Source organism: Streptomyces sp. NPDC039423 (genome assembly GCF_055598725.1).
Genome location: NZ_JBVKAH010000007.1, coordinates 1 through 57,018 on the forward strand (window position 1 = coordinate 1; position 57,018 = coordinate 57,018).

49 protein-coding genes are annotated in these 57,018 nt (G+C 73.6%); 36 read left to right on the top strand and 13 right to left on the bottom strand.

The genetic code is table 11. The features are described from left to right. The 12 genes from ACZ7LK_RS22280 to ACZ7LK_RS22335 form a co-directional block, all read left to right on the top strand. Positions 1 to 1,230, top strand: a 1,230-nt coding sequence (locus ACZ7LK_RS22280) for a CTP synthase (RefSeq protein WP_471142885.1), incomplete at its 5' end; no start/stop codon positions are given. A 93-nt stretch (positions 1,231 to 1,323) separates the two neighbouring features. After that, positions 1,324 to 1,950, top strand: coding sequence for an NUDIX domain-containing protein (locus ACZ7LK_RS22285; RefSeq protein WP_392275714.1), 627 nt, complete (start codon positions 1,324 to 1,326; stop codon positions 1,948 to 1,950). A 289-nt stretch (positions 1,951 to 2,239) separates the two neighbouring features. Then, entirely contained in the window at positions 2,240 to 4,285 is a 2,046-nt protein-coding gene (locus ACZ7LK_RS22290) for an AAA family ATPase (RefSeq protein WP_392275715.1), read from the top strand. 142 nt (positions 4,286 to 4,427) lie between these two features. Beyond that, entirely contained in the window at positions 4,428 to 5,543 is a 1,116-nt protein-coding gene (ald, locus tag ACZ7LK_RS22295; RefSeq protein ID WP_392276048.1) for an alanine dehydrogenase, read from the top strand. Positions 5,544 to 6,021: 478 nt separating this feature from the next. Then, the gene (locus ACZ7LK_RS22300) at positions 6,022 to 7,047 is read left to right on the top strand and encodes a ParA family protein (protein WP_244376298.1); all 1,026 of its coding nucleotides are present in this window, start codon (positions 6,022 to 6,024) and stop codon (positions 7,045 to 7,047) included. Then, positions 7,044 to 7,568: a hypothetical protein gene (locus ACZ7LK_RS22305; RefSeq protein ID WP_392276049.1), complete on the top strand. Its 525-nt coding sequence runs from the start codon at positions 7,044 to 7,046 to the stop codon at positions 7,566 to 7,568. Before ACZ7LK_RS22300 ends, ACZ7LK_RS22305 begins: the two co-directional genes overlap by 4 nt. A 49-nt stretch (positions 7,569 to 7,617) precedes the next feature. Beyond that, positions 7,618 to 8,625, top strand: a complete 1,008-nt coding sequence (locus ACZ7LK_RS22310; protein ID WP_471142889.1) for a segregation and condensation protein A — start codon at positions 7,618 to 7,620, stop codon at positions 8,623 to 8,625. Then, on the top strand, positions 8,625 to 9,206 hold the full coding sequence (gene scpB / locus ACZ7LK_RS22315) for an SMC-Scp complex subunit ScpB (RefSeq protein ID WP_392275717.1): 582 nt from the start codon (positions 8,625 to 8,627) through the stop codon (positions 9,204 to 9,206). The genes ACZ7LK_RS22310 and scpB overlap by 1 nt, the downstream gene beginning before the upstream one ends. Beyond that, the gene (locus ACZ7LK_RS22320; RefSeq protein WP_392275718.1) at positions 9,206 to 10,324 is read left to right on the top strand and encodes a pseudouridine synthase; all 1,119 of its coding nucleotides are present in this window, start codon (positions 9,206 to 9,208) and stop codon (positions 10,322 to 10,324) included. The genes scpB and ACZ7LK_RS22320 overlap by 1 nt, the downstream gene beginning before the upstream one ends. Before the next feature lie 245 nt (positions 10,325 to 10,569). After that, positions 10,570 to 11,304 (top strand): NUDIX hydrolase, encoded by a 735-nt coding sequence (locus tag ACZ7LK_RS22325; RefSeq protein WP_392275719.1) that lies wholly within the window; start codon positions 10,570 to 10,572, stop codon positions 11,302 to 11,304. Next, entirely contained in the window at positions 11,301 to 12,323 is a 1,023-nt protein-coding gene (locus ACZ7LK_RS22330; protein ID WP_392275720.1) for an ADP-ribosylglycohydrolase family protein, read from the top strand. Before ACZ7LK_RS22325 ends, ACZ7LK_RS22330 begins: the two co-directional genes overlap by 4 nt. A gap of 3 nt (positions 12,324 to 12,326) precedes the next feature. Then, positions 12,327 to 13,097 carry a nucleotidyltransferase domain-containing protein gene (locus ACZ7LK_RS22335; RefSeq protein WP_392275721.1) on the top strand — a complete coding sequence of 257 codons (771 nt, stop codon included), beginning with the start codon at positions 12,327 to 12,329 and terminating at the stop codon, positions 13,095 to 13,097. Here ACZ7LK_RS22335 and ACZ7LK_RS22340 read toward each other — a convergent pair. Genes ACZ7LK_RS22340 through ACZ7LK_RS22350 form a run of 3 tightly spaced genes read right to left on the bottom strand, consistent with a single transcriptional unit; the run spans position 13,014 to position 14,635 of the window. Beyond that, complete coding sequence (locus ACZ7LK_RS22340) at positions 13,014 to 13,769, bottom strand: nucleotidyltransferase domain-containing protein (RefSeq protein WP_471142895.1); 756 nt, start codon at positions 13,767 to 13,769, stop codon at positions 13,014 to 13,016. The two genes, ACZ7LK_RS22335 and ACZ7LK_RS22340, sit on opposite strands and share 84 nt — an antisense overlap. Positions 13,770 to 13,779: 10 nt before the next feature. Next, positions 13,780 to 14,250 (bottom strand): Rieske (2Fe-2S) protein, encoded by a 471-nt coding sequence (locus ACZ7LK_RS22345; RefSeq protein WP_471142898.1) that lies wholly within the window; start codon positions 14,248 to 14,250, stop codon positions 13,780 to 13,782. A 52-nt stretch (positions 14,251 to 14,302) separates the two neighbouring features. Then, positions 14,303 to 14,635: a DUF952 domain-containing protein gene (locus ACZ7LK_RS22350; RefSeq protein ID WP_469463872.1), complete on the bottom strand. Its 333-nt coding sequence runs from the start codon at positions 14,633 to 14,635 to the stop codon at positions 14,303 to 14,305. Between the two features lie 310 nt (positions 14,636 to 14,945). Between ACZ7LK_RS22350 and aroH the strand changes: the two genes are divergently transcribed. The 5 genes from aroH to der all read left to right on the top strand — a co-directional run bounded on the left by aroH (position 14,946) and on the right by der (position 19,385). Continuing rightward, complete coding sequence (aroH, locus tag ACZ7LK_RS22355) at positions 14,946 to 15,308, top strand: chorismate mutase (RefSeq protein ID WP_392275725.1); 363 nt, start codon at positions 14,946 to 14,948, stop codon at positions 15,306 to 15,308. Next, positions 15,305 to 16,390: a prephenate dehydrogenase gene (locus ACZ7LK_RS22360; RefSeq protein ID WP_392275726.1), complete on the top strand. Its 1,086-nt coding sequence runs from the start codon at positions 15,305 to 15,307 to the stop codon at positions 16,388 to 16,390. Before aroH ends, ACZ7LK_RS22360 begins: the two co-directional genes overlap by 4 nt. Before the next feature lie 173 nt (positions 16,391 to 16,563). Next, entirely contained in the window at positions 16,564 to 17,226 is a 663-nt protein-coding gene (gene cmk / locus ACZ7LK_RS22365; RefSeq protein WP_392276050.1) for a (d)CMP kinase, read from the top strand. Further along, on the top strand, positions 17,184 to 17,867 hold the full coding sequence (locus ACZ7LK_RS22370) for a lysophospholipid acyltransferase family protein (protein ID WP_392275727.1): 684 nt from the start codon (positions 17,184 to 17,186) through the stop codon (positions 17,865 to 17,867). The genes cmk and ACZ7LK_RS22370 overlap by 43 nt, the downstream gene beginning before the upstream one ends. A 69-nt stretch (positions 17,868 to 17,936) precedes the next feature. Beyond that, the gene (der, locus tag ACZ7LK_RS22375) at positions 17,937 to 19,385 is read left to right on the top strand and encodes a ribosome biogenesis GTPase Der (RefSeq protein WP_392275728.1); all 1,449 of its coding nucleotides are present in this window, start codon (positions 17,937 to 17,939) and stop codon (positions 19,383 to 19,385) included. 108 nt (positions 19,386 to 19,493) lie between these two features. On the opposite strand, the gene ACZ7LK_RS22380 is transcribed toward der, so the two are convergent. Both ACZ7LK_RS22380 and ACZ7LK_RS22385 read right to left on the bottom strand, forming a co-directional pair. Continuing rightward, on the bottom strand, positions 19,494 to 19,778 hold the full coding sequence (locus ACZ7LK_RS22380; RefSeq protein WP_392275729.1) for a hypothetical protein: 285 nt from the start codon (positions 19,776 to 19,778) through the stop codon (positions 19,494 to 19,496). 116 nt (positions 19,779 to 19,894) lie between these two features. Next, positions 19,895 to 20,692, bottom strand: a complete 798-nt coding sequence (locus ACZ7LK_RS22385) for a hypothetical protein (RefSeq protein ID WP_469463873.1) — start codon at positions 20,690 to 20,692, stop codon at positions 19,895 to 19,897. Between the two features lie 220 nt (positions 20,693 to 20,912). Between ACZ7LK_RS22385 and ACZ7LK_RS22390 the strand changes: the two genes are divergently transcribed. Further along, positions 20,913 to 21,557 carry a transglycosylase family protein gene (locus ACZ7LK_RS22390; protein ID WP_392276051.1) on the top strand — a complete coding sequence of 215 codons (645 nt, stop codon included), beginning with the start codon at positions 20,913 to 20,915 and terminating at the stop codon, positions 21,555 to 21,557. Here the strand turns inward: ACZ7LK_RS22390 and ACZ7LK_RS22395 are convergent. From ACZ7LK_RS22395 to ACZ7LK_RS22405, 3 genes are read right to left on the bottom strand one after another with little or no spacing between them, the layout of a single operon-like run. Next, positions 21,460 to 22,206: an ATP-binding cassette domain-containing protein gene (locus ACZ7LK_RS22395; RefSeq protein WP_392275731.1), complete on the bottom strand. Its 747-nt coding sequence runs from the start codon at positions 22,204 to 22,206 to the stop codon at positions 21,460 to 21,462. The genes ACZ7LK_RS22390 and ACZ7LK_RS22395 overlap by 98 nt on opposite strands. After that, positions 22,203 to 24,764, bottom strand: a complete 2,562-nt coding sequence (locus ACZ7LK_RS22400) for an ABC transporter permease subunit (RefSeq protein WP_471142902.1) — start codon at positions 24,762 to 24,764, stop codon at positions 22,203 to 22,205. Before ACZ7LK_RS22400 ends, ACZ7LK_RS22395 begins: the two co-directional genes overlap by 4 nt. 7 nt (positions 24,765 to 24,771) lie before the next feature. After that, entirely contained in the window at positions 24,772 to 25,212 is a 441-nt protein-coding gene (locus tag ACZ7LK_RS22405; protein ID WP_392275733.1) for a hypothetical protein, read from the bottom strand. A 129-nt stretch (positions 25,213 to 25,341) separates the two neighbouring features. Here ACZ7LK_RS22405 and ACZ7LK_RS22410 point away from each other — a divergent pair, with 129 nt between their 5' ends. The 6 genes from ACZ7LK_RS22410 to ACZ7LK_RS22435 all read left to right on the top strand — a co-directional run bounded on the left by ACZ7LK_RS22410 (position 25,342) and on the right by ACZ7LK_RS22435 (position 30,961). After that, entirely contained in the window at positions 25,342 to 25,848 is a 507-nt protein-coding gene (locus ACZ7LK_RS22410; protein ID WP_469463875.1) for an MTB12 C-terminal domain-containing protein, read from the top strand. Beyond that, the gene (locus ACZ7LK_RS22415; RefSeq protein ID WP_392275735.1) at positions 25,823 to 27,136 is read left to right on the top strand and encodes an ABC transporter substrate-binding protein; all 1,314 of its coding nucleotides are present in this window, start codon (positions 25,823 to 25,825) and stop codon (positions 27,134 to 27,136) included. Before ACZ7LK_RS22410 ends, ACZ7LK_RS22415 begins: the two co-directional genes overlap by 26 nt. Before the next feature lie 111 nt (positions 27,137 to 27,247). After that, complete coding sequence (locus ACZ7LK_RS22420; protein ID WP_471142904.1) at positions 27,248 to 28,531, top strand: glycosyltransferase family 4 protein; 1,284 nt, start codon at positions 27,248 to 27,250, stop codon at positions 28,529 to 28,531. After that, a complete protein-coding gene (locus tag ACZ7LK_RS22425; protein WP_471142905.1) occupies positions 28,528 to 29,337 on the top strand; it encodes a hypothetical protein in 810 nt (269 codons plus the stop codon). Before ACZ7LK_RS22420 ends, ACZ7LK_RS22425 begins: the two co-directional genes overlap by 4 nt. A 97-nt stretch (positions 29,338 to 29,434) precedes the next feature. Beyond that, positions 29,435 to 30,400: a helix-turn-helix transcriptional regulator gene (locus tag ACZ7LK_RS22430; protein ID WP_471142906.1), complete on the top strand. Its 966-nt coding sequence runs from the start codon at positions 29,435 to 29,437 to the stop codon at positions 30,398 to 30,400. A gap of 345 nt (positions 30,401 to 30,745) precedes the next feature. Beyond that, on the top strand, positions 30,746 to 30,961 hold the full coding sequence (locus ACZ7LK_RS22435) for an I78 family peptidase inhibitor (RefSeq protein ID WP_392275739.1): 216 nt from the start codon (positions 30,746 to 30,748) through the stop codon (positions 30,959 to 30,961). Positions 30,962 to 31,064: 103 nt separating this feature from the next. Here the strand turns inward: ACZ7LK_RS22435 and ACZ7LK_RS22440 are convergent, their stop codons facing one another. Beyond that, positions 31,065 to 32,051 (bottom strand): phosphatase PAP2 family protein, encoded by a 987-nt coding sequence (locus ACZ7LK_RS22440; RefSeq protein ID WP_392275740.1) that lies wholly within the window; start codon positions 32,049 to 32,051, stop codon positions 31,065 to 31,067. A gap of 463 nt (positions 32,052 to 32,514) precedes the next feature. Between ACZ7LK_RS22440 and ACZ7LK_RS22445 the strand changes: the two genes are divergently transcribed. Both ACZ7LK_RS22445 and ACZ7LK_RS22450 read left to right on the top strand, forming a co-directional pair. Beyond that, positions 32,515 to 34,203: an MFS transporter gene (locus ACZ7LK_RS22445; protein WP_392275741.1), complete on the top strand. Its 1,689-nt coding sequence runs from the start codon at positions 32,515 to 32,517 to the stop codon at positions 34,201 to 34,203. A gap of 173 nt (positions 34,204 to 34,376) precedes the next feature. Next, the gene (locus ACZ7LK_RS22450) at positions 34,377 to 35,567 is read left to right on the top strand and encodes an acyl-CoA dehydrogenase family protein (protein WP_392275742.1); all 1,191 of its coding nucleotides are present in this window, start codon (positions 34,377 to 34,379) and stop codon (positions 35,565 to 35,567) included. Between the two features lie 13 nt (positions 35,568 to 35,580). Here ACZ7LK_RS22450 and ACZ7LK_RS22455 read toward each other — a convergent pair whose 3' ends face one another. Further along, a complete protein-coding gene (locus ACZ7LK_RS22455; protein ID WP_471142908.1) occupies positions 35,581 to 36,015 on the bottom strand; it encodes a cell division protein SepF in 435 nt (144 codons plus the stop codon). Positions 36,016 to 36,302: 287 nt separating this feature from the next. On the opposite strand from ACZ7LK_RS22455, the gene ACZ7LK_RS22460 reads away from it, so the two are divergent. The 3 genes from ACZ7LK_RS22460 (at position 36,303) to ACZ7LK_RS22470 (ending at position 39,701) form a co-directional block, all read left to right on the top strand. Next, the gene (locus tag ACZ7LK_RS22460) at positions 36,303 to 37,616 is read left to right on the top strand and encodes a DUF5685 family protein (protein WP_471142911.1); all 1,314 of its coding nucleotides are present in this window, start codon (positions 36,303 to 36,305) and stop codon (positions 37,614 to 37,616) included. A 542-nt stretch (positions 37,617 to 38,158) separates the two neighbouring features. Further along, positions 38,159 to 39,061 (top strand): S1 family peptidase, encoded by a 903-nt coding sequence (locus ACZ7LK_RS22465; RefSeq protein ID WP_392275745.1) that lies wholly within the window; start codon positions 38,159 to 38,161, stop codon positions 39,059 to 39,061. A 136-nt stretch (positions 39,062 to 39,197) separates the two neighbouring features. Continuing rightward, entirely contained in the window at positions 39,198 to 39,701 is a 504-nt protein-coding gene (locus ACZ7LK_RS22470; RefSeq protein WP_392275746.1) for a hypothetical protein, read from the top strand. A gap of 103 nt (positions 39,702 to 39,804) precedes the next feature. Here the strand turns inward: ACZ7LK_RS22470 and ACZ7LK_RS22475 are convergent, their stop codons facing one another. Next, entirely contained in the window at positions 39,805 to 40,707 is a 903-nt protein-coding gene (locus tag ACZ7LK_RS22475) for a DUF4231 domain-containing protein (RefSeq protein ID WP_392275747.1), read from the bottom strand. Between the two features lie 230 nt (positions 40,708 to 40,937). On the opposite strand from ACZ7LK_RS22475, the gene fxsA reads away from it, so the two are divergent. The 4 genes from fxsA (at position 40,938) to fxsT (ending at position 48,700) form a co-directional block, all read left to right on the top strand. Then, positions 40,938 to 41,102 (top strand): FxSxx-COOH cyclophane-containing RiPP peptide, encoded by a 165-nt coding sequence (gene fxsA, locus ACZ7LK_RS22480; protein ID WP_392275748.1) that lies wholly within the window; start codon positions 40,938 to 40,940, stop codon positions 41,100 to 41,102. 9 nt (positions 41,103 to 41,111) lie between these two features. After that, a complete protein-coding gene (fxsBH, locus tag ACZ7LK_RS22485; RefSeq protein WP_471142915.1) occupies positions 41,112 to 43,331 on the top strand; it encodes a radical SAM/SPASM protein FxsBH, inactivated beta-hydroxylase extension form in 2,220 nt (739 codons plus the stop codon). Between the two features lie 121 nt (positions 43,332 to 43,452). After that, the gene (locus ACZ7LK_RS22490; RefSeq protein WP_392275750.1) at positions 43,453 to 44,784 is read left to right on the top strand and encodes a TIR-like protein FxsC; all 1,332 of its coding nucleotides are present in this window, start codon (positions 43,453 to 43,455) and stop codon (positions 44,782 to 44,784) included. Next, on the top strand, positions 44,768 to 48,700 hold the full coding sequence (gene fxsT / locus ACZ7LK_RS22495) for an FxSxx-COOH system tetratricopeptide repeat protein (protein WP_471142917.1): 3,933 nt from the start codon (positions 44,768 to 44,770) through the stop codon (positions 48,698 to 48,700). The genes ACZ7LK_RS22490 and fxsT overlap by 17 nt, the downstream gene beginning before the upstream one ends. A gap of 258 nt (positions 48,701 to 48,958) precedes the next feature. Here fxsT and ACZ7LK_RS22500 read toward each other — a convergent pair whose 3' ends face one another. Continuing rightward, positions 48,959 to 49,831 (bottom strand): alpha/beta fold hydrolase, encoded by an 873-nt coding sequence (locus ACZ7LK_RS22500; protein ID WP_469463882.1) that lies wholly within the window; start codon positions 49,829 to 49,831, stop codon positions 48,959 to 48,961. A gap of 286 nt (positions 49,832 to 50,117) precedes the next feature. Between ACZ7LK_RS22500 and ACZ7LK_RS22505 the strand changes: the two genes are divergently transcribed. Continuing rightward, entirely contained in the window at positions 50,118 to 51,203 is a 1,086-nt protein-coding gene (locus ACZ7LK_RS22505; RefSeq protein ID WP_471142919.1) for a S1 family peptidase, read from the top strand. 120 nt (positions 51,204 to 51,323) lie between these two features. Here the strand turns inward: ACZ7LK_RS22505 and ACZ7LK_RS22510 are convergent, their stop codons facing one another. Next, on the bottom strand, positions 51,324 to 52,358 hold the full coding sequence (locus tag ACZ7LK_RS22510) for a DUF3533 domain-containing protein (RefSeq protein WP_471142922.1): 1,035 nt from the start codon (positions 52,356 to 52,358) through the stop codon (positions 51,324 to 51,326). Between the two features lie 152 nt (positions 52,359 to 52,510). On the opposite strand from ACZ7LK_RS22510, the gene ACZ7LK_RS22515 reads away from it, so the two are divergent. Next, a complete protein-coding gene (locus tag ACZ7LK_RS22515) occupies positions 52,511 to 55,963 on the top strand; it encodes a DNA polymerase III subunit alpha (RefSeq protein ID WP_471142925.1) in 3,453 nt (1,150 codons plus the stop codon). Next, positions 55,960 to 56,919 carry a DNA polymerase Y family protein gene (locus tag ACZ7LK_RS22520; RefSeq protein ID WP_392275756.1) on the top strand — a complete coding sequence of 320 codons (960 nt, stop codon included), beginning with the start codon at positions 55,960 to 55,962 and terminating at the stop codon, positions 56,917 to 56,919. The genes ACZ7LK_RS22515 and ACZ7LK_RS22520 overlap by 4 nt, the downstream gene beginning before the upstream one ends. The last annotated feature ends 99 nt before the right edge of the window (positions 56,920 to 57,018 follow it).

Consider the following 57,018-nt stretch of genomic DNA (forward strand, 5'->3'; position numbering starts at 1 on the left):
GACGTCGTGATCACCGAGGTGGGTGGCACGGTGGGCGACATCGAGTCGCTGCCGTTCCTGGAGACCGTCCGCCAGGTCCGCCACGAGGTCGGCCGCGACAACGTCTTCGTCGTCCACATCTCCCTGCTGCCCTACATCGGCCCGTCGGGCGAGCTGAAGACCAAGCCGACCCAGCACTCGGTCGCCGCCCTGCGCAACATCGGTATCCAGCCCGACGCGATCGTGCTGCGCGCCGACCGCGACGTCCCCACCGCCATCAAGCGGAAGATCTCGCTGATGTGCGACGTGGACGAGGCCGCCGTGGTCGCCGCCATCGACGCCAAGTCGATCTACGACATTCCGAAGGTGCTGCACACCGAGGGCCTGGACGCGTATGTGGTGCGCAAGCTGGACCTGCCGTTCCGCGACGTGGACTGGACCGTCTGGGAGGACCTCCTGGACCGCGTCCACAATCCCGACCACGAGGTGACGGTCGCGCTGGTCGGCAAGTACATCGACCTGCCCGACGCCTACCTCTCGGTCACCGAGGCCATGCGGGCCGGCGGCTTCGCCAACAAGGCCCGCGTGACGGTGAAGTGGGTGACCTCCGACGACTGCCGGACGCAGGCGGGGGCTGCCAAGCAGCTCGGTGACGTCGACGCGATCGTGATCCCCGGTGGTTTCGGTGAGCGGGGTGTCAACGGCAAGGTCGGCGCGATCCAGTACGCGCGGGAGAACCGGATCCCGCTGCTGGGTCTGTGCCTGGGTCTGCAGTGCATCGTGGTGGAGGCGGCGCGGAACCTGGCGGGTATCGCGGACGCCAACTCCACCGAGTTCGACCCGGCCACCTCCCACCCGGTCATCTCCACGATGGAGGAGCAGCTCGCCTATGTGGAGGGCGCCGGTGACCTGGGCGGAACGATGCGGCTGGGTCTGTACCCGGCGAAGCTCGCCGAGGGCTCGATCGTGCGGGAGGTGTACGGCGAGGAGCCGTACGTCGAGGAGCGCCACCGTCACCGCTACGAGGTGAACAACGCCTACCGCGCGGAGCTGGAGAAGAAGGCCGGTCTGGTCTTCTCCGGCACCTCCCCGGACAACAAGCTCGTCGAGTACGTGGAGTACCCGCGCGAGGTCCACCCCTACCTCGTCGCCACCCAGGCTCACCCCGAACTCCGCTCCCGCCCCACCCGCCCCCACCCCCTCTTCGCCGGACTGGTGAAGGCGGCCGTGGAGCGCAAGACGGGCAAGTGACACGCTAGCGATACGGTTGACCGGGGTACGGGCCTGATCAGGGCCTGTGCCCCGGTTTTCTGTGCAGTGCGCGTACGAGGGAGGACGTCTTTCATGACCATCAAGGACACGCCCGAGGAGTGGCGGGTCACCGCGACCGCCGTGCCGTTCCAGGGCAAGAAGACGAGTGTCCGCACCGACGACGTGGTCATGCCGGACGGAACCGTGGTGGGCCGGGACTACCAGGTCCACCCCGGGTCGGTCGCGGTCCTCGCCCTCGACGACGAGGACAACGTCCTGGTGCTGCGCCAGTACCGCCACCCGGTGCGGCACAAGCTCTGGGAGATCCCGGCCGGCCTGCTGGACGTGCCCGGCGAGAACCCGCTGAGCGCCGCGGTGCGCGAGCTGTACGAGGAGGCGCACGTCAAGGCGGAGCGGTGGAACGTCCTCACGGACGTGTACACCACGCCGGGCGGCTGCGACGAGGCCGTACGGATCTTCCTCGCGCGCGGTCTGTCGGTGGCGGACGGCGAACGCTTCGAGGTCGCCGAGGAGGAGGCCGACATGGAGCTCGCCCGGGTGCCGCTCGACGAGCTGGCGCGGGGCGTGCTGGCCGGCGACCTGCACAACAACTGCCTGGTCGTGGGAGTCCTGTCGGTGCTCGCCGCCCGAGCGGGCGACGGCCTGGACGCGCTGCGCCCGGCGGAGGCGCCCTGGCCGGCCCGCCCCTTCGAGGCGTAGAGCCACCGGCGGCCCCGGCACGCCCCACCGCAGTACCGGCCGGCACCGGTCGGTACCGGCGCGGTGCCGACCGCTGTCGGCGGTGCCCGGCCCCGGCCGGGCGGCCGGGGAGGCACGGTCGCCCGGGGGTGTCAGGAACGGCCCAGTGGTGTGACGATCTGCTGATCCGATTGAGGGACTCGTCCGCCGTGCTCCGCCGGTCGGGGCACCGCGGCTGAACTACGCTCGGATCGCCCGCCTGGGGATCCGGCGGGATCAGTACGTGCGCAGGCGGACGGGAGCGTGGCCCGTGACGGATCAGGCGGTGGACTTCGGCGGCGCGGGCGGTGCGGACCGGTCCGGTGCGCGGCCCGGGCGCCGTCGGTTCTTCGGACGGGCGCGCGAGCTCAAGGAGCTGCGCGCCGACATCGCCCGTGCCGGGCTCGACACCCTCGCCGGGCGGCCCTCCCCGCGCGCGCGGGTGCTGCTGATCGCCGGCCGGCCCGGCAGCGGGCGGACCGCGCTCGCCGAGGAACTGGCCGGCGACCTCGCCCGCGGTTACCGCGACGGCGTGCTGCGGGCCCGGCTCACCGAGCCCGGCGGCGAACCGGTGCCCGTCGAGCGCATCGCCCGCGGGCTGCTCGACCGGCTCCGGGTGCCCGCGCCCCCGGGCGCGGGGGAGGACGAACTGACCCAGCTCCTGCGGCAGGCCTTCACCGGGCGCCGCGCCCTGCTCCTGCTGGACGACGCCGCGAGCGCCGAACAGGTCGACGCGCTGCTCCCCGACAATCCCGAGTGCCTGGTCGTCGCCGTCGCACAGGGCCCCCTGACCGGCATTCCGGACGTACGTCCCTGCACGGTCGGCGGACTGGACGCCAAGTCCGCCATCGAACTGCTCGACGGCTTCACCGGCTCGGTGCGCATCACCGTCGATCCGCAGGCCGCCGAGACGCTCACCGAACTGTGCGGCGGCCAGCCCGCCGCCCTGATGCTGGCCGGCGGCTGGCTCGCCGCCCGCCCCATGTCGTCCGTCGCCGACCTCACCAAGCGGCTGCGCGCCCTGCCGGACGACCCCGACCGCCCCGTCGCCGCCCGCCCGCTCGCCCGTGCCTTCCGCCTGGCGTACGAGGCGCTGCCCGTGCCCGCCGCCCGGATGCTGCGCCTGCTCGCCCTGGCCCCGGTCGGCGTCGCCGACGCCCACACCGCCTCCGCTCTGGCCGGCTGCTCGGTGTCGGCCGCCCGGTCCCTGCTGGAGGGCTTCGCCGCCGCCGGGCTGATGCACGAGGCGGACGACGAGCAGTACGAGGTGCCCGGCTGCCTGATGCCGCTGCTGCGGGACCTGCTGCGGACCGAGGACCGGCCCGCCGAGGTCCAGCTCGCCCGCGCCCGGATGCTGGAGCGGACCGTACGGCTCCTCCAGTCCTGCCGGGCGGTCACCGAGCCGGAGGGGTCGGCCGCGCGGCGGAAGCTCGCCGGCCTGCCCAGGGCGCTGCGCTTCGCCGGGCCCGAGGCGGCCTCGGAGTGGCTGCGCACCCGGCAGCCCGCGCTGCTGGCCGCCGCCCGCGTGGCCGTCGCGGACGGGGAACTCGACACCCTCGCCCGGCGGCTGGTCGCCGCCCTCGTCCGGGCGCTCGCCGCCCACCGGGGCACCGAGGAGGCCGCGCCCGAGCTGTACGGGCTGCACCAGCTCGTGCTGGACGTCGCCGAGCGGCGCGGGCTGCACCGCGAGCGGGCCGCCGCCCTGCTGAACCTCGCCGACCTGGACGCCAGGACCGGCCGTACCGGCGACGCCCTGGTCCGCTACCGGGCCGCGCTGGACGCCGGACGGCTGGCGAACGACCCGTACGCGATCAGCCGCGCGATGGAATCCGTAGGCGGCGCCCACCAGGAGCTGGGGGACTGGCAGCGGGCCGCCGACTGGTACGGGCGGGCCCTGTCGCAGCGTCTGGCCCGCGACGAGCGGGCCGACCAGGCGCGGCTCTACGGCCGGCTCGGTGCCGTCCACACCTACGAGGGCCGGTACGGCGAGGCGCTCAGGAACTGGCGGGCCGCCGCGGCCGGGTATCGCCGGCTCGGCGATCTCGCGGGCCACGCGCGCGCGTTGAGCGAGGCGGCCCGCGTCCAGGAGTACGCGGGCCGGCCGCAGGAGTGCCTGCGCACCTGCGAGGAGGCCGTCGAGTGGGCCCGCCGGGCCGACGATGTGCGGCTTCTCGCGGCCCTCCAGCTACGGCTGGCGGACACGCTGGACCGGCTCGGCGATCCCGCCGCGGCGCGGCTGCATCGGGCCGCGGCTGATCGCCTGCTGGGAACCGATCACTCCGCCTACGAAATCCGCAGTGCTTCCGCCGAAGATTAATGCTTTGCAAGGCTAGACAACGGTGGACCCTTCAATAGACTGGGTGAGCCGCGATTGACCGCGGTGTATCCCGGTGCGTCCCGTGCATCCGGGTATGTATTGCATTGCCCCCGTACCCCCAAAGCCAAGGACCGTGATCGACGTGAAGGTCGGCATCCCCCGCGAGGTCAAGAACAACGAGTTCCGGGTGGCCATCACCCCCGCCGGTGTGCACGAGCTCGTGCGCAACGGGCACCAGGTCTTCGTCGAGCAGAACGCCGGTGTCGGCTCCTCGATCACGGACGACGAGTACGTCGCCGCGGGCGCGCAGATCCTGCCGACCGCCGACGAGGTGTGGGCCACGGCGGACCTCCTGCTCAAGGTCAAGGAGCCGATCGCGGAGGAGTACCACCGCCTCCGCAAGGACCAGACCCTCTTCACCTACCTGCACCTCGCCGCCTCCCGCGAGTGCACGGACGCCCTGATCGAGTCGGGTACCACGGCCATCGCGTACGAGACGGTCGAGACCGCCAACCGCGCCCTGCCGCTGCTCGCCCCGATGTCCGAGGTCGCGGGCCGGCTGGCCCCGCAGGTCGGCGCCTACCACCTGATGCGCGCGGCCGGCGGCCGCGGTGTCCTGCCGGGCGGCGTCCCGGGCGTGATCCCGGCCAAGGCCGTCGTCATCGGTGGCGGTGTCTCCGGCTGGAACGCCACCCAGATCGCCGTCGGCATGGGCTTCGAGGTGACGCTGCTCGACCGCGACATCAACAAGCTCCGCGAGGCCGACAAGATCTTCGGTACGAAGGTCAAGGCCGTCATGTCCAACTCCTTCGAGCTGGAGAAGGCCGTCCTGGAGGCCGACCTCGTCATCGGCGCCGTCCTGATCCCGGGCGCCAAGGCCCCGAAGCTGGTCACCAACGAGCTCGTCTCCCGGATGAAGCCCGGAAGTGTCCTTGTCGACATCGCGATCGACCAGGGCGGCTGCTTCGAGGACTCCCGTCCCACCACGCACGCCGAGCCGACGTTCAACGTCCACGAGTCGGTCTTCTACTGCGTCGCCAACATGCCCGGCGCGGTGCCCAACACCTCCACCTACGCGCTGACCAACGCCACGCTGCCCTACATCGTGTCGCTGGCCAACAACGGCTGGGCCGAGGCGCTCCGCCGCGACGCCGCGCTCGCCAAGGGCCTCAACACCCATGACGGCAAGGTCGTCTACAAGGAGGTCGCCGAGGCCCACGGCCTGGAGCACGTCGAGCTGAGCTCGCTCATCGGCTGACCCGGCGACCGACCCGACGGCCGGCGCACCGCTCGACCGTCAACGGGTGCCGTCAACCTCACACATCCGGCCGGACCTTGCGCGACGAGGTCCGGCCGGACGTGTGTCCGGACGTCCCCGGCCGTTGCTCAAGTCGTCTCGAACGTAACCCTTTAACCGTTTCGCACACCCAGGAAACGTGTCGATGGATGGCCGTGCGCCCTTGACATGGGTCTGTTTCTTTGCCGACACATCGGCCCGCGTCCGGGCGATTGTGTTGCTGCGGAGCGGTGACACGCCATAGAGTCGCAAACCGTCGGCATGGTGCCACGCTGACCTATCGATAAGTCCCCTGGTCACTTCCGAGGAGGTAAGACGACTTGTGAATGAGTCGACATTTACTCCTGGGGGTGGTCAGCCAGGAACGGTCGGCGACGCCGGCTCGGTCGCTGTCCGAACCTTCGCGGCCGGCCAGCAGCACAGGACGACAGCCCACACGATGAAGATGATGGACGGCCAACACGTGAACGCCATGGCCGGCAACGAGAGTGGCCGAGAGTCCACCCACTTCGCCGCCTACGACGAAGTCCCCGAGGGGCACTTCTACGACCCTGACGCCGAGTACGAGCCCGACCCGGAGTACGCGGCCACCCTCGCGCCCGACGCCGCCCGCCAGCGCCGCGAGCGGATCGGCCCCACCGGACGGCCCCTGCCGTACTTCCCGATCCCGGGACCGCTGACCGACCACGGCCCCGCGAAGATCATCGCGATGTGCAACCAGAAGGGCGGCGTGGGCAAGACGACGTCGACCATCAACCTGGGCGCCGCGCTCGCGGAGTACGGACGGCGCGTCCTGCTCGTCGACTTCGACCCGCAGGGAGCCCTGTCGGTCGGCCTCGGCGTGAACCCGATGGAGCTCGACCTCACGGTCTACAACCTGCTCATGGAGCGGGGCATGTCGGCGGACGAGGTCCTGCTGAAGACCGCCGTGCCCAACATGGACCTGCTGCCCAGCAATATCGATTTGTCAGCCGCCGAAGTGCAGTTGGTGAGCGAGGTCGCGCGCGAGTCCACCCTCCAGCGGGCGCTCAAGCCGCTGCTCCAGGACTACGACTACATCGTGATCGACTGTCAGCCCTCGCTCGGTCTGCTGACCGTGAACGCGCTGACGGCGGCTCACAAGGTGATAGTGCCGCTGGAGTGCGAGTTCTTCGCCCTGCGTGGCGTCGCGCTGCTGACCGAGACCATCGAGAAGGTCCAGGAGCGGCTCAACCCGGAGCTGGAGCTCGACGGCATCCTCGCCACGATGTACGACTCGCGCACGGTGCACAGCCGTGAGGTCCTCGCCCGTGTCGTCGAGGCCTTCGACGACCACGTGTACCACACGGTGATCGGCCGGACCGTGCGCTTCCCGGAGACCACGGTCGCCGGTGAGCCGATCACCACGTACGCCTCGAACTCGGTCGGTGCGGCCGCCTACCGCCAGCTCGCCAGGGAGGTGCTCGCCCGGTGTCACGCCGAGTGAGTCTGCCCGGTGCCGACGAGCTGTTCCGTACGACCGGGGGCATGGCGCTGCAGTCCTCCACCCCGCGCCGCCAGAACGGCGAGCCGCGGGTGCCCGCGCCGGCGGGCGAGAGCGACCCGGCGGCCGGTTCCGCCGCGGTTCCCGCCGCCCCCGCGGGCTCCGGCCCGGCCCCCGAGGAGCACTCGGCCGCCGAGGCGGACGCGGCGGAGCCCCGCAGCCGCGCGGCGGAGGAACCCGCCGCGTCCCCCGCCCCCGCCAAGGCGGCCGCGGCCGCCCGGCGCCGCGGGCGCGCGGCGAACCGGCGCCCCAGCGGGCGCGAACGGCACGACGAGAAGATCACGGTGTACGTCTCCGCCGAGGAGCTCATGGACCTGGAGCACGCTCGCCTGGTCCTGCGCGGCGAGCACGGTCTGGCCGTGGACCGCGGGCGCATCGTCCGCGAGGCGGTCGCCGTGGTGCTGGCGGACCTGGAGTCGCGGGGCGACGCGAGCATCCTCGTGCGGCGCCTGCGCGGGCGCTGACGGTAGCCTGCGCGGGCCCCGCCCGTTGCCGCTCCGCCCCAGGACCAGGATGCCCCCGACCGACGCTCCCGCCCCCCGCCGCCGCGCCCTGGGCCGCGGCCCGGGGGCCGCGCCGCCGGAGCCTCACGACGCCCCGCCGGAGCCTCACGACGCCCCGCAGGGTGCCCCCGAGGCCCCGGCGCCCGTCCCGGAGCCGGACAGTGCCCCCGAGGCCCCGGCGCCCCCGGCGGACGAGATCCCCGGAGGCGCCCCCGCGCCGGACGGGGCCGCGGTGGGGGGTGAGGGGCGGTTCACGGTACGGCTGGCGAACTTCGAGGGACCGTTCGACCTGCTGTTGCAGCTCATCTCCAAGCACAAGCTGGACGTCACCGAGGTCGCCCTCTCCAAGGTCACCGACGAGTTCATGGCCCACATCAGGGCCATGGGGCCGGACTGGGACCTCGACCAGACGACCGAGTTCCTGGTCGTGGCGGCCACGCTGCTCGACCTGAAGGCCGCCCGGCTGCTGCCCGCCGCCGAGGTGGAGGACGAGGCGGACCTCGCGCTGCTGGAGGCACGGGACCTGCTGTTCGCGCGGCTGTTGCAGTACCGCGCGTACAAGCGGGTCGCGGAGATCTTCGGCGAACGGCTGGAGAGCGAGGGGCGGCGCCACCCGCGTACGGTGGGCCTGGAGCCGCACCACGCGGAGCTGCTGCCCGACGTCGTCATCAGCATCGGCCTCGAGGGGTTCGCCAAGCTGGCCGTCAAGGCGATGCAGCCCAAGGCGAAGCCGCAGGTGTACGTCGAGCACATCCACGCCCCGCTGGTGAGCGTCCGCGAGCAGGCCGGGGTGGTGGTGGCCCGGCTGCGTGAGCGCGGCGAGGCGACCTTCCGGGAGCTCGCCGAGGACGCCCCCGACACCCTCACGGTCGTGGCCAGGTTCCTGGCCCTGCTGGAGCTGTACCGGGAGAGGGCCGTCGCCCTCGAACAGGAGGAGGCGCTGGCCGAGCTCACGGTGAGGTGGACCGGGGCGGAGGGCGTCGCCGTGACCGACGAGTTCGACCAGGAGGAGGAGTGATGGAGCTGAAGCCGGCCCTGGAGGCCGTCCTCATGGTCGTCGACGAGCCGGCCACCGAGGAGCACCTGGCCAAGGTGCTGGACCGCCCGCGCAGAGAGGTCGCCGACGCGCTGCGCGAGCTGGCCGACGAGTACGACGCCCAGCGCCGGGGCTTCGAGCTGCGGCTGGTGGCCGGCGGCTGGCGCTTCTCCACCCGGGCCGCGTACGCGGAGGCGGTCGAGGCCTTCGTCCTCGACGGGCAGCAGGCCCGGCTCACCCAGGCCGCGCTGGAGACCCTGGCGGTCGTCGCGTACCGCCAGCCGGTCAGCCGGTCGAGGGTCTCGGCGGTGCGCGGGGTGAACTGCGACGGGGTGATGAGGACCCTGCTCCAGAGGGGTCTGCTGGCGGAGGCGGGCGCGGAACCCGAAACAGGTGCGATCCTGTACAGGACGACGAACTACTTCCTGGAGCGGATGGGCCTTCGCGGCCTGGACGAGCTCCCCGAACTCGCGCCCTTCCTCCCCGAGGCGGACGCGGTCGAGGCCGAGAGCCGGGAAGGGGTCCCGTCGTTCGATCCAGACGACGACAAGACGGAACTTTGATGCGAAGCAGCAGCGGCAGGAACAGCAGCGGAAACAACGGCGGGAGCCGTGGTGGCAACAGCGGCGGCCGCGGCAGCAGCGGCGGCCGCGGCAATTACCGGGGTGCCGGTAACAGCCGCGACGACCGCGGGCAGAGCGGGAGCAACCCGCGCCGCCCCCGCCCCGAGGAGCGGACCTACGACGTGGGCGGCGGCCCCGCCGAAGGCGGTCCCAAGCGCGGGCGGGGCGCGGCGGCCCGTGGCGGCGCCAAGGGCGGCCCCCGCCAGTCCCCCCAGCGCGGCGGCGGCCGCACGACCCCGGCGCGTCCGCGTGAGCTCGACGCCCGGATCGAGGAGCGCAACCGCGAGCGGTACGCGAACAAGCCCGAGATCAAGACGCCCAAGACGTTCGGCGACCAGGAGGGCGAGCGCCTCCAGAAGGTGCTGGCCAGGGCCGGCATGGGCTCACGGCGGGCCTGCGAGGAGATGATCGACGCCGGCCGGGTCGAGGTCAACGGCAAGATCGTCATCGAGCAGGGCACGCGGGTCGACCCGGAGAAGGACGAGATCAAGGTCGACGGCCTGACCGTGGCGACCCAGTCGTACCTGTTCTTCGCCCTCAACAAGCCGGCCGGTGTCGTCTCGACGATGGAGGACCCCGACGGCCGGCAGTGCCTCGGGGACTACGTCACCAACCGTGAGACGCGGCTCTTCCACGTCGGCCGGCTGGACACCGAGACCGAGGGCATCATCCTGCTCACCAACCACGGTGAGCTGGCCCACCGTCTGACCCACCCCAAGTACGGGGTGAAGAAGACCTACCTGGCCGCCATCACCGGCCCGCTCCCGCGCGAGGTCGGCAAGCGGCTCAAGGACGGCATCCAGCTCGAGGACGGCTACGCCCGCGCCGACCACTTCCGGGTGGTCGAGCAGACCGGCAAGAACTACCTGGTCGAGGTGCAGCTCCACGAGGGCCGCAAGCACATCGTGCGCCGCATGCTCGCCGAGGCGGGCTTCCCGGTCGAGAAGCTCGTCCGGACGGCGTTCGGTCCCATCCAGCTCGGCGACCAGAAGTCGGGCTGGCTGCGCCGCCTGACGAACACGGAGGTCGGCATGCTGATGAAGGAAGTCGGTCTGTAACAGCACATACCCGTACGAAAGCCCGTGGCCTGCGGAAAGGCCACGGGCTTCCGTCTTGTCGGGCACCCTCGGCCACCTTTATAGTCATGATGACTCTAAAGGGGGTGCGGCGTGCGGATCGCCCACAGGACCGTCTCCACCACTCCCGCCGCGCCCGGCCGGCGGACCTGGACCCACGGGGGTGGACCAGGCTCCGGAGCCCGCGCGGCGGGAGCGGTGGGGACCGGCGCGGCGGGACGGCACGCATGACGGCACAACGCCCCGCCGGGTACGACCCGTACGCCTTCGAGCCCTTCGCCGTCACCGTCGACCTCGCCGTCTTCACCGTCCGCGAGGAGCGGCTGCACGTGCTGCTCGTCCGGCGGGGACAGGAGCCGTACCAGGGCTGCTGGGCCCTCCCCGGCGGCTTCGTCCTGCCCCGCGAGTCCGCCGGGCAGGCCGCCCGCCGCGAGCTCGCCGAGGAGACCGGGCTGTCCGACGCCACCGTCGCCCGCCTCCACCTGGAACAGCTCCGCACCTACAGCGACCCCGACCGGGACCCCCGCATGCGGGTCGTCTCGGTGGCGTACACGGCCCTCGGGCCGGACCTGCCCGAGCCGCGCGGCGGCGGGGACGCCGCGCACGCCCAGTGGCTGCCCTACGGCTCGTACGGGCCCCTGGCCTTCGACCACGACACGATCCTCGCCGACGCGCACGAACGGGTCGGCGCCAAGCTCGAGTACACCTGCCTCGCCACCGCTTTCTGCCCGCCCGAGTTCACCCTCGGCGAGCTGCGGCAGGTGTACGAGACGGTGTGGGGCGTCGAACTCGACCGCCCCAACTTCCGGCGCAAGGTCCTCACCACACCCGGCTTCGTCCAGGCCGTGGAAGGACCGCCGCGCCTCACCGGCGGACGGGGGAAACCGGCCGCTCTCTACCGGGCGGGCCAGGCCACGGCCCTGCACCCGCCACTGCTGCGACCGGAAGGACGGCAGGCATGATCACCGCCAGGACCCTCACCAAGCAGGCGGCCACCGGCTCGCTCGTCGGGCTCGCGCTCGGCGACGCGCTGGGCTTCCCGACCGAGTTCAACGACGTACCGTCCATCCTCGCCAAGTGCGGCCCCTGGCGGGAGATGGCCCTGCCGAAGCCCGCGCTCGTCACGGACGACACCCAGATGACCCTCGCGGTCGCCCGCGCCGTACGCACGGCCCTGGCCCGCGGCGCACTCGCCCCGCAGTGGCTCACCCGACCGCTGCGCGAGGAGTTCGTGGCCTGGTACCACTCGCCGGAGAACAACCGGGCACCCGGCCGCACCTGCCTGGTCGCCTGCGAGAAGCTCGACGGCGACCGGCCCTGGCAGGAGGCCAGCCAGATCGGCTCCAAGGGCTGCGGCGCCAACATGCGGGTCGCGCCGATCGGGCTCGTCCCCGGACTCAGCCAGGAACAGCGCGCCGGCGCCGCCCAGCTCCAGGCCGCCCTCACCCACGGCCACCCCACCGCCCTGGCCGCCTCCGACCTCACCGCCCAGGCCGTGTACCTGCTGTCGCGGGGCGCCGAGCCGCTCGGACTGGTCGGGCAACTGCGTTCGTACGCGTACGAGAACCGCTCCCGCTACCACCAGCAGTGGCTGGGCGACCTGTGGACCCACTCCCACGACGCGACGCCGCACGCGTTCATCGAGCGCGGCTGGGACGAGTGCGCGGACGCCCTGACCGCGCTCGACGCGGCGCTGCGCACGGCCGACCCGGAGACCGACCCGTGCCTGGTGACGGGCGAGGGCTGGATCGCCGAGGAGGCGCTGACCGCCGCGCTGCTCTGCTTCCTGCTCTTCCCCGAGGAGCCCGTCACCGCCATCCGCCGGGCGGCCTGCACCAAGGGCGACTCCGACTCCATCGCCTGCCTCGCCGGCGCCTTCGCCGGGGCCCACCTGGGCGCGGGGGCGTGGCCCCGGCCGTGGGCGGACCGGATCGAGTACGGCAGCGAGCTGCTGACGCTGGGGGCGCTCTGGGACGCTTAGCCCATGACCGAACTCCTCGCCCTCCCCGACCTGGCCTCCGTCGTCGCCGAGCAGCCCGATCCCCTGCTGTTCGCCACCGTCTCCGGCGCCCACCTGTACGGCTTCCCCTCCCGCGACTCGGACGTGGACGTACGCGGTGTGCACCTGCTGCCGGTGGACACGCTGATCGGGCTGCGCGAGCCCGAGGAGACCCGCTCCCGCGCCTGGGAGCGGGACGGCGTCGAGATGGACCTGGTCACCCACGACCTGCGGAAGTTCGTACGGCTGATGCTGCGGCGCAACGGCTACGTCCTGGAACAGCTCCTGTCCCCGCTGGTCGCCCACACCACCGACGCCCACGCCGAACTGACCGCCCTCGCCCCGGCCGTGCTCACCACCCACCACGCCCACCACTACCGCGGCTTCGCCGCCACCCAGTGGCGGCTGTTCGAGAAGAACGGGGAGCTCAAGCCCCTGCTCTACACCTTCCGGGTGCTGCTCACCGGCATCCACCTGATGCGGACGGGCGAGGTGGTGGCCCACCTGCCGACCCTCATCGGCGCGGTGCCGGCGCCGGAGTACGTGGCCGAGCTCATCGCGGCCAAGGCCGACGCCGAGCACGGGGCGGCCACCGGCGTGGACACCGAGCGGCTGCGGGCCGACGTGGAGGCGCTGCACACCGTCCTGGACGAGGCGCAGGCGGCCTCCGCCCTACCCGACGCGCCCGCCCCGGCCGCCCACGACGCCCTGCACGACTTCGTCGTCCGGACCCGACTGGACCGACCGCAGCGCTGACGCCCGGCGCGTACGGAACAGGAAGTCCTCCACGCTCCGCCGGTCGGGTTCGGGCGGGAGCGGCGAGCCGGGGAGCGCCTCGTCGGCCTCCGTGGCCAGGCGGGCCATCCGTGTCTCGACCTCCCGCCACGACACCTCGCCCCGCTTGACCGCCAGCAGCCGCTCGCGGTCGTCGCCCACGTCCAGCACCAGCTCACCGGTGCGCAACAGGTCGCGGCAGCTCGCCAGCAGGCGCAGCAGGTGCATGGCGTGCTTCCAGCGCGGCGCGCCGTACCGGCGGACGTCCGCCTCGAGCTTCTTGCGCTGGCCCGCCGCGTACCGGACGAAGGTCCGGTGGGCCTGGCGGGACAGGAACGCGCCGCGCAGCGCCAGCAGTTCCCGGCCGGTGTCGTCGAGCCGCTCGACGAGCGGGGAGTGCAGGCACTCCAGGACGTTCGGGTTGGCGGTCAGCGCCAGCTCGCAGAAGCGCTCCAGCTCCCAGCTGAACTGCTCGTCCGCCGGGCCCTCCACATGGGTGGGGGGCTTGTCGAAACGCCACTGGAGGGCGGTGGGGGCCAGGAACACACCCCGGCGGTCGATGTCGCTGTCCGCCGTGGCCAGCCCGAAGGCGCGCGACCCCATGACACAGGAGTAGATCGTGTGGTCGCGCACCAGTTCGTCGGGGGTCGGCATGCGCCAGACCCTACGCCAGGCGGATGCCGTCCCCCGTCACGGTGATCTGCTCCCCGGGCAGCGGCCGGGTCGCCGGGCCGCGCGCGACGGAGCCGTCCGTGATGCGGAACCGGCTGCCGTGGCAGGCGCAGTTGATGGTGCCGTTGTCCACCGTGGCGACGATGCAGCCCTGGTGGGTGCAGACCGCGGAGAACGCCTTGAACTCGCCCTCCTCGGGCTGGGTGACCACGACCTTCCGCTCCTTGAGGATCAGGCCGCCGCCGGAGGGGATGTCCGCCGTCCTGGCCAGCTCGCCGGCCCCGGGCGCCGAGGCGGAGGCGGAGTCCGTCGGGTCCGGGGGAGTCCCCGGTGCGGTCGGTGCCGGGCTCACGGTGGCCGCCGGGGCGTCGCCGCCGCCGTCACCGCACCCCGCGACCAGGGCGGCGGTGGCGGAGGCGGCGGTCGCGAGGACGGCACGGCGAGGGGTGGGGGCTGCGTTCATGCGCGGCATCCTGACGCCGCACGCCCCCGGCGCGAAGCCACCGCGCTGCCGGTTACCCCCAGGGGGCGAGCCCCGTGACGCGGCCGGCCGCATCACGGCGCACCTCCCGCACGCCGGTGACGGCGGCGCGGTCGAGCGGACCGTACACGTGCGGGAAGAGCCGGCCCTCCGCGGCCTCCCAGCGGACCTCCGCCGTGAGCAGCGTCTCGTCGAGGTCCACCAGCAGCAGCGGCCCCGGCACCTCCCGGTAGTGGGCCTCGGCGACGGCCAGCGCCGTTTCCTCGTCGGGCGAGCAGTGCACGAACCCCTCGGAGGCCAGGGAGGCCGGGCGGTAGGGGATCTCCGGATCGGCCCACTCGGCGGCCGGTGCGATGTGGAGCAGCATGCGCACAGTCTCCCCCGTCTGCATGCCGGACGGATCGGGCACCCACGCCCGGGCTGACCAGGGGGTGTCTTGTCGATCAGGCCGGATCAGCGAGCGGCGGCCGGCGCCGTGCATCGCAAGGCGGAGGAGGGAGTCGACGCGGTGGGGGTCTCCCCTGGTCGAGCGAAGCCGAGACCTTGGGGGAGTCGGCGACCGACGACAACGCGGCGAGGTGCGGTGCCGGGCGTCGTGAGCCCGGCATGATCGGCGAGACACCCCCTAGGCTGAACGCCGGCAGACGCGCACGCGGCACAGGGTGAAGGAGCGGGACGTGGCGGTACGAGCGGTCCGAGGGGCCGTCCAACTCGAGCGGGACGACGCCGGACACATGCGGGACCAGGTCGGCGAGCTGCTCACCGCCGTGATGGACCGCAACGGCCTCGTCCCCGACGACCTGATCAGCATCTGGTTCACCGCCACCCCCGACCTGCACAGCGACTTCCCCGCCGTGGCGGCCCGCGAGCTCGGCATCGTGGACGTACCGCTGATCTGCGCCCAGGAACTGGACATCGCCGGCGCGATGCCCCGCGTGGTGCGCCTGCTCGCCCACGTCGAGACCGACCTGCCCAAGTCCGCCGTCGCGCACGTCTACCTCGGCGCCGCGGCCGCCCTCCGCAAGGACATCGCCCAGTGAGAACCGCCGTCGTCATCGGAACCGGGCTGATCGGCACCTCCGCGGCCCTCGCGCTGGCCGGGCGCGGCATCCGCGTCCACCTCGTCGACCACGACCCCTCGCGCGCCCGTACCGCCGCCGCCCGCGGCGCCGGCACCGAGGAGCCGCCCGAGGGCCCCGTCGACCTCGCTCTGGTCGCCGTACCGCCCGCGTACGTCGCCGCCACCCTGGCCGACGCCATGCGCGGCGGTATCGCCCGCGGCTACCTGGACGTGGCCAGCGTCAAAGGCGGGCCCAAGCGGGAGCTGGAGGCCATGGGCCTCGACCTCTCCGCGTACATCGGCACGCACCCCATGTCCGGCAAGGAGCGCTCCGGCCCGCTCGCCGCGACCGCCGACCTCTTCGAGGGCCGCCCCTGGGTGCTCACCCCGACCCGGGACACCGACACCGAGGTCCTGAACCTCGCCCTGGAGCTGGTCGCCCTGTGCCGGGCGGTCCCCGTCGTCATGGACGCGGACGCCCACGACCGGGCCGTCGCCCTGGTCTCCCACACCCCGCAGCTCGTGTCGTCGATGGTCGCCGCCCGGCTCGCGGACGCGGACGAGGCGGCCGTACGGCTCTGTGGCCAGGGCATCCGCGACGTGACCCGCATCGCCGCCTCCGACCCGCGCATGTGGGTCGAGATCCTGTCGGCGAACCCCGGCCCGGTCGCCGACGTCCTCGCCGGCGTGGCCGCCGACCTCGACGAGACCGTCCGCGCCCTGCGGTCCCTCCAGTCCGCCGACGAGGGCGAGCGCCGCGACGGCGCCACCGGCGTCGAGGACGTGCTGCGCCGCGGCAACGCCGGCCGCGCCCGGGTCCCCGGCAAGCACGGTGGCGGCCCGGTCGCCTACGAGACCGTCGCCGTCCTCCTCAGCGACCAGCCCGGCGAGCTCGCCCGCATCTTCGCGGACGCGGGCCGGGCGGGCGTCAACATCGAGGACGTCCGCATCGAGCACGCCACGGGCCAGCAGGCCGGCCTCATCCAGCTCATGGTGGAACCCGCCTCCGCCCCGGTGCTCGCCGCGGCCCTCCGGGAGCGCGGCTGGGCACTGCGGCAGTAGCCGCCGGCCCGGCCCGGCCCGGCGGACGGGGGCCGGTACGGACCCGGTGGGGAGGGGGTCGCACGAACGGGTGCAAGGGGTGGCGGCGGCAGTCGGTAACCTGGTGCGGGGCCCCTCGGCATCCGGCCGGCCCCCTCCCGCGTACCAGGAAGGTGTCCGACACCGTGGAATCCGTGATCGTCGCCATCGACGGGCCCTCCGGCACGGGCAAGTCGAGCACCTCCAAGGCGGTCGCCGCCAAGCTGGGGCTCAGCTACCTGGACACCGGCGCCCAGTACCGGGCGATCACCTGGTGGATGATCACCAACGGGGTGGACGTCGACGACGCCGACGCCGTGGCCTCGGCCGCCGGGAAGCCCACCATCGTCTCCGGGACCGACCCGTCCCACCCGACGATCACCGTCGACGGGGTGGACGCCTCCGGCCCCATCCGCACCCAGGAGGTCACCTCCAAGGTCAGCGCCGTCAGCGCCGTCCCGGAGGTGCGTGCGCTGATCACCGAGCTCCAGCGGTCCATCGCCGCGAGCGCCGGGCAGGGCATCGTCGTCGAGGGGCGGGACATCGGCACCACCGTCCTCCCCGACGCCGACCTCAAGATCTTCCTCACCGCGTCCCCCGAGGCCCGCGCCGCCCGCCGCTCCGGCGAGCTCAAGGGCGCCGACATCCACTCCACCCGCGAGGCGCTCGTCAAGCGGGACGCGGCCGACTCCAGCCGCAAGACGTCCCCGCTCGCCAAGGCGGACGACGCCGTCGAGGTCGACACCACCGACCTCACCCTCCAGCAGGTCATCGAGTGCGTCGTCACCCTCGTCGAGGAGAAGCGGGCCGCCGCGTGACCCCACCCACCCCCAAGGGCGCCGCGGTCGGCCGGGGCATCGGCATCGGGCTGATGTACGGGCTGTGGAAGCCGCGCGTCCTGGGCGCCTGGCGCGTCCCGGCCACCGGACCGGTGATCTTCGCCGTCAACCACGCCCACAACCTCGACGGCCCCATGCTCATGGGCACCGCGCCCCGGCCGGTGCACTTCCTGATCAAGAAGGAGGCCTTCAAGGGGCCTCTCGGGCCGTTCCTGGAGGGCATCGGCCAGCTCAAGGTGGACCGCGGCGCACCCGACCGCACCGCCATCACCGGCGCCCTGGACGTCCTCGCCGGCGGTGGTGTCCTCGGCATCTTCCCGGAGGGCACCCGCGGCGGGGGCGACTTCGCCTCCCTCCGCGCCGGCCTCGCCTACTTCGCCCTGCGCAGCGGCGCCCCGATCGTCCCGGTCGCCGTCCTGGGAAGCACCGACCGCCGCGGACGGTTGATAAAGGCGCTGCCCCCGCTGCGCAGCGGCGTGGACGTCGTCTTCGGCGACGCCTTCCAGGCGGGGGACGGCTCCGGCCGCCGCACCCGCAAGGCGCTGGACGACGCCACCGTACGCATCCAGGAACGGCTCACCGCCCACCTGGGAAACGCCAGGCGCCTCACCGGGCGCTGAGCGAGACTGACTCTTGAGTAGCGGATCACTCGACCCGCCGATGACGATGATGAACGAGGAACGGACTTCATGAACGACCAGCACGACCACGGGGCACTCGGCGACACCGAGTACACGGAGTTCATGGAGCTCGCCGCCGAAGAGGGCTTCGACATCGAGGAGGTCGAAGGCGCGATCGAGGAGGCCGGGCACGGCCCGCTGCCGGTCCTCGCCGTCGTCGGCCGGCCGAATGTCGGCAAGTCGACCCTGGTGAACCGCATCATCGGGCGCCGCGAGGCCGTCGTCGAGGACAAGCCCGGCGTCACCCGCGACCGCGTCACCTACGAGGCCGAATGGGCGGGCCGCCGCTTCAAGGTCGTCGACACCGGCGGCTGGGAGCAGGACGTCCTCGGCATCGACGCCTCCGTCGCCGCCCAGGCCGAGTACGCCATCGAGGCCGCCGACGCGGTCGTCTTCGTCGTGGACGCCACCGTCGGCGCCACCGACACCGACGAGGCCGTCGTCAAGCTGCTCCGCCGGGCCGGCAAGCCCGTGGTCCTCGCCGCCAACAAGGTCGACGGCCCGTCCGGCGAGGCCGACGCCTCCATGCTCTGGTCCCTTGGCCTGGGCGAGCCGTTCCCCGTCTCGGCCCTGCACGGCCGCGGCACCGGCGACCTCCTCGACGAGGTCCTCAAGGCCCTTCCCGAGGCCCCCGAGCAGTCCTTCGGCACCGCCGTCGGCGGCCCGCGCCGCATCGCGCTCATCGGACGCCCGAACGTCGGCAAGTCGTCCCTGCTCAACAAGATCGCCGGGGAGGAGCGCGTGGTCGTCAACGAGATGGCCGGTACCACCCGCGACCCGGTCGACGAGCTCATCGAGCTCGGCGGGACCACCTGGAAGTTCGTCGACACCGCCGGCATCCGCAAGAAGGTGCACCTCCAGGAGGGCGCGGACTACTACGCCTCGCTGCGCACCGCCGCCGCCGTCGAGAAGGCGGAGGTGGCCGTCGTCCTGATCGACACGACGGACTCCATCTCCGTCCAGGACCAGCGGATCATCACCATGGCCGTCGAGGCGGGTCGCGCCCTCGTCATCGCCTACAACAAGTGGGACGAGCTCGACGAGGAGCGCCGCTACTACCTGGAGCGCGAGATCGAGACCGAGATGCAGCAGGTGGCCTGGGCCCCGCGCGTCAACGTTTCCGCCCTCACCGGCCGCCACATGGACCGGCTCGTCCCCGCGATCGAGACGGCACTGGCCGGCTGGGAGACCCGCGTCCCCACCGGGCGGCTGAACGCCTTCCTCGGCGAGCTGGTCGCGGCCCACCCGCACCCCATCCGGGGCGGCAAGCAGCCCCGCATCCTGTTCGGTACGCAGGCGGGCACCAAGCCACCGCGGTTCGTGCTGTTCGCCTCGGGCTTCCTGGAGCACGGCTACCGGCGGTTCGTCGAGCGCCGACTGCGCGAGGAGTTCGGCTTCGAGGGCACCCCGATCCACATCTCGGTACGGGTGCGCGAGAAGCGCGGCCGCAAGAAGTGACGGGCACGGACACATGACGGCGGGGCCGGAGCGAACGATTCGCTCCGGCCCCGCCGTCATCGGTCACGGCCCCCGCGGTCCCCGTTCCCGGCCCCCGCCGGTCGTCGGTCACAGCCCCCGGCGGGGCGCCGGCGGCAGGGCCGCCGGCACATGGTGGTGACCGGCGGCCCGGCGCATCGACTGGACCGGCTGCCACCCGGTCGTGTAGCCGTGCTGCGTCTGGTACGCCCCGCCGCCGCCCGACGCGAACGACCCGAACGCCTTGAAGTCCAGGTCCTCCTCGCCACTGCGGTCGCCGGGCAGCGTCCTGAACGACCTCAGGTACTCGGAGTACAGCGCGTCGTAGATCGGCGTGGCCGACGGGGCGGACAGTCCGTCCTGCGTGGAACGCATCGCGGGAATCTGCTGGTACGGCTGGCGGGAAGGCTCGTATGCGTGCACGTATGAGCCAACGACCTCGCCGCGCTTCGGATGCGGCCCCGCCCGTCCTTCCGTCGCCCCGGTGCGCATCAGGTGCCGGCCAGCGGCATCGACGCCGCGACCAGCCGGCCGTTCGCCGCCGCCTTCTCCAGCGCGTCACGCAGCAGGTCCTCGCGGGGCTGCTGGCCGATGGAGCCGACCGGGGCGGCGAAGACCAGCACCGTGTGCGACTTGTTGGCGGCGGCGCGCCAGCCCTCGGTGACCTGGAGCGGCTGGTGGGCCTGCCACCAGGCGACCGGGCTGCCACCGCCCGTGCCGGGCTGGAGGATGGCGTGGAGCTGGCCCATCGCCAGGAGCACCGACCAGCCGGCGATCGGGCTCGGCTTCTGGTTGACGTTCGCGACCGGCAGGAAGCCCTGCTCGATCAGCAGGGGCAGGAACTCGTCGGTGCTGCCGCCCGAACCCGGCCGGGCGATGGGGGCGGTCGGCTCGACGACGAGGGCCGGGTGCAGTTCGTTGTCGATCAGCACGAGACCGCTGGTGACGCCGAGGACGGCCTGGTCGCCGGTGGGGGCGGGAGCGGCGGCCGCCGGGGCCGCCGCCTGCGCCTCCACGCCGGTGATCGACCGGACGGCGCCCTGGAGCTGCTCCTCGGCGACCTTCACGACCTGGGAGGGGATGCAGGTGGCGTGGGCGAACGCGAGGACGGCGGTCTCCTCGCCCACGAACAGGACGGTGCTGGTGCGCTCCTGCTCGGAGTCGCCCGGGGTACGGCAGGAGGTGCAGTCGTAGCTGCCCGGGGCGTTCTCGCCGGCGAGCAGCCGGTCGGCCTCTTCGTCGCCGATCTCGGCGCGTACGTCCTCGCTGACGTCGAGCATGCGGGGCACGGGTGGCTCCTCGGACTCGTTGCGTGCGATGCCGGGCGGTTCCCGGCTCGTCTCATGAAGGGTTCAACGGTTGATCTGCTTCCGGGGTCACGGGTCGGTCCGCTCCTCGGCGCGTCGGCCGACCGGGTGGGTCTTCCCCGGCGGCCCGCGCGGCGGCGGCCCCGCACGCCGGCACCCTGCCTAGCGTGGCCCGATGCCGAAGATCCGCTCGTGGCCGGCCATGCTGCCCGGCGTACTGCTGCTCGTGTGGGGTACGACAGGCGCGGCCGCGGCCGTGGCGCCCGCCGCACCGGGTGCCCACCCGCCCCCGCCCGCCCCCGGCCCGAGGGCCCGGCCCGTGCCCACCGCCGGCTGCGCCGCCGACCAGTGGCCGTGGGGCTGCGTGGCGGAGTGCGAGAGCGGCGGCCGCTGGCACCTCAACACCGGCAACGGCTACTACGGCGGACTCCAGTTCAAGCAGTCCACCTGGGAGACCTACGGCGGCCGCGCCCACGCCCGCCGTGCCGACCTGGCCACCCGGCGGCAGCAGATCACCGTCGCCGAGGAGGTCCTGCGCTGGCAGGGCTGGGGCGCCTGGCCGACCTGCTCCAAGAAGTACGGGCTGGCCGGCCGCGCCCACACCGTCCAGCCGGGCGACACCCTGACCTCCGTCGCCCGGCGGTTCAAGGTCCCGGGCGGCTGGAACGCGCTGTACAAGGCCAACACCAAGATCGTGGGCGCCGACCCGAACCGCATCCGGCCGGGGATGATGCTCGGCCTGCCGGGCCTCAGGCCCGCCCCGAGGGCGGCCGTCCCTCCGGCGGTGGCCGTCCCTCCGGCTGGCGTTCCGCCCGTTCCGCGTCCCGTGCCGCCGCGCGGGAAGTGAACTCGGTCAGCTCGCCGCTGAAGGACAGCGTGCCGCGCCGCAGTTCGTGCGCCAGCGTCCCGGCCGGCAGCCCCGCCGGCGGGCGCTGCTCGGCCACCACCACCGCCGCGCCCCGCCGGCCGCACAGGCCGGCCAGCAACCGGTAGGTCCGGGCCGCGACGGCGGGCGACATGCCGAGGGCCGGCTCGTCGACGAGGACGACGCGCGCGGGCGTCAGCAGGGCGCGGGACAGCGCCAGCATCCGCCGCTCACCGCCGGACAGCGTGCCGGCGGGCCGCGGCAGGAGCGGGCCGAGCTCGGGGTACGCGTCGAGGGCGGCCCCGAAGCCGCCGTCCGGAGCGCCGAGCCCGAGGTTCTCGGCCACCGTGAGCGTGGGGTACAGGGCACGCCGGTCCGGCACGAAGCACAGGCCGCGGTGCGCCCGCCGGTGGGCGCGCAGCCGGGTCACGTCCGCGTCCCGCCACAGCACCCGCCCGGCGCTCAGCGGCACCGTGCCGGCGAGGGCGCGCAGCACGCTCGTCCGGCCCGCGCCGTTGCGGCCCAGGAGCACGGTCACGGTGCCGGACGGGACCGGCAGGTCGATCCCGTGCAGTGCCTCCAGGGGGCCGTAGCGCACCCGGGCGGCGCGCAGCGCGATCTCGACGCTCATGACACGATCCGCCCCGCCTCCATGACGTGCACGGTGTGCGCGACGTCCGCGACCAGGTCCAGGTCGTGCTCGACGACCAGCACGGCCGTCCCGTCCGCCGCGAGGGCCTTGAGCACCCGGGCGAGCGCGGCGGTCTCGTCCGCGTCCAGCCCGGCGGCGGGCTCGTCCAGCAGCAGCGTGTGCGGCCGTCCGGCGAGGGCGCGGGCGACCTCCACCCGGCGCAGCGCGCCCGTCGACAGCCCGGCGGCGGGCAGGTGGCGGACGCCGGTCAGGCCGAGGAGGCGCAGGGCGCCCTCGACGGCGTACGGATCGTCCCGCACGCGGCCCCGCTCGGCGCCGATCCGTACGTTCTCCTCGACGGTCAGGGACGGGAACACGGCCAGCTCCTGGAACGTGCGGGCGATCCCGAGCCGGGTACGGGCGTGCGCGGGTCGCGCGGTGATGTCGGTCCCCTCCAGGGTGACGCGCCCGGAGGCGGGACGGGCCGTACCGGCCAGGCAGTGGAACAGGCTGCTCTTCCCGGCCCCGTTGGGCCCCACGAGAGCGGTCACCCTGCCGGGCGCCACCCGGAGGTCGACCCGGTCCAGGGCGGTGGCCCCGGCGTAGCGGAGGGTGAGGTGGTGCGCCTCCAGGACGGGCGGTGCGGTGCGGGCCCGGCCGGCGGTGCGGGCGGTGCGGGGCGGGTGGGCGCTCGGGGCGGTGCCGGCGGGGACGGGGGAGCGGGCGGGGGACGGCGCGGGGTGGGGCGGTGCCGTGCGGCCGTGCGCGCGAGCGGCGGCGCGGGCGGGGGAGGGGAGCAGGGAGGCGAGAGGGGGTACGCGGGCGGTGAAGGCGGCCAGCAGGCCGATCACGGCCGCCGCGGCGCCGCCCCGGGCGCCCGCGTCGAGCCCGACCAGGAGCGCCGCGGCCGCCAGGGGCGTCAGGAGGCTGTCGGCGCCCAGGACCAGGACCGCGGCGAACCACAGCAGGCCCCGCACCGGGTCGAAGGCGGCCGGGTCGAAGGCCTGGACGCCCATGCCGAGCAGCCCGCCGCCCAGCGCCGCCAGGGCAGCGCCCGCGACGAACGCGACGACCTTCAGGGCGGCCACCGGCACGCCGGACGCCTCCGCCCCCGCCTCGTGGTCGCGCAGGGCGGCCAGCGCCCTGCCCGTGCGGCCCCGGCGCAGGGCCGCGGCCAGCAGCAGCGCGGCCACCAGGACGCCCAGTTCCACGGCGTAGTACGCGCGGTCCGACGCCAGGCCGGCCGGCCGTGACAGCGACAGGCCCGCCGTGGCGTACGGCTGGGCGAACACGAACCGGCTGACACCCACCCCGACCGCCAGCGTCGCCAGCGCCAGCGCCAGGCCGTGGCGGCGGATCGCCGGCCACCCGGTGAGCAGGCCCAGCGGGGCGACCAGCACGACGGCCACCAGGAGCGCGGTGGGTTCCGGGAGTGGGGGCAGGCCCGGGAAGCGGCCGGCCGCGAGCAGCGCGGTGAACAGGGCGCCCAGGCCCGCGTACGCGGCCTGGCCCAGCGAGATCTGCCCGCCCCGGCCGGTGACCACGACGAGGGACAGCAGGACGACCGCCAGCGCGGGCACCTGGACCGCCGTCTGGAGGTCGGCCCCGGCGAGGCCCAGCGGCAGCAGGAACAGCACCCCCGCCGCCGCCCACAGCCCGGCCGGTACCCGGGCCCCCGTCGTCGACGTGCGCGGCAGGGCGTCCCGCGCGCCCACTCCCGGCAGCACCAGCGCGGCGACCAGCAGGGCGACCACGAACAGGTTCGTGGCGACCGCCTGGACCAGCGGGCCGGCCCAGCCCACCGGGTGGAGGCGGGTGAGCTGGGCCTGGGCGACCCCGATGGCCAGCGCCGTCACCACCGCCACCGGCAGGCTCCGCATCCGGGCGGCCACCGCGACCGCGATCACCTCCACGACCAGCAGCGGCAGCCCGTACGGGTCGAGCCGGACGTACGGTGCCAGCAGCACGCCCGTCAGCCCCGCCGTGCAGGACCCGAACGCCCACCCGGCCGCCGACACCCGGTCCGCGTCGATGCCGCTCAGCACCGCGAGCTCCCGGTCGTCCACCACCGCCCGCAGCTCGCGCCCCAGCCGCGTCCACCGGGTCACCGCCCCCACCGCACCGGCCACCAGCAGCACCACGGCGAGCTGCGCCCACGGGTCGTCGCCCAGCAGCACCGGCGCGTCCGCCCGCGCGCCCTCGCCCCACACCAGCGCGGCGCCCCCGACGAGCAGCACGAACACGCCGATCGACGCCACCAGGGTCCGCGCGGGGTCCAGGTCCAGCACCGCCGCCGGGCGGAACACCGCCCGGTCCAGCACCAGCCCGATGCCGGGCGCCACCACCAGCAGCGTCACGCACGCGGCGAGCGGCAGCGGCCAGGCCCACTCCACCACCAGTTGCCGCAGCACATACGCGCAGACCATGGCGACCGCGCCGTGCGCGAGGTTGAGCACGCCCGTCGCCCGGTAGGTGACGACCAGTCCGATACCGGTCAGGGCGGCCGCGCTGCCGACCGCCAGCCCGGCCAGGACGAGTTCGTACGTCAGCGAGGCCACCGGGCCGTCAGCTTCCGGGCTCGCACACCGGGCAGGGGTCCAGCGCCGCGTCCCCGGCCGGCACCGCGTCCGGCTTGCCCGCCACCAGCGGGCAGTCCGGGCGGTGCGCCAGCGTCCCGCCCGGCACCCGGACCGGCGGGGCACCGGAGGACGGCCGGTCCGCGCCCGCAGCGTCCGCCCCCGAGGCCCCCGCTCCCGGGTCGTCCGGACCCGCGGGGCCCCTCGCCGGCGCCCGTTCCCCGGGCGCCCGCCACAGCGGCGCCCCCGCCAGCAGGACCGCCCCCGCGACCAGCAGCGCCGCCCCCGGCACCGTGCAGGACGCCACATACGGGAGCTGCCGCTCCACGAAGCGCTCGCCGGACACGCCGTACCAGCCCAGCACGCACAGCACCGCGCCGGTGGCGGCGGCCACGGCCCCGCCCCACCACAGCACCCGCGACGACGGCATACCGCGATCCTCCGGCTGGCGATGTATGGCGATTCCTTGCACTATGCCCAAGAAGGCCCAAGAAGGCACAGACCCCGGAACCCGGCGGTGAGCCAGATGGTCCACACGAGCCACACGAGGCACGGCGGCATGCGTACCCGGACGGCGGCACTGGCCGCCACGGCGGCTCTGGTGCTGCTCCCGGTCGTCGCGGGCTGCGGCGACGACGACAACGGCGGGGGGACCCAGCAGTCCGCCACCCCCACCGCGACCGCGACCCAGGGACAGGACCAGCCGGCCGACCCGGCCGCGGCCCGCCAGGAGATCCAGAAGAACTGGGTCGCCTTCTTCGACCCCGCGACACCGGTCGAGCAGAAGACGAAGCTGCTGGAGAACGGCGACCGCATGCGGCCCGTGCTGGAGGCGTTCGCCGGCAACCCGCAGGCCGCGCAGACGTCGGCGAAGGTCAAGGGGATCACCTTCACCTCCGCCACCCAGGCCGAGGTCACCTACGACCTGCTGGTCGGCGGCACCCCGGCCCTGCCCGACTCCAAGGGCTCCTCCGTGCACCAGCAGGACACCTGGAAGGTGTCGGCGAAGACGCTGTGCGCGCTGGTGAAGCTCAGCCCCGATGCGACAGCCGTGCCGGGTTGCTGACCGCCCGCCGACGGCGGCGCTCCTGCTGGTCACCCTCCTGGTCACCGCACTGCTGAGCGCCGCCTGCGGCAGCCGCCTCCCCGAGAGCGACTTCACCGCACGCCCGCCCGCGCCCACCACCGGCGCCGGCGAACCGATCAGGATCGGCCTCATCACCGGGGCCACCAGCCCCGTCGGCGGCGGCGCCCTCACCGGCCCGCGCGACGGGGCGCTGGCGTACTTCGCCGCCCTCAACGCCCGCGGCGGCATCGGCGGGCGCCGCGTCGAGGCCATCACCTGCGACGACGGCGGCAGCGGCATCGGCAACAACCAGTGCGTGCACGAACTCGTCGACCGGAAGCACGTCTTCGCCCTGGTCGCCACCACCGCCCTCGACTACGCGGGCGCCGCGCGCGTGTCCCGGGCCGGCGTCCCCGACATCGGCGGCCAGCCGCTCGGCCCCGCCTACGACACCTACCCCCACCTGTACGGCATCTACGGCAGCTCCGCGCCGCGCACCGGCGACGAGCCCGGCTGGAACGGCGTGCTGACCGGCGGCACCGAGGTCTACCGCTGGTTCCGGCACGAGCTCGGCGCCCGCACCGCGGCCGTCGTGTCCTACAACCAGGCCGCGTCCGCCGCGTACGCCCGGCTGGTCACCGACGGCCTGCGGAAGGAGGGCTACCGGGTCGTCACCGAACAGGTCGACTTCGCCCTCCCCAACTACCGGGCCGTCGCCGCCGACCTCCGCGAACAGGACGTCGACCTCGTCTTCGACGCCCTCGACACCCACGGCAACGCCCAGTTGTGCGCGGCCATGGACGCCGTCGGCGCCACCGTCACCGCCAAGGTCACCAACGTCCAGAACTGGAACCAGGCCGTTCCACGGGACTTCAAGGACGCTCCCCGCTGCCGCAACGCCCTGTGGGTGACCGGCGCCAGCCGCAACCACGACGAGAGGGCCGACCCCGCCGTACGGGAGTTCCGCGACGCCATGAAGGGCAGGCCCCTCTCCCAGTGGGCGCTGGAGGGCTGGGCCGCCGCCATGTGGTTCACCGACGCCGCGACGTCCTGCGCGCCGGCGGGGCTCACGCGCGCGTGCGTCGAGCGGTTCGTGAACCGGGCGGAGCCGTACACCGCCCGGGGACTGCTCCTGCCCGTCCGCTTCGAGCGGCTCCCCGAGCCGCCGACGACCCGTCACACCTGCCTGTCGGTCGCCCGTTGGCAGGACGGGCGCGGCTGGGTGACCCAGGGCGGCGACATGTACCGCAACTGCGCCACCGTGCCCCAGCTCCCTTACCGGCCCTGACCGCCCCGGCCGGGGAAAGCCAAGTACAGTCCACCTTTGACGACCAATCCAGAGACCATCGGACCGGACCGGACCCCGGGCCCGTCCGGACCAGGGGGACGCGGCGACGCGATGCATATCTCTTTCCTGCTGCACAACGCGTACGGCATCGGCGGCACGATCCGTACGACGTTCAACCTCGCCCGGATCCTGGCCGAGCGGCACGACGTCGAGATCGTGTCCGTCTTCCGCCACCGCGAGGAGCCCACGCTCGGCGCCCCCGCCGGCGTGACCATGAAGCACCTGGTCGACCTGCGCAAGAACAGCCCCACCTACGACGGCGCGCACCCCGACTACACGAAGCCCGCCAAGGTCTTCCCCCGCGGGGACGGGCGCTGGAAGCAGTACAGCCGCCTCACCGACGACCGGATCGCCGCCCATCTGAAGGGCCTTCAGGCCGATGTGGTGGTCGGCACCCGCCCCGGGCTCAACGTCCACATCGCCCGCCAGGCCCGCCGCGGCCCCGTCCGTGTCGGGCAGGAGCACCTGACCCTGGACAGCCACGGCTACCGGCTGCGCCGCGAGATCGGTCACCGCTACGCCCTGCTCGACGCCGTCACCACCGTCACCGAGGCCGACGCCCGCGCGTACCGCACCCGGCTCAAGCTCCCCGGCGTACGCGTCGAGTCCGTGCCCAACAGCGTGCCGGCGCCCGCCGTCGAGCCCGCCGACACGTCCGCCAAGTGGGTCGTCGCGGCCGGCCGGCTGACCCGGGTGAAGCGGTACGACCTGCTCGTCGAGGCCTTCGCCAAGGTGGTCGCCGCCCGCCCCGACTGGCGGCTGCGCATCTACGGCTCCGGTGACGCCACCGGCAACGAACGCGACGCGCTGCGCTCCCTCATCGCGTCGCGGGGACTGCACAACCACGTCTTCCTGATGGGCACGGCCAACCCGCTGGAGCCCGAGTGGGTCAAGGGCTCCATCGCCGCCGTCACCTCCCGCCTCGAATCCTTCGGCATGACCATCGTCGAGGCGATGCGCTGCGGCCTGCCGGTGGTCTCCACCGACTGCCCGCACGGCCCGGGGGAGATCATCGAGGACGGCGTCGACGGGCGGCTCGTACCGGTCGGCGACGTGGACGCGATCGCCGACGCGCTGCTCGCCCTCATCCAGGACGACGACCTCCGGCGCCGCTCCGGGCAGGCCGCCCTCGCCGCCTCGGAGCGCTTCGACCCGGCCCGGATCGCCGAACGCCACGAGGCGCTCTTCGCCGAACTCGTCGCCGGCGGCACCAACGGCCGCTCGCGCGGCACGCTCCGGGACGCGCTGCACCGCACCCGCGGGGCGGTCCTGGACGCGGCCTACTCCGCGCGGTACAAGGCCGCCGATGTGATCCGGAAGGGGAAGTCCGCATGAGCGACGCCACCAACCCGGCCCCGGCCCCCGTCCCGGGCGCCGCGCCGCGTGCCGACTGCGTCGCGGACTCCGCGGGCGGCATCACGTTCGACATAGCGGTCGTCGAGGCGGCCGAGCCGGTGCTGGTGCTGCGCCGGCGCGGCGGTTCCGGTCCGTCGGATGAGGCCCGGCTGCCGCTCACCCCGGCGGGCGAGGGCCCGGGCGGCGGCCATGTGCGGGCGGTGCTGCCCAGCACCATGGAGCTCGCCGAGGGCCGCTGGGACGTGTACCTCGACGGGCGGCCGGTCGAGCCGGGCGTCCGGGACCTGCGGGCGCTGGTGGACCGGGTGCCCGACGGGGAGGGCGGGGTGTCCGTGCGCCTGCCGTACCCCACGGCGGACGGCCGGCTGGCCGTGCGGAGCTGGGTGCGGGCGCCGCACGCCGAGGCCGGGGACGTCGTCCTCGGCGAGGGCGTGTGCACCGTCGAGGGGACCCTGTACGGGGCCCGTGCCGGTGCCGGGGCGGTGGTCGAGGCCCGGCTGGGCGGCACGGTCCACCGGGTGCCGGCCGAGGCGGAGGAGGGCGGCGCGTTCGCCTTCACCCTGGCGTACGACACGCTGGTCGAGCGGCCGGTCACGGCGGAGCGGCTGTGGGAGCTGTGGCTGCGGCCCGCGGCGGACGCGGAGCCGGTGCGGATCTCCCGCCTCCTGGACGACGTCTGGGACCGGAAGAACGTCTTCGTCTACCCGGTGCACCAGGGCGAGGGCTACACGGCCGCGCCCTGCTACACCACGGACAACGACCTCTGCGTACGGATCACTCCGTAGCGCACGGCCCGAGGCCGGGCCGTGGCACGGTCGAGCGATCCTTCGAAAGCCCGATCGAGGACCGTGGCTGTCCGCGACGGCTGGCAGACTCCCGACCATGTTGGAGACCTCGGCACGACTGCTGCGCCTGCTGTCCCTGCTCCAGGCCCACCGCGATTGGTCCGGCGCCGACCTCGCGCAGCGCCTGGGCGTCACGCCGCGCACGGTGCGGCGTGACGTCGACCGGCTGCGGGAGCTCGGCTACCCCGTCAACGCCAGCCCCGGCACCGGCGGCGGCTACCAGCTCGGCGCGGGGGCCGCGCTGCCCCCGCTGCTCCTGGACGACGACGAGGCCGTCGCGGTCGCCGTCGGGCTGCGCACGGCGGCGGGCAGCGGCATCGAGGGCGTGGGCGAGACGTCGGTGGGCGCGCTGGCCAAGCTGGAGCAGGTGCTGCCCGACCGGCTGCGGCGCCGGATCAGCGCGCTGACCACCTTCACGGTGCCCATGCTGCGGGCGGCCGAGTCCCCGGTGGACCCCTCGGTGCTCACCGAGCTCGCGACGGCCTGCCGGGACGGCGAGCGGCTGCGCTTCGAGTACCGCGACCACGGGGGCTCGGCCACCCGCCGCACGGTCGAGCCGCACCGGCTGGTGTGCACCGAGCGCCGCTGGTACCTGGTCGCCTGGGACGTGGACCGCTCGGACTGGCGGACGTTCCGGGCGGACCGGATCCTCCCGAAGCCGCCCCACGGACCGCGCTTCGCGCCCCGGACGCCGCCCGCGGAGGACCTGGCGGCCTACGTCTCCGAGGGCGTGGCCAGCCGGGTGTACGCGGCACGGGCCATGGTCCGCCTCCACGTCCCGGCCGAGGAGGCCGCCCGGGTGGTGGGACCGATGGACGGCGTCCTGGAGGCGGAGGGCGAGTCGACCTGCCTGCTGCGCACCGGCGCCGCCGCGCTGGACGTCCTGGTGATCCACATCGTGCTCATGGGACTGGAGTTCGAGGTGGTCGAGCCGGTGGAGCTGAACGACCGCATCAGGGACGTCCGGGACCGTCTCGCACGGGCGCTGGACCGCTCCGCCTAACCGGAACAAGGTGTTCCGGCGCGGTGTCGGCGCGATGTGGGAATGGTGCGGGGAACCCGTGAAAGGCGTGTGCCGCCACAATTCTCGTGACGATATGCCGAAGCGTTTTTCCGCAGCCGGGGAATTCGCTCGTACGAAGGTGCGGGAAGTCCGGGGGAGACCCGCGGAATTCCGGTGACAACCCCCTCCGCGGCGGCCTGTGAGTCCCTCGGGGGGAAGGCGTCCTTACAGAACACATGTCGTGATCCTGTGACACAAGCGTGACCGCCGAGGTACGTGAGGATGGTGGGTCGATCTGCCCGGCCCGGCTTCCGTCACTGTCCGCCGCCCCCTACGGTGAAGGGCATGGCACCGATTCCGAGCTCTCCCCGACAGCCCGACGACACCCCCGAGTCCTACGTCGGCCTCGGCGGGCGCGACGCCGAACGGCTCGCCCGCTCACGCGGCTGGACCACGGTGCGGTCCCTGCCTCCCGGCTCGATCATCACCCTGGAGTACGTGGCGGGCCGGATCAACTTCGAGGTCGACGGCGACACCGTGACGCGCTGCTGGGTCGGCTGACCCCGGTCCCCCGTCCGCCCCCCGCGCACACGACGTACGACGAGGGCCCCGGCCGTCACGGCCGGGGCCCTCGTCGTACGTCGTCGGGTCCGTCGGGTCGTCCTCAGCCGCCCGTCACCGGCCGGGAGCGCGGCGGTCTGCGGCTGCCCGCCGGGGTGACCGGCGTCCGCTCCGAACGCACCACCGTGTGGGGACGGGGCTGGGTGAGCGTGGTCCTGACCGGCGCCGGGCGGCCGACGGCGCCCGCCGCGGCGACCGGCTCGCGCGCCGGTTCGTCCTCCGCGCCGGCCGGCCGCTTCTGCTGGTACATCGCCGGCCGGGGCCCGCCCGCCGCGACGGGCAGCGACGGCACCCGCCGGCGGCCGGCCAGGAGCTGGTCGCGCGCCCCGAGGACGAGCGCCTCGGCGCGGGCGATCAGCGGCTCGCACCAGGGCAGTCCGAGCAGGATCAGCAGACCGGCGGCCCAGCCGAGCAGGACGTCGCTCAGCCAGTGCGTACCGAGGTAGACGGTGGTCAGGCCGACGCCCAGGGCGACCACGGCGGACAGGGCCGACAGATAGCGCCTGGCCCGGGGCGTGGTGGCGAGGTACGCCAGGATGCCCCAGGTCACCACCGCGTTGGCGGTGTGCCCGGAAGGGAATATATCGCCGCCGGCGAACAGCTCCGGGGAGCCGATCCTGGTCGCGTAGTGGGGGCCGAGCCGGCCCAGACCGAGTTTGACCGCGCCCACGGTGACGTTCAGCGCCAGCAGCGCGGCGCCCAGCGCCAGCAGCGGGCGGAGCGTGTGCTGCCGCCAGGAACGCCAGCCGAGCCAGGCCGCCACCATGACGGCCGTCGGGCCGCGCTGGCCCAGCACCACGAAGTAGTCCAGCGTCGCGTGCAGCTCCGGCCACTGCTGATACGGCCGGAAGAGCATGACCTTCCAGTCGAGGGTCACCAGCCACGACGAGACGAGCACGGCCACCACGATGGCGAGGTAGAACGCCGACGTCCCGCCGAAGAGGGCGAGACGGGTGCGGCTCATCCGCGGGATCTCAATCTTCGGCGGTTCCGGCTCCCGGTCCAGACGGGCAAAGATGTCGGTACGCACCCAATCGACGTTACAGGGAGTGAGTGTCGGCCCACGCCCATCCGCTCTCTTCGTGATGACGATGTGATGTGGAGTACGTCTCAGCCGGACGTTTATCCCTTGCTTATCCATAAACCTCGGGGGCCGTGGAGGCCCTATTGCCACAGGGCCTCCGCACGGAAGCGGCTTTGTGTGCCACGGGAATTGGCCGGGGGTGGCCGGGGACCGAATTCACTCCTCCCCGCCGCCGGGTCCCCACCTCTGGTACGCGGCCGGCGCCGCCCCTGGCGGGCCCGCCGGAGTGGCGTACGCCACACGGCCGCGTCTGCCCCGGTGAGAGGTGGACCACGCGTCACCCGGCAGGACTCGCGTACGCTGGCGGCTCACTCGCCCGTCGATGCCGGGCCCCCGGGAGGACGTCCCCCCTCCGGCCGGTGCCCACCGAGCGCGAGGGAATCATCTGTGGTCTGTGGGAGGTACGTACATGTCCGTGACGACCACGGCCGGAGCGCGGCTGCGTGCCACCGGTGGCGGTGCCAACCGCTGGGTCGTCCTCGTCGTCCTCTGCGTCAGCCTGCTGCTGGTCGCGCTCGACGCCACCGTCCTCCACGTCGCCGTCCCCGCCGTCACCGAGGACCTCCGCCCCAGCGCCACCGCGCTGCTGTGGATCGTCGACGCCTACCCCCTGGTGTGCGCCTCGCTGCTGATCCTGTTCGGCACGCTCGGCGACCGGGTCGGGCGGCGGCGGGTCCTGCTGGCGGGGTACGGGCTGTTCGGCGTCGCCTCCGCGGTCGCGGCCTGCGCCGACACCCCGGCCGTACTCATCGCCGCCCGCGCGCTGCTCGGCGTCGGCGGGGCGATGATCATGCCCGCCACCCTCTCCATCCTCCGCGCGGTCTTCCCCGACCGGCGCGAACGCGCCACCGCGATCGGCATATGGACCGCCGTCGCGGCCGTCGGCGCCGCGACCGGCCCGGTCCTCGGCGGCTTCCTGGTCGAGCACTTCTGGTGGGGCTCGGTCTTCCTCATAAACATCCCGCTCATGGCGCTCATCCTGCCGCTGGGCCGCTGGCTGCTGCCGGAGTCCCGGGGCCGGGGCCAGGGCCCCTGGGACGTGCTGGGCGCGCTCATGGCGGCGGCCGGAGTGCTCGGCGTGGTCCTCGGCGTCAAGCGGGCGGGCGCCGGCGGCGGTCTGGCGACCCCCGGGACGGCCGTGCCCCTGCTGGTCGGCGCCACCCTGCTGGTCCTCTTCGTCCGGCGGCAGAAGCGCCGCGCGCACCCGCTCATCGACATGCGGATGTTCGCCCGCGCCGCCTTCACCACCTCCGTCGGCTGCATCGTCCTCGCCATGCTCGCGCTGGTCGGCCTGGAGCTGATCGCCGTCCAGTACCTCCAGCTCGTCCTGGAGCTCACCCCGCTGGAGACCGGGCTGCGGCTGCTGCCGCTCACCTTCGCCGCCATGGCCGCCGGCGCCACCGGCTCGTCCACCCTGCGCCGGATCGGCCCGCGCCGGATGGTCGGCTGGGGCTTCGTCCTCACCGCCGGGGCCGTCCTGCTGCTCGTGCTGATGGGCCAGCACGACCGCCCGCTGCTGCTCACCGCGGGCTTCGTCCTGCTCGGCTTCGGCCTCCAGACCACTCTGTTCGGGGCGTACGAGTCGATGCTCAGCGAGGCCCCGGCGCACAGCGCGGGCGGGGCCGCCGCGATCGGCGAGACCTCCTACCAGCTCGGCGCCGGCATGGGCATCGCCCTGCTCGGCAGCGTCATGAACGCCGCCTACGCGCCCGGCCTGGCGCACGTTCCGGGCGTCCCCGCCCCGGCCGGCTCCGCCGCCGCCAACTCGCTGGGCGAGGCCTACCAGGTCGCCGCCCGGCTCGGCGGCCCGGCGGGCGACGCGCTGCGCACGGCCGCACGGCACGCGTTCGTGCACGGGCTGCACGTCACGCTGGTGGTCAGCGCCGGGCTGCTGCTGCTCGGCGCGCTGATGGCGGTGCGGCTGCCGCGCGTGATGGAGTGCCAGGCGGACCCCGACGTCCGGCTGGGCGCCGGCGACCCCTGGCCGGAGGCGGACGGCGGGACCCTCGCGGACCCCGCCCCGATGGCCCGCGTTCCCGCGCGCCGCGAGCCGGCGGAGCCCGTCAGGTCGGGACGCGCGAGCGGGCCGGGCGCATAGGGGGTGTCGCGATCCCGGCCTGATCGGGGAGATACCCCCTAGGGCACACTGCCGGTGTGGCGCCCGCCACCGGCTCTGGACGCGTGGCATCCGGCGTCGTAACGTCGGCGGCGCAGCGTAACTAACATCGCTAGTTTTAGCCTCGTCGCCCCGTGCCGCCCGGAGGTCCCGCCATGTCCGCACCCGCGAAGCTCCCGCCGTTCGACGCCGGGGACCCCCTCGGCCTGGACGACCTGCTCGGACCCGACGACCTCGCCGTCCGCGACACCGTCCGCACCTGGGCCGCCGACCGCGTCCTGCCGCACATCGCCGAGTGGTACGAGAAGGGTGAGCTGCCCGTCATCCGCGAGCTGGCCCGGGAGCTCGGCTCGATCGGCGCGCTCGGCATGTCGCTGGAGGGCTACGGTTGCGCGGGCGCGAGCGCCGTCCAGTACGGACTGGCCTGCCTCGAACTGGAGGCCGCCGACTCCGGCATCCGCTCCCTGGTCTCCGTCCAGGGCTCGCTCGCCATGTACGCGATCCACCGGTTCGGCTCCGAAGAGCAGAAGCGGCACTGGCTGCCGTCCATGGCGGCGGGGGAGACCATCGGCTGCTTCGGCCTCACCGAGCCGGACATCGGCTCCGACCCGGCCGCGATGCGCACGCACGCCAAGAAGGACGGCACCGACTGGATCCTCAACGGCCGCAAGATGTGGATCACCAACGGCTCGGTGGCCGGGGTCGCCGTCGTCTGGGCGCAGACCGACGAGGGCGTCCGCGGCTTCGCCGTACCGACGGACGCCCCCGGCTTCTCGGCCCCCGAGATCAAGCACAAGTGGTCGCTGCGCGCCAGCGTCACCAGCGAACTCGTCCTGGACGACGTACGGCTGCCCGCCGACGCGGTGCTGCCCGGGGTCACCGGTCTCAAGGGGCCGCTCAGCTGCCTGAGCCACGCCCGCTACGGAATCGTCTGGGGCGCCATGGGCGCCGCGCGCTCCTCGTTCGAGGCGGCCCTGGCGTACGCGAGGACGCGCGAGCAGTTCGGCAGGCCCATCGGCGGCTTCCAGCTCACCCAGGCCAAGCTCGCCGACATGGCGCTGGAGCTGCACAAGGGCATCCTGCTCGCCCACCACCTCGGGCGGCGGCTCGACGCCGGCAGGCTCCGCCCCGAGCAGGTCAGCTTCGGCAAGCTCAACAACGTGCGCGAGGCCATCGAGATCTGCCGCACCTCGCGGACGATCCTCGGCGCCAACGGGATCTCGCTCGAATACCCCGTCATGCGGCACGCCACCAACCTGGAATCGGTGCTCACCTACGAGGGCACCGTGGAAATGCACCAGCTCGTGCTGGGCAAGGCGCTCACCGGTCTCGACGCGTTCCGGTAAGCGGCCCTGCCCGTCAGCTCTGGTTGAAAAAACCGTCCTGGGCGTGCGTCCCGGGCTCTCCGTTGACGATCTGCGTGTCCGCGGGCGTCAGCAGGAAGACCCGGGTCGCCACGCGCTCGATCGACCCGCGCAGACCGAAGGTCAGGCCGGCCGCGAAGTCGACCACGCGCTTGGCGTCGGCGGGCTCCATGGAGGTGAGGTTCATGATGACCGGGACGCCGTCCCGGAAGAGCTCGCCGATGCTGCGGGCGTCCCGGAAGCCGTCCGGGGACACCGTGGCGATGCGGCGGCCCTCCTCCTGGGCGGTCTCGGAGGCGACCCGCACCCGCGGGTCGGTCACCCAGGAGTCGCTGCTGCGGTCACCCTCGGCGTACTCGTCGTCGTAGTAGCGCTCGTCGTTGTCCTCGACGAGGCCGAGCCATGCACTCGCCTTGCGCACCGATCCCATGGACGCCTCCTTTCGCGCGGTCACTTGTGGTTCCGCTATCCCTATGGTCGTCCATCATGCGGATCGCGCGCCAAGTGGACAGTCACCGCGCGAGCGATTCGTGACGCTACTGGTGCAGAAGATGTGGCGATTCGTCAAGGTTCCCCGGGTGTACGGCCCCTGAGAAAGGGGCGGCGGAACGTAAATACGACGTTCGGGCCGTACGGGTGAGCGTGCGGACGTACGGGTGAACGAACCGGGCTCGGTACGATGCCCGCCGCACTTCGCACACCTCACGGGGGAACACCATGTTCGGGATCGTCAGACCGTGCACCCACCGGCTCAGCGACGGGCTGAAGACCGAGTGGATGGCCCATCTCTGCGGGCTCTGCCTGGCACTTCGGGCCGACCACGGGCAGTTCGCGCGGGTCGCCACCAACTACGACGGCCTCATCGTCTCCGTCCTGACGGAGGCTCAGACGCAGCGCTCCGCCGACGCGCGGCGCACCGCCGGGCCGTGCCCGCTGCGCGCCATGCGCACGGCACCCGTCGCGCGGGGCGAGGGGGCGCGGCTCGCCGCCGCCGTCTCCCTGGTGCTGGCCTCGGCCAAGGTACGGGACCATGTCGCCGACCGGGACGGGCTGCTGGCGCGCCGTCCGATGGCGGCCGCCGCCCGCCGGGTCGCGCTCGGCTGGGACAGGGCGGGGGCCCGGGCCGGCCGCGAGCTGGGCTTCGACACGGCCGTCCTGGTCGACGCGGTGGACCGGCAGACCGGCATCGAGTCGCTGGCCGGTCCCGGAACATCCCTGCTGACGGTCACCGAGCCGACCGAGACGGCCACCGCGGCGGCCTTCGCGCACACCGCGGTCCTGGCCGGCAAGCCGCAGAACGTGGCCCCCCTGGCCGAGGCGGGCCGGCTCTTCGGGCGCCTGGCGCACCTGCTGGACGCCGTGGAGGACCGGGAGGCCGACGCGGCCTCGGGCGCCTGGAACCCGCTCACCGCGACCGGGACGCCGCTCGCCGAGGCGCGGCGGCTCGCGGACGACGCGCTGCACGGCATCCGGCTCGCGCTGCGCGACGCGGACTTCGTGGACGACAAGCTGCTGCACGTCCTGCTCGCGCACGAGCTGCGGCAGTCCGTGGACCGGGCGTTCGGCACGACGAGCTGCTCGCACCAGGGGTACGGCGGTAACGCCCCGCACCAGGGCGGCGCCCCGGGGCCGTACGGCGGCCAGAACCCGTACGGCGGCCAGGGCCCCTACGGGGGCCAGAACCCGTACGGCGGTCAGAACCCCTACGGCGCGCAGCCCGGCGGCCCGCACGGCCACGGGGGACCCGGAGGCCCCGGCGGCGGTCACGGCGGCCACGGCGGTCACGGCGGCGGTTACGGCGGCGGGATGCCGCCCTTCGGCGGGCCCGGGGACGGCGGGCCGTCGCGCCCCAAGCCCCGCGGCCTCCTGGCCGGCTGCGCCGCCTTCACCTGGCTCTTCTGCACCTGCCAGATGTGCTGCGCCAAGGAGTACGAGGGGCCCTGGTCCCGCAAGAAGCGCGAGGGCTGCTGCCGCGACTGCGACTGCAACCCCGGCGGCTGCGACTGCTGCTGCCCCTGTGACGGCTGCTGACGGTCCGTAAGGGACGCCGGGTGCACCCCTCCAGGCTCAGGCATCACCCGGAGGGGCGAATTCCGGACGCCCCGGACGTCTGCCAGGACGGGGACGGCGGCCCCCGCCGCCGCGCGCGCCGACGGCGGCGGGGGAGCGGCGGCCGCCGTCCGGCGAGGCGGCGGCGGGCCGGGTCGCGGCCTCGGCCCCGCGCCGAGCTGCCGTTCGTCCGCCGGTGCACACGCCCGCCCGCCCGGTGCACGCGCCCGCCCGCCCGGCGTCCGGGGGCGGGCGGGCCCCGCCGTCCGCCTCGCCACGCCCCCGGTACGGCACGGCCGAAACACACCCTTGTGCCGGTGGTTGACCATGCGAATACTCCCCCAAGCAGCGCTTGTCAGGAGCACGGCGTGTCCGGAACCCGGACACCACCGGAAAGGGTGAGTGAACCGAAGGCGCACGCCATGGCGTCCCGGAGGTGACCGAGCCCGAGACGGAGTCTGACTGCGCCTCACGGGCCCGACCCCCCACGGCGGGCCCCCGATTCCCCTCTGGAGGAACGACAAGTGAGGATCAAGCGCACCACCCCCCGCAGCGGCATAGCCAGACGCCCCCGTCTGCTCGCCGTCGCCACCGGTCTCGCCGCCGCCGCCACCCTCGCGGTCCCCGCCGCGAACGCCGAATCCGCGCAGTCCTTCAGCGCCGCCGAGCTGTCCGCCGCCGGCTCGGCCGTCCTGGCGGCCGACGTACCGGGCACCGCATGGCACGTCGACCAGGCCACCGACAAACTGGTCGTCACCGTCGACTCGACCGTGTCACCGGCCGAGATCGCCAGGATCAAGCGCCAGGCCGGGGCCAACGCCGGTGCCCTGAAGATCGAGCGCACGCCCGGCAGGTTCACCAAGCTGATCTCCGGCGGCGACGCCATCTACGCCAGCAGCTGGCGCTGCTCGCTCGGCTTCAACGTCCGCGACGGCGCGGGCGCCTACTACTTCCTGACCGCCGGTCACTGCACCGACGGTGCGGGCACCTGGTACTCCAACTCCGGTCGCACCACGGTCCTCGGCTCGACCTCCGGGTCCAGCTTCCCCACCAACGACTACGGGATCGTCCGCTACACCAATAGCACCGTCACCAAGTCCGGCACCGTCGGCAGCGTCGACATCACCAGCGCCGCCAACGCCACCGTCGGCATGTCGGTGACCCGACGCGGCTCCACGACCGGCACCCACAGCGGGTCCGTCACCGGCCTGAACGCCACGGTCAACTACGGCGGCGGCGACATCGTCTACGGCATGATCCGCACGAACGTGTGCGCCGAGCCCGGCGACAGCGGTGGCCCGCTCTACTCCGGCAGCCGCGCCATCGGTCTCACCTCCGGCGGCAGCGGCAACTGCTCCTCCGGCGGGACGACCTTCTTCCAGCCGGTCACCGAGGCCCTGAGCGCCTACGGCGTCAGCGTCTACTGACCGTCCTCCACCCGGCACCACCCGGGCCCCCGGCCGGACGTCCCGGCCGGGGGCCCGGCGCACTGCCCGGAAGCGCCCGCATTTGAGAGGATGTGACGGCGCTCGGCCAGAGGCCGACTTCGGGAAGCGGGGGCGGATGAAGCGCATCGGAGTGACCGGTCACAGGGACATCCCCGAGGAGCTCGACGCCCATGTGCGTGCCGTCGTCCGCGCCGAGGTCGACGCCGCCGCCCGCCGCGCCGCCCGTGGCCCCGGCGGCCCGCTGGAGGCGCTGTCCAGCCTGGCGGCCGGGGCGGACCAGATCTTCGCCGGCATCGCCCTCGACTGCGGCGCCGAGCTGACCGTCGTCATCCCCAGCGGTGACTACGAGGACGGTTTCACCGACCCGGACGAGCTCGCCCGCTACCACTGCCTCCGCAAGCGCGCCACGCGCGAGGTCAGGATGGACTTCGCGCGCTCCACCGACGAGGCGTACTACGCGGCCGGCACCTACATCGCCGACCAGTGCGACCGGCTGATCGCCGTCTGGGACGGCCGCCCCGCCCGCGGCCTCGGCGGCACCGGCGACATCGTCCGCTACGCCCGCGCCCGCGGGAAGCCGGTCACCGTCGTCTGGCGCACGGGCGTCCAACGCGCCTGACCGGCCGGACGCCCGCCCACCGCCCCGCCGGACCGGGCGGCCCACCGCCCGGGGCCCATCAGGCGGCGCGCCGGACCCGGTGGCGCGTCGCCCGGCCCGGGCGTCAGCGGCGGTGCTGGACCAGCCAGTCGGTGTGCTGCGGCGAGACGACGCGCTCGGTCTCGTAGACCGCGGCCGCCCACCGGTCCTCGCCGATCACCGTCTCCATCGCCGTGTGCATCGCCGCCAGGTCCTCCTCCACCAGGGAGTGTGCCGCTATCAGCGGCTGGTGGCGGCGGATCTCGCTCCAGGCGACGCACGCGGCCGCCGCGGCCGACAGGAGTCCCGCCGGCACCGCCGAATCGCCCACCGAGAAGGTCCGCAGCACCCCCAGGAACAGGGCCAGGACCGTGAGCACCGAGATGGTCGCCGACCACAGCGTGGTGGCGCGCCGCGACATCACCGTCTTCCTGTGGTACCAGTTCCGCTGCTCGATCAGACGGTCCCTCACGTACGTTTCCTTGCGTACGCGGAAGGGCTTGTCGCGCAGCATCCGCATGGCCGGGGTGATGAGCTCCGTCCGGTCGTCGGCCGGTGCCGAGGCCCGCGGGTCGGCCCAGCCCACCTTCCGCAGTTCACCGAGCCCGGCCTCCAGCCGGGACAGGAACTCCCCGTCAGGATCGGGGAAATCGGCGTCGAAGGGCGCGCCGTGGACGGCGTACCGCCAGCACATCGACTTGATGAACTCGGCGGCGGATCGGTTCAGTTGCCATTGCGACGACGCGCGGCGCCGTGAGGCCCGTAATGTCGCCAGGAGTACGCCCGCGTACGCCAACGCGCTGAGCGCCGCCGCCAGTTGGAACGTACCCCCGACGCGCCAGCCGCCGGGCACCGCCGCCAGACAGGCGCCCAGGACCAGCAGCCAGAGCTGCGCGCGGGTGTCCTGCACCGCTTCGCGCTGCCGGGCGATGGCTGTCTCGTCCGCCCGGTGGAACAGTGCCGGCAGATCTGCGTTTCGGAAGACCATGCTGTGCAGTGGGCCCTGAAACCCGGTCATGCGCACCCCCGTCTGCGGTTTTGTCTTCACTCTTTCGGTGGAATGGCTTGTTCCGGGCCGATCGGTGAATACTGGCGCAACGCTTTTGTTTCAACCCCTTGCGCTGATTTGCTGTAGGTGGGCATGAGAGTAAAGTCGTGCCGCCGACACTGCAACGGTGCGGTTATCCCCAACCGACCCACTCCCCTAGGACGGCCGTCGTGAGCTTTCCCACCGCAGTAACCTTCGCTGTCGCGAAGAAGAATCGTGTGCCGCTCGCCGAGATCGACGTACGCGGAGCGGCAGCCGCCAAGAAGCTCGGCCGGGTCCTGCCGTCCGTGAGCGACCGTACCGAGCGCGTCCCGACGTTCAACTCGGCGCTCTAAACTGGCGGAATGACTGGACCCCTGGTCCCATTCCGCGAGATCGTCCTGAAGGTCCACAGCAGGTGTGATCTTGCGTGTGACCACTGCTATATCTACGAACACGCTGATCAGAGCTGGCGTACCCGCCCCAAGGCAATCTCTGACCAGGCCATTTCCTGGACAGCTCTGCGACTGGCCGAGCATGCCAAGAAACATGCCCTGCCCTCCGTGTCAGTGATCCTGCACGGAGGGGAGCCTCTGCTGGCAGGGCCCGCGCGTCTGAGGCGCGTCTGTGAGGAACTGACCGCCGCCCTCGCCCCGGTCACCGACCTGGACCTCCGGATCCACACCAACGGCCTCCAGCTCAGCCCCCGCTACCTCGACCTCTTCGACGAGTACGGCGTGAAGGTGGGCATCTCCCTCGACGGTGACAAGGCGGCCAACGACCGCCACCGCCGCTTCGCCGACGGCCGCAGCAGCCACCCCCTCGTCCTCAGGGCCGTCGACCTGCTGCACCAGGACCGCTACCGCCACCTCGACCTCGGTCTGCTCTGCACCATCGACGTGGCCAACGATCCCGTCGCCGTGTACGACGCGCTCACCGCCCTCGCGCCGCCGCGCATCGACTTCCTGCTCCCGCACGCCACCTGGGAGCAGCCGCCGCCCCGCCCGGACGGCTCGCCCACCGCGTACGCCGAGTGGATCCTCGCCGTCTTCGACCGGTGGAACGACCGGGGCAGGCCCGTGCCCGTACGCCTCTTCGCCTCGATTCTGTCGACCCTCGGCGGGGGCCCGAGCCTCACCGAATCCCTGGGCCTGGCCCCCACCGACCTCGTGGTCGTCGAGACCGACGGCACCCTGGAGCAGGTCGACAGCCTGAAGAGCGCCTACGAGGGCGCCGCGGCCACCGGGTTCGACGTGTTCCGCAACACCCTCGACGAGGTCGCCGCCCACCCCGGCGTGCGCGTCCGCCAGCTCGGCCTCGCCGGCGTCGGCGCGACCTGCCGCCGCTGCCCCGTCGTCCGCTCCTGCGGCGGCGGCCTCTACACCCACCGCTACCGGGCGGACAACGGCTTCGACAACCCGTCCGTCTACTGCGCCGACCTCGAAGCGCTGGTCCGCGGCATCGAGGACCGCACCGCCGCCACCACCGCGGCGCCCGCCGTGGCCGACCCGGGCGCGCTCGTCGCCGAACAGCACGACCTGACCCGCGTCCTGCTCGCCGAACTGCACAGCGAGCTCGACGGGCGCGGCGGCGAGCCGTGGGCCGAGGCCTGGGAGCGGGCCGGCGCCGTCGAGCGGTGCTCCGACGGGCTCGACGAGGTGCTCGCCCACCCCTACACGCGCGGCTGGCTCCTCGCCTGCCTGGACGCCCTCCGCGAGGAACGCCCCGGCGCGGCGGACCGGGCGGGGGAACTGGCGCGGTACGTGGCCGCCGCCGCCGTACGGGGGCGGGTCGACGTCCCGGTCCGGATCGCCCACCCGGGCGGCCCGCTGCACCTGCCCACCCTCGGGACGCTCGGCCCCCTGGCGGCCGGTGCCACCGAGGTGCGGGCGGCCGGCGGGGGGCTCGTGGTCCGGGCGGCCGGGGGCGGCGAACTGCGCGTCGAGCGACCGGGGGAGGAGGCGGCCGGCTGGTGGCCGGTGCGGCGGGGCCCGCACGGCGCGGCGCTCGACGACCTCGACCCCTACCGTGACGTCTTCGACGCCCCCGTCGCCGGCCGGCTCGCGCCCGGCGACGCGGCCGGGTGGGCCGGGCGGCTGGACGACGCCTGGGCGCTGCTGCGGGACGCCGTACCGGAACAGGCCGGGGAGGCCGCCGCGAGCCTGACCGTCCTGACGCCCGTCACCGGAACCGGCCCGTCCGTGGGCCGGCACGGCTACGGGGCCCTGGGCCTGCCGCTCGCGGCGGACGGCCCCGAGCTGGCGCGGGCCCTGCTGCGCGGCTTCCGGCGGGCCAAGCTGCGGGCGCTGCTCGACGTCACGGACCTCTACGCCCTGGACGGCGCCTGGCGGCACCCGGCGCCCTGGCGGGAGGAGCCCGTACCGGTCTCCGAACTGCTCGCCGGGGCCTACGAGCGGGCCGGCCTCCCGGCCTCCGGGGAAACCGGTGGCGATCATGCGGAAAGGGCCCTCGACCTGCTGGAAAACGCCGCGGAACTCACCGTGAGCGGCAAACTGCTGGTCACCGGTCTGCGCAAGGAACTGTGCCGATCAAGGGAACGGTCCGGCATGCTGTTGCAGGGATGACCGAAAAGCAACGGTGAATGACTGAACGTCATGGGGGTCGAGCAAAGCCTGCTCCGGAATGATTAATCAGCTCGTATCCTTCTCATCCCGGATGCGAGTGATCACATAGGACGGGGGTCGTGTGCAGGCGTCACCGCAAGCGCGAGCGGCGGACCATCGGCCGTACTTCTTCTTGAGTTACGCCCACACGCCGAGGTACGGATCCGGTGGCCCCGATCCCGACATGTGGGTCGAGCGGCTCTTCCGCGATCTGTGCGGCCATGTGATGGCCATGACGGATCTTCCCGCCGGATCCCCCGCCGGATTCATGGACCGGGAGATCCGCTCCGGCGAGGGCTGGTCGGAACGGCTGGGGGAAGTCCTGGCCACCTGCCGGGTCTTCGTCCCCCTGTTCTCACCCCGCTACTTCGCCAGCGAGATGTGCGGCAAGGAGTGGTACGCGTTCGCCACCCGGGCGATCTACCACCACGCCAAGCACAACAAGCCCGCCGAGGCGATCGTGCCCGCCCTGTGGGTACCCGTACCGCCCGAACAACTCCCCGGACCCGCCGAGCGACTGCAGTTCAACCACCGCGACTTCGGCGACCGCTACGTCACCGACGGACTCTACGGCCTGATCAAACTCCGCATATTCGCCGAGGAGTACGAACGGGCCGTGTACGAACTCGCCAAACGCATCGTCGCCGTCGCCGACAGCGCGGCCATCAGCCCCGGCAGACCCGTCGACTACCGCTCGGCACCCAGCGCCTTCGGCGCCCCCGGCCGCGGCCCCCGGCCCCTGCGGGTCACCGTCGCCGCCCCCAGCCGCCACGACCTCCCCGACGGCCGGGACCCCGACTACTACGGCGACATGCCGCTGGACTGGAACCCGTACCACCCCGACGCCGCCCGGCCGCTCGCCTACGTCACCGAGGACCTGGTCCGCTCGCTCAACTACCAGGCCACCGTCACGTCCTTCGACCACGACGCCGGCCCGCCCGACGCCAAGCAGCCCCCCAGCAGCCCCGAGATCCTGCTCCTCGACCGCTGGGCCCTGAAGGACGACGAACGCCGCGAACGGCTCGCCGCCTTCGACGCCGAACACCGCCCCTGGGTGAGCGTCGTCGTCCCCCGCAACCAGACCGACCACCAGAGCCGGGCGGTGGACGCCGAACTGAACCGGACGCTCGAGGAGACCATGCCCATCAAGATGGGCCAGGGCCGCGCCGCCAGCCGCGCCGCCGCCCGGGGGGTCCCCAGCATGGAGGCCTTCGGCCAGATCCTGCCCCAGGTGGTGGAGGCGGCCGCCCAGCAGTACCTGCGGCACGCCGCCGTCTACCCGCCCGCGGGCGGCCGGCACACCGAACGGCCCCGGCTGCGCGGCCCCATGGCGGGCGAACTGGGCACCACGCACTACATACCCGAGACACACGTCGCGCCCGATGCGGAGGACCTGGATGACAGCCAGTCGTGACGGACGCATCGTCACCTTCTACTCCTACAAGGGTGGTACGGGACGGACGATGGCCCTGGCCAACACGGCCTGGATTCTCGCCGCGAACGGCAAGCGGGTCCTGGCCGTCGACTGGGACCTGGAGGCCCCCGGCCTGCACCGCTTCTTCCACCCCTTCCTCGACCCGTCCACCCTCGGCGCCACCACCGGCGTCATCGACCTGATCACCGAGTACGCCTGGGCCGCCACAAGCCCCGTGCAGCGGCCCGACGACTGGCACCGCGACTACGCCCGCATCCAGCCGCACGCCGTCTCCCTCACCCCCGAGGCACTCGGCTGGGAGTTCCCCGACGGCGGCACCCTCGACTTCGTCTCCGCGGGCAAGCAGAACCGCGAGTACTCCGCCACCGTCTCCACCTTCGACTGGGACAACTTCTACGACCGGCTCGGCGGCGGCCACTTCTTCGACGCGCTGCGCGACGACATGAAGGCCAACTACGACTACGTCCTCATCGACAGCCGCACCGGCCTCAGCGACATCGCCGACATCTGCACCGTCCACCTGCCGGACGCCCTCGTCGACTGCTTCACCCTCAGCGACCAGTCCATGGACGGCGCCGCCGCCGTCGCCCGCCAGATCGACGAACGCTACGGCGGCCGGGGCATCCGCATCTTCCCCGTACCGATGCGGATCGACGAGGGCGAGAAGGAGAAGGCCGACGCGGGCCGGGCGCTGGCACGGCTGAAGTTCGACGGTTTCCCCAGCGGGATGGCCGGGGAGGAACTCGCCTCCTACTGGGGCGCCGTCGAAATCCCGTACCGCCCCTACTACGCCTACGAGGAGACCCTCGCCACCTTCGGCGACGACGCCGGCATCGCCAACTCGCTGCTCTCCGCCTTCGAACGGCTGACCACCGTCGTCACCGACGGGGACGTCACCGCCATGCCGGCGGTCGACGAGGAGGTACGGCTGCGGATCCGCGACGCCTTCACCCGCCGTCGCCCCGCCCTGCCCGCCGACCTGTTCCTGTCGTACGTCGCCGAGAACCGCATGTGGGCCGACTGGATCGAGTCCGTCCTCACCCGGGCCGGGTTCCGCGTCGTCCCCCGCGACGTGTCCGCCGACCCGGCGACCGGCGGCGCCGACGCCCTCCACGCCGCCGAGAACGCCGCCCGCACCGTCGTCCTGCTGTCCAGCGCCTACCTCAAATCGGCCCGCGCCGTCGAGGTGTGGGAGCGCGCCGCCGCCGAGGACCCCGGCGGCGGACGGCGCCACCTGCTGCCGCTGCGCGTCGGCGACGTCCGGCTCACCACCCCGTACATCGACCGCAACCCCGTCGACCTCTTCCGCCTCGACGAGGTCACCGCCACCGGCGCCCTGCTGCGCGCCCTGGACCGGCCGGTCAAGCTCAACGAGGGCGTGCCCCCCGGACCGCGCTTCCCCGGGACCGTGCCCAAGATCTGGAACGCCCCGCCCCGCAACCCCGGCTTCACCGGCCGCTCCGTCGTCCTCGAACGGATGCGTGACCAGCTCGGCGGAGGAATGGCCGTCGTCCTGCCCCAGCCGCAGACCCTCTACGGCCTCGGCGGCGTCGGCAAGACCCAGGTCGCCCTGGAGTACGTCCACCGCTTCATGGCCGACTACGACCTCGTGTGGTGGATGTCCGCCGAACAGACCGACGACGTCATCGCCGGACTCGCCGAACTCGCCGTCCGCCTCGGCGCCCAGGGCGGCGACGACATGGCCGCCGCCTCCCAGGAGGCCATCGACCTGCTGCGCCGCGGCGTGCCGACCAACCGCTGGCTCCTCGTCTTCGACAACGCCGACGACCCCGACGCGCTCAAGCGGTTCTTCCCCACCGGCGGGCACATCCTGGTGACCTCCAGGAACCAGACCTGGTCGCAGTACGGCGACGCCCTGCCCGTCGACGTCTTCCTGCGCGAGGAGTCCGTCGAACACCTCCAGCGCCGCGCCAAGGGCCTCGGCGCCGAGGACGCAGACAAGGTCGCCGAAGCGGTCGGGGACCTGCCGCTCGCCGTCGAACAGGCCGCCGCCTGGATCGCGGAGACGGCCACCCCGGTCGCCGCCTACCTGGAACAGCTCCAGGAAGCCGCCGCCCGCACCCTGGCGCTCAACCAGCCGGCCGGCTACCCCGAACCCGTCGCCGCCACCTGGAACGTCTCCATCGAACGGCTCAAGGAACGCTCACCGGCCGCCGTACGGCTGCTCCAGCTCTGCGCCTTCTTCGCGCCCGAGCCGATCCACGCCAACCTCCTGTACAGCAAGGAGATGATCGAGGCGCTCAAGCCCTACGACGCCTCCCTCCAGGAGAAGCTGGTCCTCGGCCGGGTCATCCGCGAGATCGGCCGGTTCGCCCTCGCCAAGGTCGACCAGGTGTCCAACTCGATCCAGGTGCACCGGCTGGTGCAGGCCGTCATCCGGGCGCAGCTCTCCGAACAGGAGCAGCGGGAAGCCCGCCACGCCGTCCACCGCATCCTCGCCGGCGCCCGGCCGGACGACGACGAACCCATCGACAACCCCGAGACCTGGCCCCGGTTCGCCACCATCTGGCCGCACCTGGGCACCTCCGAGGCCCGGTACTGCAAGGAACCCGAGACCCGCCGGCTGCTCATCGACCGCGTCCGCTACCTCTGGAAGCGCGGCGACTGGCAGACCGCCGGCTCGCTCGCCGAGGACCTGCGCAACGCCTGGCGCGACATGCTCGGCAACGACGACCTCCAGTACCTCTACCTGCGCTTCCACCTCTCCAACATCCTCCGCTCCCAGGGCCGGTACGTGGAGGCCAGGGAGCTCGACGAGGTCACCCTGGAGCGGCAGCGCGCCGTCCTCGGCCGCTCCCACCCCCACACGTACATGACCACCTCCAGCCTCGCCATGGACCTGGGCGCCCTCGGCCAGTACGGCAGGGCCATGGAACTGGCGACCGAGGCGCACGAGGGGTTCAGCCAGATCTTCCACGACTCCCACCCGCGCACCCTGGCCGCCGCCAACAACCTGGCGCTCAACCTGCGCATGGTCGGCCAGTACTCCCGGGCCCGCGAGATCGACCAGGACGTCTTCGACCGGCGCACCGAGGTGCTCGGCCCCGAGCACCCCTACACCCTCTCCTCGGCCACCTCGCTCGCCCGCGACCTGCGGGAGGTCGGACGGTACGAGGACTCCGTGACGCTGCTGGCGCGCACGTACGACAGGTACAAGGAGACCCTGGGCCGCACCTTCCCCGGCACCCTCGCCGCCGGCAAGAGCCTCGCCGTGTCGCTGCGGCGCGCGGGCAAACTGGAGGACGCGCGGCGGCTCACCACCGCCACCCGCAACCGGTACCGCGCCAAGTACACGTACGCGCACCCCGACTCCCTGGCCTGCGACCTGAACCTGGCGGCGGACCTGTTCGCCGCCGGGGAGCCGGTGGCCGCCCGGGACCTGGCCCAGGAGGTCGTCGACCAGTACCGCGAGGTGCCGGGGGAGCGGCACCCGTACACCCTCGCGGCCCTCAACAACCTGGGCATCTACCAGTGGGGCTGCGGGGCGCCGGAGAACGCCGAACAACTGCTCCAGGCCGCCCTCCGGGGCATGCGGGAGGTCCTGGGCGAACGGCACCCGCACGCCCTGTTCTGCACCGTGAACCTCGCCAACGCCAAGGCCGACCTGGGCGAGCTGGACGAGGCCCTGGCGATCGAACAGCGCACCGTGCGCGCCCTGCGCGAGGTCCTGGGCAGCCACCACCCGGAAGTGCTGGGCGTCGTCTCCAACCTGGCGGTCACCCTGGGCGCGCTGGGCCGCAAGGACGAGGCGGCCCTGCTCCGGACCGAGACCGGCGACGAACTCGCCCGCCAACTGGGCGACGACCACGCCCTGACCCGCCTGGCACGGGACGAACGCCGCGTACACCGGGACCTGGAGCCGCTGGCTGTCTGAATTTCTCGGCTCGGTTCGCCTCCGGGGCGCTTGAGTCGGTGTCGACGGTCGATCGTGCTCGACCCCTCGTCCCTCGGGGCCTCCGCGCGTTCTCCCTCTCGACACCCGCCGCGCCCCTTCGGCTCACTCGCCCCTTTTTCCGGGCTCGGTTCGCCTCCGGGGCGCTCGAGCGTGTGCCGACGGTCGATCGTGCTCGGCCCCTCGTTCCTCGGGGCCTCCGCGCGTTCTCCCTTTCGGCACCCGCCGCGCCCCTTCGGCTCACTCGCGCGTGTCCAGCAGCCAGGTGAGGACGCGGGGGAGGGCGTGCAGGGCGTCGAAGTGGGCGGCGGCGGGTTCGAGGACGGCGGTGGCGCCGGGGATGCGTTCGGCGAGCCAGCGGGAGTGGCCGACCGGTGAGAAGACGTCCTGCTCGCCGTGCCAGAGCAGCACCTCGCCGGGGATGTCGGCCGGGTCGAAGCCCCAGGGGCTGCAGAAGGCCAGCGCGTCGTCGATCCAGCCGTACGCCGAGGTGCGCAGCGCCTCCTGGTAGTTGCGCAGCAGCATCGACCGTACGCCCGCGTCCGAGACCACCATGCGGTCCGAGGCGGTCAGCTCCCGCCGCAGGTCGTCCAGGAGCCGGACCGGGTCCTGGCGGATCGCGTCGGCGCGGGGGGTGAGACGGGCGGCGACGCCGTCGGGGTCGAGGGTCGCGTGGGTGTACTCCGTGACGTTCGACGCGGCCATGCCCTCGAACCAGTCCAGCCCGTCCGCGTCCCGGGGCGCCAGCGTCACCAGCGCGGCGGTACGGGTCACCCGGTGCGGCAGCAGGGCCGCGCAGGCCAGCGCGTGCGGGGCGCCGCCGGAGCGGCCCACCACCGCGAACCGCTCCAGGCCGAGCGCGTCCGCGATGTCCGCCACGTCCGAGGCCACGTCCGCGACGCTGCGCCCCGCCAGCCGGTCCGAACCGCCGTAGCCGGGACGGTCGTACGCGATCAGTTGCATGCCGCGCTGGTAGAGCACCATGCCCCGCGGGGCCGGTCCCAGTCTGCTGCCGGGCGTGCCGTGCAGCAGGAAGACCGGACGGCCCTGCGGGTCCCCCAGGCGTTCCACCATCAGATGCCGGCCGTCCGTCGCGCGCACCCGACGTCGCAAGCCCCCCGCCTCCTTCTCCGTCCCCGGAACCTTTGATGATTCCCCATCAGGGTGCCTGTGCGGAGGGCCTTTGTCGCCTGTCGTGACACGCTCGGTGTTCGCAAACGGAACCGGCCGTGATGCCGGGAGTGATGGGTGTGCCGGGGGCGCGGAGTGAAGGTCGCGTGCGCGTCTGGAAGTCGGCCTTGTGTGCTACCGGCCGGTATCGGGATAGTGAGTTGACCATCCTCCGTGTCAGGGCACCCCACTTGTCCCGGCACGGCCCCCCACAGGAGAGGTCGACGTTGTGAAGCACCGACGCATACCCACGAGGCGTGCGGCGATCGCCGGCGGAGCCGCTGCGGCTCTGCTCGGAGCCGGACTCACCTTCCAGACTGCGAACGCCAGCGAGGACGCACCGCGGCCCGCCGTGAAGACGCTGTCGGCCCCCGCGGCGGCGAACCTCGCCGCGGCGCTCGACAGGACGCTCGGCGGTGACGCGGCGGGCGCGTACTACGACGCCGAGGCCAAGGCCCTGGTCGTCAACGTGGTGAACGAGGCCGCGGCCCGGTCCGTGCGCGAGGCCGGCGGCAGGGCGAGACTCGTCGAGCACACGCTGGCCGAGCTGACGAGCGCCCGGCAGACGCTGAAGAGCCGCGCGACGATACCCGGCACGTCCTGGGCCGTCGACCCGGTGAGCAACAAGGTCGTCGTCACGGCCGACCGCACGGTCAAGGGCGCCGACTGGAAGAAGCTCGACCAGGTCGTGAAGGGCCTCGGCTCCAAGGCCGAACTGAAGCGCACGGCCGGGGAGTTCACACCGTTCCTCGCGGGCGGCGACGCCATCCACTCCGGCGGCGGGCGCTGCTCGCTCGGGTTCAACGTGGTCAAGGACGGGGCGCCGCACTTCATCACGGCCGGCCACTGCGGCGAGTCGGGCAGCGAGTGGTCGGACGCGCGGGGCGGGGCGGCGATCGGCACCATGGTCGACTCGCAGTTCCCCGGCAACGACTTCGCGCTGGTCAAGTACGCCGGTGACACCGCGCACCCGAGCGAGGTGAACCTCTACGACGGGAGCGCGCAGGCGATCACCAAGGCGGCCGAGGCGACCGTCGGGATGAAGGTGACCCGCAGCGGCTCGACCACCCAGGTCCACCAGGGCGAGGTCACCGGCCTGAACGCCACCGTGAACTACGGCAGTGGCCAGGTCGTCGAGGGTCTCATCCAGACCGACGTCTGCGCCGAGCCCGGCGACAGCGGCGGCTCGCTCTTCTCGGGCGACGCCGCGGTCGGGCTCACCTCGGGCGGCAGCGGTGACTGCGCCTCGGGCGGTGAGACGTTCTTCCAGCCCGTGACGGAGGCGCTGAGCACCCTCGGCGCGCAGATCGGCTGACATCGGGCGTACCGCACGACAGGGCCCCGGACCCCGGCGACAGCCGGCGGCCCGGGGCCCTTGCCATGTCCCGGACCCTCGCCCCGTCCTGTGTACCCTGCCCGTCCCGGGGCCCTCGCCTCACACGGGGTCCGCGCCGACCGCTTTGCCGTCCTCCCGCCCGTCCCGTCGGCGGACCGCGGACACCACCAGGGTGAGCACGGTGCCGATGACCGCCCAGATCGCGAGGACCTGCATCGCGCCGGAGATCGCGTTGCCCTTGAAGTACGCGATCGAGCGGGCCGCCCAGGTGCCCGCGCCCGGCGGCAGGGCCGGGCCGATCGTCCGCCAGAAGTCGGGCAGCATCGGGCCGGGGAAGGCCCCGCCCGCGCTCGGGTTGCCCGCGATCACGATGAGCAGCACCGCAAGCCCGATGCCCACGATGCCGGTGAGCGCCTGGAGCGCCAGCGTGACCGCGCCGACCGCGAAGACCACCAGGGTGCCCAGGCCCCACAGGGCGAGGACGCTGCCGGGCAGGGCGCCGAGGACCGGGCCGACGATCACCGCGCCGCCGATGCCGCCGAGGAGCGCGGAGAGCGCCAGGACGGCCAGCCGGATGACGGCGCGCTGCGGGTTGGCGGGCCGGGAGCCCGCGCTGATCGCCAGGATCGAGGCGAGCAGGTAGCCGCCCACGCACCACCCCACCGCCAGGTAGAACGCGGACAGCCCGTCGAAGTCCTCGGGGGAGGCGGGAGCCACGTCCACCGTCCGCACCGTACGGCGCTGCGGCTTCTCGACCGCCGTGATGATCGCGTCCAGGGTGGTGGAGAGGACGGTCCCGCCGCCGGAGGCGACCAGCAGGGTGTCGGTCGTGCCCGCCGGGTGGACGACCAGGGCGCCGTCGATCTCCCGCTCCATGATCTGCCGCCGCGCCTCCTCCCGGTCGGTGAGCACGCGGGGGTCGAGCGGGTCGCCGGGAAGCCGCGCCAGCCGTGCGGCGGCCTGGTCGGCGGCCGCCCCCGGTGCCACCACGCCGAAGGGCACGTCCTTGGGCTTCGGGTCGTGCAGCGCGCCCACGTAGGAGGCGATGAACAGGAGCTGGAGGGCGAGCACACCGATCACCAGCAACGCGGCGCGGGGCGTGACGGCGTTCTTGACTTCGGCGGCGAGCTTCATGTCCCCACGCTCCGGGGCCCGCCCCGTTCGCGCAGGTGGGGCGGGCCGAATGGCGGATTCCGGCTCCGCCGCCCCGCTCGTCGTACGAATGTTCGAAACTGGTCTATGGTGGATGTGGGGGAGGTGAGACCGGATTGATCCAGGAGGTGCGGGTGCCAGGGTTCACGCATCTGCACACCGTTTCGGGCTTCTCCCTGCGCTATGGGGCCTCACACCCGGAGCGGCTGGCGGCGCGCGCCGCCGAGCGCGGCATGGACGCCGTCGCCCTGACCGACCGCGACACCGTCGCCGGTGCGGTCCGCTTCGCCGCGGCCTGCGCCAAGGAGGGCGTCCGGCCGCTCTTCGGCACCGACCTCGCCGTCGACGACCCGGTGCGCGAGACCGCCCCGGGCGCCGGCACCGGGATCACCGAGCGGCGCCGCACCCCCGTGCGCGGCGGCGCCTTCGTCGACGAGTCCGCGCCCCGCGCGGTCTACCTGGCCCGCTCCCGGCAGGGCTGGGCCACCCTGTGCCGGCTGATCAGCGCCGCGCACACGGCCGAGGGCTCCCCGCTGCTCCCCTGGGCGGAGAACCACGGGGACGGGGTGACCGTGCTCCTCGGCCCCGACTCCGGGGTCGGCCGCGCCCTCGCCGCCGGACGCCCCGACCGCGCCGCCCGGCTCCTCGCCCCCTGGCGGGACGCCCACGGCGACGCCCTGCGGCTGGAGGTCGTCCACCACGGCCGCACCGGCACCGGCCCCGGCTCGATGCGGCACGCCGCCCGCACCCTGGGCTTCGCCGCCGAGCAGGGCGTACGCGCCGTGCTGACCAACGCCGTGCGGTACGCCGACCCCGGCCAGGGGCCGGTCGCCGACGTCCTCGACGCGGCCCGCCGCCTGGTGCCCATCGACCCCCGCAAAGGGCTCGACAGCGGTGAACGCTGGCTCAAGGACCCCGCCGCGATGGCGGCCACCGCCGAGCGCGTCGCCGAGGCCGCCGGGTTCCGCCGCGACACCGCGCACCGGCTCCTCGCCATGACCGAGGAGACCGCCGCCGCGTGCCTGGTCGACCCCGAGGACGACCTGGGCATCGGCAGCGTCCACTTCCCCGAGGCCCACCTGGTCGGCGCCGGCCGGCGCACCGCCGAGCGGGTGCTGCGCTCCCGCTGCGCCGCCGGCATGGTGCTGCGCGGCCACGACCGGAAGCGGGCGTACTGGAGCCGGCTGGAGGACGAGCTGCGCACCATCGAGCGGCTCGGCTTCGCCTCGTACTTCCTCACCGTCGCCCAGGTCGTCGACGACACCCGCGCCATGGGCATCCGCGTCGCCGCCCGCGGCTCCGGCGCCGGGTCCCTGGTCAACCACCTCCTCGGCATCGCCCACGCCGACCCCGTCGAGCAGGGGCTGCTGATGGAACGCTTCCTGTCGGTGCGCCGGCCGGTGCTGCCCGACATCGACATCGACGTGGAGTCCGCCCGCCGCCTGGAGGTCTACCGCGCGATCCTCGGCCGCTTCGGGCCCGAGCGCGTGGCCGCCGTCGCCATGCCCGAGACGTACCGGGTGCGCCACGCCGTGCGGGACGTGGGCGCCGCCCTGTCCATGGACCCGGCCGAGATCGACCGGATCGCCAAGGCCTTCCCGCACGTCCGCGCCCGGGACGCCCGCGCCGCGCTGGAGGAACTGCCCGAGCTGCGCGCGCTCGCGGGGGAGGAGGACAGGTACGGCAGGCTCTGGGAGCTGGTCGAGGCGCTGGACGCGCTGCCGCGCGGCGTCGCCATGCACCCGTGCGGGGTGCTGCTCTCGGACTCCTCGCTGCCGCTGCGTACGCCGGTGGTGCCGACCAGCGGCGAGAACTTCCCCATGTCCCAGTTCGACAAGGACGACGTGGAGGAGCTGGGGCTGCTCAAGCTCGACGTCCTCGGGGTGCGGATGCAGTCGGCGATGGCGCACGCGGTCGCCGAGCTCGAACGGGCGAGCGGCGAGGTCCTCGACATCGACGACCCCGCGCAGGTGCCGCCCGGCGACCCCGCCACGTACCGGCTGATCCAGTCCGCCGAGACGCTCGGCTGCTTCCAGATCGAGTCGCCGGGCCAGCGCGACCTGGTCGGGCGGCTCCAGCCGTCCACCTTCCACGACCTGGTCGTGGACATCTCCCTCTTCCGCCCCGGCCCGGTCGCCGCCGACATGGTGCGGCCGTTCATCGAGGCCCGGCACGGCCGGGCGCCGGTGCGCTACCCGCACCCCGACCTGGAGGACGCGCTGAGGGAGACGTACGGCGTGGTCGTCTTCCACGAGCAGATCATCAAGATCCTCGACATCATGACCGGCTGTGGGCGGGAGGAGGCCGACGCGGTACGGCGGGGCCTGTCCGACCCCGAGTCGCAGGGCCGCATCAAGGCCTGGTTCGCGCAGCACGCGCGGGCGAAGGGGTACGGGGACGACGTGGTCGCGCGGACCTGGGAGATCGTCGAGGCCTTCGGCAGCTACGGCTTCTGCAAGGCGCACGCGGTGGCCTTCGCCGTCCCCACGTACCAGTCGGCGTGGCTGAAGGCGCACCACCCGGCCGCCTTCTACGCCGGGTTGCTCACCCACGACCCCGGCATGTACCCCAAGCGGCTGCTGCTGGCGGACGCGCGGCGGCGCGGGGTGCCGGTGCTGCCGGTGGACGTGAACCGGTCGGCGGTCGCCCACCGGATCGAACTGGTGTCCGGTTCGCTGGGGAAGTGGGGACTGCGGCTGGCCCTCTCCGACGTCCACGGCATCAGCGAGGCCGAGGCCGCCCGGATCGAGGCCGGACAGCCCTACGCCTCCCTGCTGGACTTCTGGGAACGGGCCCGCCCCAGCCGCCCCGTCGCCGAACGGCTCGCCCAGGTCGGCGCGCTCGACGCGTTCGGCGGCAACCGGCGAGACCTGCTGCTGCACCTCGCCGAACTCCACCGCGCCCAGCGGGGCGCCGGCTCGTACGGCGATCAGCTCCCGCTCGCCGGCGGCCGGGCCTCCGCCCCCATCGGACTGCCGGACCTCAACGAGGCCGAACGCCTCAGCGCCGAGCTGGGCGTGCTGTCCATGGACGCCTCGCGCAACCTGATGACCGACCACCACGCCTTCCTCGCCGAGCTCGGCGTGGTCTCCGCCCAGCGGCTCCGGGCCGCCCGCAACGGACAGACCGTGCTGGTGGCGGGAGCCAAGGCGGCCACCCAGACCCCGCCCATCCGGTCCGGCAAGCGGGTCATCTTCACCACGCTCGACGACGGGACCGGCCTGGTCGACCTGGCCTTCTTCGACGACAGCCACGAGCGGTGCGCCCACACCGTCTTCCACTCCTGGCTGCTGCTGGTGCGCGGGGTGGTCCAGCGCCGCGGCCCGCGCAGCTACAGCGTCGTCGCCTCGGCCGCCTGGAACCTCGCCGAACTGGTGGAACTCCGGCGCGAGGGCGGCCTGGACGCGGTGGCGGCGCGGCTGGCGGGGCCGGCGCCGGGCGGCGCCCCGCGGTCCTCCGACAGCGGCCGGCGCATCACCATGCCCACCGGCTACGAGATGAACCCCTGGGCGGACCTGCGCCCGGCGGGTGAGGGAACGGCAGTGCCCAGGAAGCTGTGGCACCAGAGCCAGGGGAGCGCGGGATGATCCTCTACGTACGATTCCGGCTGGAGCCGATGGACGAGGCCCTGCTCCCGCAACTGGTCGGAATGCTCGGCCAGTTCACCCCCGTCGTGGAGGCGGCCCCGCCCGACGCCGCGCTCGCCGACGTGCGCGGCGCCGTACGGTACTTCGGGCGCGGCCCCGCCGGACTGGCCGCCGTGATCCGGGTCAGGGCACTCGCCCTGTACGGCGTGGACTGCGCCATCGGAGCGGGCCCCAACCCGATGCTGGCCCGCATGGCCGCCCGGGACGCGGCGCCCGGGACGACCCTGGTGGTCGAGGACGCGGAGGCGTTCCTGCGGGACAAGCCGGTCGCCGCGCTGTACGGCGTCGGCCCCGCCACCGCCCGCACGCTCTGCTCCTACGGGCTCGACTCCGTCGGGCGGGTCGCCGCCGCGCCGCTCGCCGTCCTCCAGCGGATCGTGGGCGCGCGGGCGGGCCGCGAGCTGTGGGAGCGGGCGCGGGGCACCGACCGTACGGCGGTCGTCCCCAACGCCGCGTCCCGGTCGGTCGCCGCCGAACGGGCCTTCGACCGCGACGAGCTGGACCAGGACCGGCACCGGCGCGCCCTGCTGTCCCTCGCCGGGGAGCTGGGCGCGCGGATGCGGGGCGAGGAGCAGGTGTGCCGCTCGCTGACGCTGACCGTGCGGTACGCCGACCGGACGGCCACCACCCGGACCCGCACCCTGGGCGAACCGACCGCCCACACGGCCGCGCTCACCGCCGCCGCGTACGCGATGCACGGCGCGCTCGGGCTCCAGCGCGCCCGGGTACGGGCCGTCGGGCTGCGCGCCGAGGGCCTGATGCCCGCCGAGAAGGCCGCGCACCAGCTCTCCCTCGACCCGGGGGACGACAAGGCGCGGCGGATCGAGGCGGTGGCGGACCGGGCCCGCGCGAAGTTCGGACCGGGCGCGATCGTCCCGGGCTCGCTGGCGGCCTAGGGAGTGTCCGGAAAGTATCGGCGTCTGCCCGGAGGGCGGGGGCCGCGGTGTCCGGTGCGTGCGATCGCAAGGCGGAGGAGGGAGTCATGGCGGAGTCAT

Bases quoted from the DNA above. Each gene is read 5' to 3' on its own strand.
- ACZ7LK_RS22320 (WP_392275718.1), top strand. From the start codon at position 9,206: ATGCGAAGCAGCAGCGGCAGGAACAGCAGCGGAAACAACGGCGGGAGC.
- ACZ7LK_RS22300 (WP_244376298.1), top strand. From the start codon at position 6,022: ATGAAGATGATGGACGGCCAACACGTGAACGCCATGGCCGGCAACGAG.
- ACZ7LK_RS22445 (WP_392275741.1), top strand. From the start codon at position 32,515: ATGTCCGTGACGACCACGGCCGGAGCGCGGCTGCGTGCCACCGGTGGC.
- ACZ7LK_RS22325 (WP_392275719.1), top strand. From the start codon at position 10,570: ATGACGGCACAACGCCCCGCCGGGTACGACCCGTACGCCTTCGAGCCC.
- ACZ7LK_RS22455 (WP_471142908.1), bottom strand. From the start codon at position 36,015: ATGGGATCGGTGCGCAAGGCGAGTGCATGGCTCGGCCTCGTCGAGGAC.
- ACZ7LK_RS22390 (WP_392276051.1), top strand. From the start codon at position 20,913: ATGCTGCCCGGCGTACTGCTGCTCGTGTGGGGTACGACAGGCGCGGCC.
- ACZ7LK_RS22415 (WP_392275735.1), top strand. From the start codon at position 25,823: ATGCGACAGCCGTGCCGGGTTGCTGACCGCCCGCCGACGGCGGCGCTC.
- ACZ7LK_RS22380 (WP_392275729.1), bottom strand. From the start codon at position 19,778: ATGCGTTCCACGCAGGACGGACTGTCCGCCCCGTCGGCCACGCCGATC.
- ACZ7LK_RS22345 (WP_471142898.1), bottom strand. From the start codon at position 14,250: ATGAACGCAGCCCCCACCCCTCGCCGTGCCGTCCTCGCGACCGCCGCC.
- fxsT (WP_471142917.1), top strand. From the start codon at position 44,768: ATGACAGCCAGTCGTGACGGACGCATCGTCACCTTCTACTCCTACAAG.
- ACZ7LK_RS22350 (WP_469463872.1), bottom strand. From the start codon at position 14,635: ATGCTGCTCCACATCGCACCGGCCGCCGAGTGGGCCGATCCGGAGATC.
- ACZ7LK_RS22430 (WP_471142906.1), top strand. From the start codon at position 29,435: ATGTTGGAGACCTCGGCACGACTGCTGCGCCTGCTGTCCCTGCTCCAG.
- ACZ7LK_RS22420 (WP_471142904.1), top strand. From the start codon at position 27,248: ATGCATATCTCTTTCCTGCTGCACAACGCGTACGGCATCGGCGGCACG.
- ACZ7LK_RS22285 (WP_392275714.1), top strand. From the start codon at position 1,324: ATGACCATCAAGGACACGCCCGAGGAGTGGCGGGTCACCGCGACCGCC.
- ACZ7LK_RS22335 (WP_392275721.1), top strand. From the start codon at position 12,327: ATGACCGAACTCCTCGCCCTCCCCGACCTGGCCTCCGTCGTCGCCGAG.
- fxsBH (WP_471142915.1), top strand. From the start codon at position 41,112: ATGACTGGACCCCTGGTCCCATTCCGCGAGATCGTCCTGAAGGTCCAC.
- ACZ7LK_RS22410 (WP_469463875.1), top strand. From the start codon at position 25,342: ATGCGTACCCGGACGGCGGCACTGGCCGCCACGGCGGCTCTGGTGCTG.
- ACZ7LK_RS22475 (WP_392275747.1), bottom strand. From the start codon at position 40,707: ATGGTCTTCCGAAACGCAGATCTGCCGGCACTGTTCCACCGGGCGGAC.
- ACZ7LK_RS22310 (WP_471142889.1), top strand. From the start codon at position 7,618: ATGCCCCCGACCGACGCTCCCGCCCCCCGCCGCCGCGCCCTGGGCCGC.
- ACZ7LK_RS22435 (WP_392275739.1), top strand. From the start codon at position 30,746: ATGGCACCGATTCCGAGCTCTCCCCGACAGCCCGACGACACCCCCGAG.
- der (WP_392275728.1), top strand. From the start codon at position 17,937: ATGAACGACCAGCACGACCACGGGGCACTCGGCGACACCGAGTACACG.
- ACZ7LK_RS22340 (WP_471142895.1), bottom strand. From the start codon at position 13,769: ATGCCGACCCCCGACGAACTGGTGCGCGACCACACGATCTACTCCTGT.
- ACZ7LK_RS22330 (WP_392275720.1), top strand. From the start codon at position 11,301: ATGATCACCGCCAGGACCCTCACCAAGCAGGCGGCCACCGGCTCGCTC.
- ACZ7LK_RS22460 (WP_471142911.1), top strand. From the start codon at position 36,303: ATGTTCGGGATCGTCAGACCGTGCACCCACCGGCTCAGCGACGGGCTG.
- ACZ7LK_RS22470 (WP_392275746.1), top strand. From the start codon at position 39,198: ATGAAGCGCATCGGAGTGACCGGTCACAGGGACATCCCCGAGGAGCTC.
- ACZ7LK_RS22450 (WP_392275742.1), top strand. From the start codon at position 34,377: ATGTCCGCACCCGCGAAGCTCCCGCCGTTCGACGCCGGGGACCCCCTC.
- ACZ7LK_RS22520 (WP_392275756.1), top strand. From the start codon at position 55,960: ATGATCCTCTACGTACGATTCCGGCTGGAGCCGATGGACGAGGCCCTG.
- ACZ7LK_RS22405 (WP_392275733.1), bottom strand. From the start codon at position 25,212: ATGCCGTCGTCGCGGGTGCTGTGGTGGGGCGGGGCCGTGGCCGCCGCC.
- scpB (WP_392275717.1), top strand. From the start codon at position 8,625: ATGGAGCTGAAGCCGGCCCTGGAGGCCGTCCTCATGGTCGTCGACGAG.
- ACZ7LK_RS22425 (WP_471142905.1), top strand. From the start codon at position 28,528: ATGAGCGACGCCACCAACCCGGCCCCGGCCCCCGTCCCGGGCGCCGCG.
- ACZ7LK_RS22510 (WP_471142922.1), bottom strand. From the start codon at position 52,358: ATGAAGCTCGCCGCCGAAGTCAAGAACGCCGTCACGCCCCGCGCCGCG.
- ACZ7LK_RS22395 (WP_392275731.1), bottom strand. From the start codon at position 22,206: ATGAGCGTCGAGATCGCGCTGCGCGCCGCCCGGGTGCGCTACGGCCCC.